Origin of the sequence: Pseudomonas sp. Ant30-3 (assembly GCF_000690905.1) — a bacterium.
Taxonomy (GTDB): domain Bacteria; phylum Pseudomonadota; class Gammaproteobacteria; order Pseudomonadales; family Pseudomonadaceae; genus Aquipseudomonas.
Map to the genome: position 1 here is coordinate 1 of NZ_JMCL01000095.1, position 45,127 is coordinate 45,127.

Here is a 45,127-nt window from a genome sequence, read left to right on the forward strand (position 1 = left end):
CAGGCGGGGATCGAACAGTTGGCCAGTTCGGCGCAGTCGCTCTCGACGGTCACTGAGCAGACCAATCTTGAAGTCAGCAGCCAGAAGGAAGAAACCGAGCAGGTGGCAACCGCAATGAACCAGATGACCGCCACTGTGCACGATGTCGCCCGCAATGCCGAAGAGGCTGCCCTGGCGGCGCAGACAGCGGACGGCAAGGTTGAAAGTGGTCAGCTCGTGGTGCGTCAGAGCATGGCGCGAATCGAGCAGCTCGCGAATTCCGCGTCTTCCGCGAGTTCCAGCATTGAGAGCTTGAGTGCAGAAATCCAGAACATCGGCACGGTGCTGGGCGTCATCAAAAGTGTGGCGGAGCAGACTAACCTGCTGGCACTCAATGCGGCGATCGAGGCGGCCAGGGCGGGCGAGCAAGGCAGGGGGTTTGCAGTCGTCGCCGATGAGGTGCGTGCCCTGGCCAAACGCACCCAACAATCTACAGAGGAGATTGAGCGTCTGGTCAGCGCATTGCGGTCGGCAGCCCGGTCTTCGGTGCAGCAGATAGAGAACAGCGGCGAGTTGGTCAAGCTGGCGGTGAGTGACGCGTTGCAGACCGAAAGTGCGCTGGGCAGCATTGCTGCTGCCGTCTCTCTGATTCAGCAGATGAACCAGCAAATCGCCGCTGCTGCCGAACAGCAGAGCTCAGTGGCCGAGGAGATCAACCGTAGCGTGACCAGCATTCGGGCCAGCGCTGACCAGTCTTCGTTGGCTATGCAAGGGAATGCAGCGTCGAGTATCGAACTGGCGCAGTTGGGGGTTGAGTTGAAAGGGATGGTGGGGCACTTCAGGCTCTGAGGCAAAAAAAGCCACCGGTTCAGGTGGCTTTCTTTTCATCGGTTGCAGATCAGTCGTAGATTACTTTTTTCTTCCAGTCTGCATCGGCGTCGACCTCTCTGAGGCCCTCGGTGAGCTCGTTCACTTCGCCTTCAACCGGTGCAATGTCGTCCATTACTTGCGCGTTGGCGCGCGCGAGGAGTTTTTCCAGATAGTCCAGCTGTTCCGCGTAGAGTTGTGGTTCCTGTTGCTTGCGCAAGTATTGCACACCGCGTTCGAATGCCAGGCGCGCCTGGCCAGGCTGGTTCTGTTGCAGGGACTTCTGGCCGAGGTTGTTGAAGAACTCGATGTGCAGCAGGACCAGAATATGTCGAACTTCGCGGACCCAGCGTTTGGCTTCGTTGGCCGGCAAAAAACCGTCGTGTGCGGCGCGGGTGATCTGACCGTGAAGCGCTTCCAGAAGGAAACGCACATCTTTGGCTTTGGCTTCCGTCTGAATCGGCGCCGGGGGATTGTTGACCGGAATCGACTCTCCTTGGGCAGCCAGCGCATTCAGTTCGCCGATCCTCGCCTTCAAGTTGGCGCTGGACTTTTCCAGATTCAACAAGCGCTGGCAGACGTTCAGTTCCAGGCGGGTCAAGAGCAGCTTGAGCGCCGGGGTCATCAGCTGGCCGGGAAAGGTTTCGGTGATTTCTCCACAGCGGCGCAAGCGGTCATTGAGTTCGACTTTGGTGCGGGCTTTTTCCAGCTTATTGTTTTCCACCACATGGTTCATGTAGCCAATGGCGATCAATAGCGCAATCCCGGCTACGACTAGCAGGGTGATCATGAGTGGTGTCACCGGTAAGACCTCTTTATAGGGTTCGCGTGCGAGTGTAGTGACTCGGCATTGGGTCGCATAGGACCGCTCGGCGAGTCAACCGGCGGTTACACTTATATCGGCCGGTGTCAGGCTTATATAAGCACCGCGTAAAAAATTGCATTTTGCCATCATCTGCTGCCCACGGACTATAACGCCTTGGCAGTCGACAGAATATAGGCGTCAACCTCTGGTCGTGGCAAAACCCGGATTGGTGACCTAAAGCAGGGCGAAGTCATTGATTTAAATAAATTTATATATGGGGGTTGACGACCCCCCAATCCATCCATAGAATGCGCGCCACTTACAGCGTAAAGCACACAGCGGAACGCGGTAGGAAGTGAATGTTGTACGTGTGTCCCCTTCGTCTAGTGGCCTAGGACACCGCCCTTTCACGGCGGTAACAGGGGTTCGAGTCCCCTAGGGGACGCCATTGCGGGAATAGCTCAGTTGGTAGAGCACGACCTTGCCAAGGTCGGGGTCGCGAGTTCGAGTCTCGTTTCCCGCTCCAATTTTAAACAGCGTTGCTTTTGGGCAGCGCTGAGTGAAACCAGAACCAATTCTTCGGATGCGGTTCTGGGCACCGAAACACACACCATGTGTTCCGGGCAGCGTGTCCCCTTCGTCTAGTGGCCTAGGACACCGCCCTTTCACGGCGGTAACAGGGGTTCGAGTCCCCTAGGGGACGCCATTTGCGGGAATAGCTCAGTTGGTAGAGCACGACCTTGCCAAGGTCGGGGTCGCGAGTTCGAGTCTCGTTTCCCGCTCCAATTTCACAAAAACGCCGCTCATTGAGCGGCGTTTTTGTATGCCCGCGATTTAACCGACCAAGTCGAAAAGGCCTGCCAGCTTGGCTGTGCGGGCCTTTTGCCTGGGGCGGATTTACATCGACAGCATCATTCGCCCTGCGAACAAAATCAGGATCACTCCCATCGTCCGCTCAAACCAGTGCCCCATGCGCATGAACATGAGCCGAACCCGTGGGCTGGAAAAGAACAGCGCGACTATCACAAACCACAGTGCATTGACGAAACACATCCAGACGCCATACATCGCCTGCACGCTGAGCGGTGTTGTGACGCTAACGAGGGTAGTAAAGATTGCCAGGAAAAACAGCGTCGCCTTGGGATTGGTAGCGTTGGTCAGAAACCCTGTGGTGAACGCCTTTGGCAGCGTCTGCTCGACCTTCGGTTCGTCTGGTCCTTTGTCTCCCTCCAGTGCTGATTTGGGTTGGCTGCGCAACAGACTGGCGCCCAGGTACAGGATGTAGGCGCCGCCCACGACCTTGGCCACGGTCAATAGCCACGGCGTGGTGTGCATCAACGCGCCGACGCCGAGTAGGGTGTAGAGCACATGCACGGAAATTCCCGCGCCGATGCCCAGAGCCGTACAGATGCCAACCCATCGACCGAAGCGCACGCTCTGACGGATGGTGACGGCAAAGTCAGCGCCGGGCGCGACCACGGCGAGAAAGTGAATCGTAGCCAACGCCACAAACTCGCCAAAGTAATTCGAAAGCTCCATTTCAACTCCAGAAAGTGAGGGGTGAGGCGTCGCCGCGATAGCCGACAAAAAATGAAAGGCTCAAGCGCGGATCTGCCACCCCTGGCGTCACAGCGTGCATGCGCCGCGAATTGAACATGATGAAGTCGCCAGGCTCGGGTAAAACTTCCAGGGTCGGAGTACCCAGTAGCGACGGATCGATCCCGTAACTGTCGCCGCGCATTTCGTCGAACTCATCCGGTGAAATATCGTGATCCCACATTTGCAGAGCCCCACCCTCGGTGGGCATGTTCAGGTAGACGTTGCAGGCAAATTGCGCTTCCAGGCTCCTGGCCTGACTGCTGTCGGGAGCGTCCTTGGCGAATATGTCGTGGTGCGCCAGAAAGCAAACGCCGGGTTTCACAACGCGCGATAGGCCGACATACATTTTGCGACCGTACAGGTTTTCCAGATGCGCACCTGCCGGCCAGGTCTCATCAAGCATGCAGCGCAGGGTGTCCACCGGGGATGAGGAGGGGGCACATCGGTTGCGCAGCTCTGCAATGTTGCGAGTCGCGCGCTCGAAATAGTCTTCGATCAGCAACGGCTGATTTTCCGCTTCATAGAACGCCATACCGATACGGCCGATGCTCGGGGCGTTGATGTAGCCTTCGAACCCAGGTGCGAGAATTCTATCGCCAATCTGAATCGCCAGCGGCGCAGGCAGGAAGCCTTTGACACGCAGGGCGAGGATTTCCTCATTAGCAAGTTTTTTTATGCACGTCTCATCGAGACACTCGACGTCAAGCATCATGGTTCAGGTCCATCTATCAGAGATCAGCCAAACCTGCGTAGGCAGGCTCCTTCGGCGTCAGGCGATGAAGGTGCCGCCATCGCTCAGTCCACGCTGTAGTGAACTGACAGGGTTCCTTTTTTTTGCGAAATGGAATCGATGGTCATCACGCCCAAATCCTTCAGGCTGCGTACATGGGTTCCGCCGCAGCCATAAGCCGGCAGGTCACCGAAACCTATTTCCCGGGCGCCTTCGCGCAGCGAGATCAAGCGCGGCAGGTCATCGTCAATCCATTGATCGATAGCCTTTTGAACCGCAGTCGGGTCTACATCTTGTGCGGCGTCGGTTGGTTTGAATTGCACGCGACCCTCGCCAGGCCAGTGATGAGCCTTGATCGGCATCCAGCCCATGGCCTGGACGAAATGGCCGATCAGATGGCCGGCGGAGTGCATCCGCGTATTAAATCGGCGGCGCTGCTCGTCCACGTGAATCAGGGTCATGCCGATATCCACCGGGCGATCAACGAAGTGAATGATCCGGTCCGGATCCTGAAGCACGCGCAGTACCCGACTTTCGCCGATCCAGCCGATGTCGTAAGGCTGCCCGCCGCCTTGAGGATGGAAAAGTGTGGCGCGCAACTCCACGGCGAACTCGTTCTCGCAGGGCGCGCATTCCAGGACTTCCACATTGGCTTTGAGGTCGTCATTGTGGAAAAAGAGGCGAAGTGTCATATCCCAAGCCCTGATTAAAGTACTTCTTTCATTATATGAAGGCTGGATTTGCGTGATAATCCGTTCAAACATCAAAGGACTGTTGCGTTGTGAGCATAAATCTTCCACTGCCGCTGCTGGGTGAAATGGCCATTTTCGTCAGGGTTGTCGAGACCGGCAGCTTCTCTGAAGCGGCCCGCCAGTTAGGCTCTTCACCCTCAGCCGTGAGTCGCAGCATCTCCCGACTGGAGAAGGCGCTTGCGATCCGCTTGCTTCAACGAACCACGCGCAAGCTTCGTCTGAGCGATGGCGGCGAGGAGGTATTCCAGCGCTGCCAGGAGATGGTCAGCGCGGCCCGTTCCGTGATGGAGATCAGCGGGCAATTCACCCAGGAGGCTGAAGGCCTGGTCCGTATCAGCGTCCCTAAGGCGGTGGGACGATTCGTGATCCATCCACACATGCCGGAGTTTTTGCGGCGTTATCCCAAAGTCGATGTGGAACTGTTGCTTGAGGACCGCCAGGTGGACCTGATCGATGACAATGTGGATCTGGCAATTCGTATCACCGATCGCCCACCCGCCGGTCTGGTGGGGCGTCAGTTGTTGACCATCGACCACTTGCTCTGCGCGACGCCGCAATACCTGGCAGAGCACGGTACGCCCACCTCCCCGCAGGATTTAGTCGCCCACAGTTGCATCTATCTGGGCGAAACGCCGAGTGATGCGCGCTGGAAATTCAAAAAGGGCACGAAGGCAGTCACTGTGGGAGTACGAGGGCGTTACGCGGCTAATCACACGGGCGTCCGCCTGGGGGCTGTTTTGCAGCACATCGGAATTGGCAGCCTGCCTTACTTCACCGCGCGTTATGCGCTGGAGCAGGGCTTGATTGTGCAGGTGTTGCCGGACTGGACGTTTCAGGCGTCGTCTTATCACGGTGGTGCCTGGTTGTTGCACTCGCCGACGCGCTATATGCCGCCGAAGCTACGGGTGTTGATTGATTATCTGGTGGAGTGTCTGCAGAGAGAACCGACGTTGAGCAAGCCGGGTACAACGGGTGTGTCGAGCAGTGCCGCGACGCAGTATGAATTGCCGGAGAGTGAGGGCTTGCTCTGATTTCCACTTCGCGATCAGGCCACCCCGTCACTGCCTGGTCTTAGGCCGAAACAAAAAAGGCCCGCATGAGCAGTCATGCGGGCCTTGTGCATTCCTGATTCAGGTTCAGTGCTTGCTGTCATCGTCCGACATGGCCAGCAACTGCTTCTCCTGATTCCAGTCGAACGGTTCGTCGTTTTGTTCAGCTTCGAAACGACGCTCTTCCAGTGCCTGATACAGAGCGATTTCCTCATCAGGCATGTAGTGCAGGCAGTCGCCGGCGAAGTACCACAGCAGGTCGCGCGGAACCAGGTGGGCGATTTGCGGATAGCGGGTAATCACCTGGCACAGGATGTCCTGGCCCAAGTATTGGCTTTCGATCGGATCAACCGGCAGCAAGGCACGCAGTTCGTCGAAGCGCTCCAGAAACAAGGCATGGCTTTCTTCGGGAACCTGCTCGGCCTCACCCACGGCGACCAGGATGCTACGCAAGTGGTCGAGCAAAACGAGATGATCGGCAACGATGTTGGACACGAGATAAGTCCTCAAGAGCAAAACGGGCGCGGGAGTATAAAGCTCCGGCGCCCGTTTTTACATGGTGGGTGGGATCAGCGGACTTTGCCTTCCGCCAGCGCCAGCTCCTCTTTATCGAAATCATCGACATCGATGACCTTGCGGCGCGCCGCTTCTGCGGTACGCAAGGTCTGCGCTTCGACAGGTTGCAAGACGCCAGCCTCGAGCGCTGCATCAATGGCGTGCTCGCCAGCGGTCGGTTTGACTTGCCCACTTTTGAGCGCCACATGCAGCTTTTTCTGCAGCGGTTGGGTGGCGTTCAATTGATCGCACGCATGTTGCAGGGCGCCGACGGCATCATCGGCCGATTGCGGACGGTAGCAACCGCCAAGCAGTTCCTCAAGGGTCGGATCGCCCTTGGCGCGGCCAATCACGGCTGCCACTTCTGCATCGAGTTTGTCCGATGGGCCTTTGTGACGGCGACCGAACGGGAACACGATGACCCGCAACAGACAACCCAGCACCTTGTTCGGGAAGTTAGTCAGCAGCTCGTCCAGCGCGTGCTCCGACTGGCCGAGGCTTTCCTCCATAGCCCAGGTGAATAGCGGTGCCATGTGCTCCGGGGAATCAAGGTCGTGGTAACGCTTGAGCGCAGCAGAGGCGAGGTACATGTGGCTGAGTACATCGCCCAGACGGGCTGACAGCCGCTCACGACGTTTCAGTTCACCGCCCAGCAGCATCATGCTCAGGTCGGCCAACATGGCGAATGCTGCAGCCTGACGATTGAGTGCCCGGAAGTATCCTTGGCTGAGTTTGTTGCCAGGCGCGTGTTCGAAGTGCCCGAAACCAAGATTCAGCACCAGCGTGCTGGCGGCATTGCTGACAGCGAACCCGATGTGCTTGAGCAACAGACCATCGAACTCGACGAGTGCCTGATCCTTGTCTTCACGACCAGCTAGTGCCATTTCCTTGAGCACGAACGGATGGCAGCGAATCGCGCCCTGGCCGAAGATCATCAGATTGCGCGAGAGAATGTTCGCGCCTTCGACGGTGATGAAAATCGGCGCGCCGTTCCAGCTGCGGCCCAGGTAATTGTTAGGTCCCATAATGATCGCCTTGCCGCCGTGTACATCCATGGCGTGGCTGATGCATTCGCGACCGCGTTCGGTCAGGTGATACTTGAGGATTGCGGACAGTACCGACGGCTTCTCGCCGAGATCGACCGCATTGGCGGTCAGCATCCGCGCCGCGTCCATCATCCAGGCGTTGCCGCCGATACGCGCCATGGCTTCCTGAATGCCCTCGAATGCGGACAGTGGAACATTGAACTGCTCACGAATTTGCGCGTATTGGCCGGTCACCAGGCTGGTGAACTTCGCCGCGCCGGTACCTACCGCTGGCAACGAAATCGAGCGCCCGACCGACAGGCAATTCATCAGCATCATCCAGCCCTTGCCGAGCATTTCCTGGCCGCCGATGAGGTAGTCCAGCGGGATGAACACATCCTTGCCGGAGTTGGGGCCGTTCATGAATGCAGCGCCGAGTGGCAAATGCCTGCGGCCGATTTCTACGCCGGGAGTGTCTGTCGGAATCAGCGCCAGGCTGATCCCGAGGTCTTCCTTGTCGCCCAGCAAGTGCTCAGGGTCGTAGGCCTTGAATGCCAGGCCGAGGAGGGTGGCCACAGGGCCGAGGGTGATGTAGCGCTTTTCCCAGTTGAGGCGCAGGCCGAGGGTTTCTTCGCCTTCCCACTGGCCTCTGCAAATGATCCCGGTGTCGGGCATCGCGCCGGCATCCGAGCCAGCGAGTGGGCCAGTCAGGGCGAAGCACGGAATGTCGTCGCCGCGAGCCAGTCGTGGCAGGTAATGGTTGCGTTGTTCGTCAGTCCCGTAATGCAGCAACAGTTCAGCCGGGCCGAGGGAGTTGGGCACCATCACGGTGGAGGCCAGGTCGCCGCTGCGGGTCGCCAGTTTCATCGCCACTTGCGAGTGGGCGTAAGCGGAGAAGCCCTTGCCGCCGAATTCCTTGGGAATGATCAGCGCGAAAAAGCCGTTGTCCTTGATGTGGGTCCAGGCCTCGGGCGGCAGGTCCATGTCCTGGCCAATCTGCCAGTCGCTGACCATCGTGCACAGCTCTTCGGTCGGACCGTCGATGAACGCCTGCTCTTCTTCGGTCAACTGCACTTTCGGGTAGGACAGCAGTTTGTCCCAATCCGGACGTCCGCTGAACAATTCGCCGTCCCACCACACCGTGCCGGCATCGATGGCATCGCGTTCGGTCTGCGACATCGGCGGCAAAGTTTTCTGAAACCAGCTGAACAGCGGCGCAGTGAAATACTTGCGGCGCAGATCAGGCAACAGCAAAGGCGCTGCCACCACGGCGATCAGGATCCAGCAAATCAGCAGCAGCCAACCCGGTGCATGGCTGAAGGCGCCCATGGCGACCAGGTAAACGGCAACGATGCACAAGGCGGGCAGCGGGGCGATGCGGCGGTGGGCCAAATACGCTATTCCGACAACCAGAACCAGTATCCACAACAGCAGCATATTTAATCCTCCGTGAATCAGAGCAAAACCAGCCTTCAGAGCTTAGACGGCATCCGTAAAACAGGGTGGTCAGAGCAGGTGATAGAAATCGTGGGAAAACCGTGATGAATTTTGTAGGACTGATGACTGACAATTTCATTCACAAACCAAGCACCAATGCGCCTAAGTTTGGCTGAAACGTCGTTATCTCTGTGCTGAACCTGCCGCTAGACTCGGGGCTTCTCCAGGAGATCGTCTGCATGCACGAGTATCTGAGTCCCGGCCGCTTCATCGATAGTGACCACCCCTCAGTGGTGGAGTTCGCGGAAAAGCATCGCGGCAACGCTCGCGACCCTGTCGAGCAGGCGATCAGTCTCTATTACGCGGTGCGCGAAGCGGTGCGTTACAACCCTTATACCTTTAGTCGTGACCCGGAAACATTACGTGGCAGTTATGCGCTCGCGATCGGGGAGAGTTACTGCGTGCCCAAAGCGACGTTGCTGGCAGGCGCGGCCAGGCACTGCGGGATACCTGCACGGATTGGCCTGGCGGATGTGCGAAATCATTTATCCACCCCGCGTTTGCTCGAACTGCTCAAGAGTGACGTGTTCGCCATGCATGGTTATACCGAGCTTTACCTGAACGGCCGCTGGGTGAAGGCGACACCGGCGTTCAATCAGGGGCTGTGCGAACTGTTCAACGTCGCGCCGCTGGAATTCGACGGCATTCACGACAGTGTTTTTCATCCGTTCAACCGCGATGGCCAGCAGTTGATGGAATACCTGATCGATCATGGTCAGTTCACCGACGTGCCCGAAGCATTCTTTTTCGAGCACCTGAAAAAGTGCTATCCGCATCTGTTCAGCGACGAGTTGCCGGTGCTATTGGGTGACATGCAGAGTGATTTGAGTCACGCCTGATCCGGCGTATGCTGCCTGCGCATTCATACATAAAGAGGCGGTCATGCTGAAGATCTGGGGTCGCAAGAATTCGTCGAATGTCAGAAAACCGCTGTGGGCCGCCGAGGAATTAGGGCTCGCCTACGAGGCCATTGATGCCGGCGGTGCGTTTGGCGTGGTCGATACGCCTGAGTACCGCGCGATGAATCCCAACGGGCGCGTGCCGGTCATCGAAAACGACGGTTTTGTGCTGTGGGAGTCCAATGCCATCGTGCGTTACCTGACGGCGTCGCATGCCAGCGGCACGGCCTGGTATCCGGAGAATCTGCAAGCACGCGCCACGGCCGACAAATGGATGGACTGGACCACCTCAAGTTTTGCCGGCCCTTTCCGCACTGTGTTCTGGGGCGTCTTGCGCACACCGCAAGAGCAGCAGGACTGGCCGGCGATCAACGCTGCGATCAAGGAATGCGACGGTCTGCTGGCGATGGCCGATCAGGCATTGGCGACCCAGCCATTTCTGTCGGGCGCTGAAATCGGCATGGGCGACATTCCTCTCGGCAGTTTCATTTATGCCTGGTTCGAGATGCCAATCGAGCGCGCGCCGCAACCTCATCTGGAGGCCTGGTATGCCCGCCTGAAACAGCGTCCGGCGTATCAGAAAGCGGTCATGACCGCGTTGACTTAATACTCACTATCGACACAGTTGACTGTACTTGTGTGGCGGCGGCACGCACCATTGCGCTCATGTGCTGCGGTTGCAATGCTCGCCGCCCGCCCTTATTTATCCCTTTCTTCCCTTCTTGGTGCGTAAATCCGATATGAGTTCCGCTCTGTCCATCCGGCAGCTAACCAAAACCTACGGCAACGGTTTCCAGGCATTGAGTGGTATCGATCTGGACGTCGCCGAAGGTGACTTTTTCGCCTTGCTCGGCCCGAACGGCGCTGGCAAATCCACCACCATCGGCATTCTCTCGACCCTGGTGAACAAGACCAGCGGCACCGTGAACATCTTCGGTCACGACCTGGACAAGAATCCCGCGCAGCTCAAACGCTCCATTGGCGTAGTGCCGCAGGAATTCAATTTCAACCAGTTCGAAAAAACCTTCGACATCGTCGTGACTCAAGCCGGTTATTACGGTATCCCGCCGAAAATTGCCAAGGAACGTGCCGAGCAGTACCTGACTCAACTGGGCCTGTGGGACAAGCGCGATGTGCCTTCGCGTTCTCTGTCCGGCGGCATGAAACGTCGACTGATGATTGCCCGCGCGCTGGTTCATGAACCGCGCCTGTTGATCCTCGACGAACCGACGGCGGGCGTGGACATCGAGCTGCGGCGTTCGATGTGGACTTTCCTCACCGAGCTGAATCAGAAAGGCATCACCATCATCCTCACCACGCATTATCTGGAAGAGGCCGAGCAGCTGTGTCGTAACATCGGCATCATCGACCACGGCACCATTGTCGAAAACACCAGCATGAAACAGCTGCTCGGCCAGTTGCATGTGGAAACGTTTTTGCTCGACATCAAGAACACCTTGAGCGCAGCACCGCAGTTGCTCGGTTATCCGACCAGGCTGCTGGACAGCCACACCGTGGAAGTTCAGGTCGACAAGGCCATGGGCATTACCGCGTTGTTCACTCAGTTGGCGCAGCAAAACATCGAAGTGTTGAGCTTGCGTAATAAAACCAATCGCCTTGAGGAGTTGTTCGTGTCCCTGGTGGAGAAGAATCTGTCGAAGGTGGCGGTATGAGTTCCGAGCTGCAACCCAACCTCGTTGCCCTCAATACCATCGTCTACCGTGAAGTGAAGCGCTTCACCCGGATCTGGCCGCAAACCCTGCTGCCACCGGCGATCACCATGGTTCTGTACTTTGTGATTTTCGGCAATCTGATTGGCCGGCAAATTGGTGAGATGGGTGGTTTCACCTATATGGAATACATCGTGCCGGGCCTGATCATGATGTCGGTGATCACCAACTCCTACGGCAATGTGGTTTCGAGTTTCTTCGGCAGCAAGTTCCAGCGTTCCATTGAGGAATTGATGGTGTCGCCGGTTTCACCGCACACCATTTTGATCGGTTACACCTTGGGGGGCGTGCTGCGTGGCCTGATGGTCGGGGTTATTGTGACGCTGCTTTCGCTGTTCTTCACTGATCTGCAGGTGCATCACTTGGGTGTGACCATTCTGGTGGTGGTACTGACGGCGACGATCTTTTCGCTGTTGGGATTCATCAACGCCGTGTTTGCGCGCAACTTTGACGACATCTCGATCATCCCGACCTTTGTGCTGACGCCGTTGACGTATCTGGGTGGGGTGTTTTATTCGATCACGTTGCTGCCGCCGTTCTGGCAGACAGTGTCGTTGGCGAACCCGGTGTTGCATATGGTCAACGCGTTTCGCTACGGGATTCTAGGGGTTTCGGACATCCGGATCAGTGTGGCGATCACCTTCATGCTGGTGGCGACGGTGGCTTTGTATATAGGTTGTGCACGACTGCTGGTGAGCGGGCGGGGCATGCGGACTTAAACCCCAACCGATCAAACGCCGAGCAAAAAAAGGCCTCCCTTAAAGGAGGCCTTTTTGCATTCAGCGCATTCTCTTTTTCTTGCGTTTGGCCCATTGCCGGCTCACCCACCAACGCCAATACATCATCACCAGAAAGTAGGCCAATACGCCCAGCACCAACCCCACGACCACCGATCCGAGCAAAAACGGCTGCCACAAGGTCGAGAGTTGGCCGCTGATCCATTCCCAGGTCAACTCATCAGGCAGATGGCGCGCAGGCACATCCATCAGCCAGGCGCCGGTCTGATACGTACAGAAAAACACGGCTGGCATGGTGATCGGATTGGTCAGCCAGACCAGGCTCACCGCGATCGGCATGTTGCCGCGTACGATAATCGCCAGCACTGCGGCCACCAGCATCTGCAACGGAATCGGCAGGAACGCGGCAAACAGCCCCACTGCCATGCCCCGGGCGACAGAGTGGCGGTTGAGGTGCCAAAGGTTCGGGTCGTGCAGCAAGGTGCCGAGAAAGCGTAAGGATTTGTGTTCCTTGATGCTGGTCGGGTCTGGCATGTAGCGTTTAAATAAGCGCCGGGGCATAAGGCTTCTCGGTCGGTTAAGGCGGCAAGTATGTCTGGATTCTAGGAGTCGCCCATTCAGACTTTGTGACAATTAATAACGACGCACGTGCCATGCGCCGACTATCCCTAGTGGAGGCCCTAATGGAGGGGCTCTCAAGGACGGGCGTATGCGCACAGGGATGATGGCGCTGGCGTCAGGTTTGCTGACGCTGCGATTTTTACCGGAATTACCACCGGTCTGGTTTTGGACGCTACTGCCGCTGGCAGGTCTGATGGCGCTGCCTTTCAGGGCGTATCCATGTGCATTTTTCGCGTTTGGCTTCAGTTGGGCCTGCGCGAGCGCGCAGTGGGCGCTGGATGATCGACTGCCGATCAGTCTAGATGGGGAAACACGCTGGGTAGAAGGTCGGGTCACCGGGTTGCCGCAGACCGGTGAAGGCGTCGTACGTTTCGAGCTCGCGGATGCCCGGTCGCGCCACTCGCAAGTGCCGCAGCGCTTGCGCATCGCCTGGTATGACGGGCCGTCCGTCAACAGTGGCGAACGCTGGCGGCTGGCAGTAAAACTCAAACGGCCGGCCGGTTTGCTCAATCCGCATTCATTCGATTACGACGCCTGGTTACTTGCGCAACGCATCGGCGCCACCGGGACCGTCAAGGATGGCCAGCGAATCAGCGAAGCTCGATGGGCCTGGCGCGACGGGATCCGTCAGCGCCTGCATGCAGTAGACGCGCAAGGGCGAAACGGGGCATTGGCGGCGCTGGTGTTGGGAGACGGCGGCGGGCTGGCTCGCGAGGATTGGCAGGTATTGCAGGACACCGGCACCGTGCATCTGCTGGTGATTTCCGGCCAGCACGTCGGCATGCTGGCGGGCGTCGTTTACCTGTTGATCGCCGGTCTTGCGCGGTACGGGTTATGGCCCAGCCGCCTGCCATGGCTGCCTTGGGCGTGTGGGTTGGCCTTTGCCGCCGCGCTGGGCTACGGATTGCTCGCCGGTTTTGACGTGCCCGTGCGGCGGGCCTGCGTGATGATTGGTCTGGTGCTGTTGTGGCGCCTGCGCTTTCGTCATCTCGGCGCGTGGTGGCCGCTGCTGCTGGCGCTCAATGGCGTGCTGCTGATGGATCCGCTGGCGAGTCTGCAACCGGGTTTATGGCTGTCCTTCGGCGCTGTGGCGATTTTGATCTTCACCTTTGGCGGGCGATTGGGTCCGTGGCGATGGTGGCAAACCTGGACCCGCGCGCAGTGGCTTATCGCAATCGGTCTGTGTCCGCTGTTGTTGATACTGGGCTTGCCGATTAGTGTCAGTGGCCCTCTGGCCAATCTGATTGCGGTGCCTTGGGTCAGTCTGGTGATTCTGCCTCCGGCATTGCTGGGCACGGTGTTGCTGCCGATTCCCTACGTCGGCGAAGGGCTGCTGTGGCTCGCGGGTGGGTTGATCGACTGGCTGTTCACTGGTCTCGAATCGGTGGCCGGACAGATTCCGGCCTGGGTGCCGGAAGCCATTCCGATCTGGGTGTGGGCGATGGCGACCGCCGGCGCCTTGCTCCTGCTGATGCCTCGCGGCATGCCGATGCGCCCACTGGGCTGGCCGCTGCTGTTATTACTGGTGTTTCCCCCGCGCCCGCTGCTGGATGAAGGCATCGCCCATGTCTGGCAACTGGACGTGGGCCAGGGACTGGCGATTTTCGTGAGGACTCGTCATCACACACTGCTGTACGACACCGGGCCGCGCTTCGGCGATTTTGACCTCGGCGAGCGGGTGGTGCTACCAACGCTGCGCAAACTGGGGGTGAACAGTCTCGACATGATGCTGATCAGTCACGCCGACGCCGATCACGCGGGCGGCGCGCGTGCGGTCGCCAGAGGCCTCCCCGTCACGCAAGTGATCAGCGGCGACCCCTTGGCGTTACCGGCTGAGCTTGGCGCCCAAGCCTGCGAAACCGGCAAGCAATGGACGTGGGACGGGGTCAGTTTCGAGCTTTGGCAATGGCAGTCGGCAACAGACAGCAATCAGAAGTCCTGTGTCCTGCAAGTCGAAGCCAACGGCGAACGCTTGCTGCTGACCGGCGACATCGACACCGCCGCCGAACGAGCGCTGCTCGACAGCCCACTCGCCGTGCCCACCGAATGGTTGCAGGCGCCGCATCACGGCAGCCGCAGTTCGTCCTCGCCGGCATTGCTTATCGCGCTGCAACCCAAAGCGGTGCTGATTTCCCGAGGTAACGGCAATTCGTTCGGCCACCCGCATCCGACGGTGATCGCCCGCTATCAAAAACGCGGCATGGTCATTCATGACAGTGCCAGGCAGGGCGCCATCCGTCTGCTGCTCGGGCGCTTCGAGGTGCCGTGGACAATGCGTCAGGAGCAGCGTTTCTGGCGCTCCTCGGATTAAATCAGGGTGAGCTGCGCCCGACCGGATGCGACATCCCGGTCTTCGGTGTACTCAGCCCCTATGGTAGAGTGGCGCACTTTTTCGAGGGGGCTGTCACTGTGTGGGAATTGGTCAAATCCGGCGGCTGGATGATGCTGCCGATCATTCTGAGTTCCATTGCGGCCATGGCGATCGTCGCCGAGCGCCTGTGGACCCTGCGTGCCAGTCGCGTGACCCCGGAGCACTTGCTCGGGCAAGTCTGGGTCTGGATCAAAGACAAGCAGCTCAATAAAGAAAAACTCAAGGAATTACGCGCCAACTCGCCGTTGGGCGAAATTCTGGCCGCGGGCCTGGCCAACTCCAAACACGGTCGCGAGATCATGAAGGAGTGCATCGAAGAGGCTGCAGCACGGGTCATTCACGAACTCGAGCGCTATATCAATGCCCTCGGCACCATCGCCGCCATGGCGCCGTTGCTCGGCTTGCTCGGTACGGTGCTGGGCATGATCGATATCTTCAGTGCGTTCATGGGCACGGGCATGACCACCAATGCCGCAGTGCTGGCCGGTGGTATTTCCAAGGCGCTGATCACCACGGCAGCGGGCCTGATGGTCGGTATTCCTGCCGTCTTCTTCCACCGCTTCCTGCAGCGCCGGGTCGATGAACTGGTGGTAGGCATGGAACAGGAAGCGATCAAACTGGTGGAAGTTGTTCAGGGTGATCGTGACGTGGACCTGAGCGGGGGCAAAGCGTGAAATTCCGCCGCAAGCATCGGGAGACTGTGGATATCAACCTCGCGTCGCTGATCGACGTGGTGTTTATTTTGCTGCTGTTTTTCGTCGTGACCACTACGTTTACCCGGGAAACCCAACTGCGTGTCGAACTGCCGGAAGCGGTCAGCGGTTCGCCTGCCGAAGACCAGCAGGCCAAACGCCTCGACGTGGCCATCAGCGCTGAAGGTGCGTTCTCGGTGAATGACCGGGTGCTGCCCAAAAACGATCTGGCAACGCTGATGGATGCCCTGCAGAAAGAATCCAACGGTGACACCGAGATGCCGCTGTCCATCAGCGCCGATGGCAAGACCCAGCATCAATCGGTGATCACCGCCATGGACGCCGCCGGCAAACTCGGCTTCAGCCACCTGCGCATGACCACAGTCGAGGCGGCGCCGCCCGCACCCTGATGGCCATGTCCGATCGCTTGCTCGCCGCGTGGTACCAGGGCCATCCGGCCCTGACGCTGCTGCGGCCGCTGGAGTGGTTGTACCGCCGTGTGGTGATGAGCAAGCGTCAGCGCTTTCTGGCAGGCGAGGGGCAGATCTATCAGCCGCCGGTGCCGCTCATTGTGGTGGGCAACATCACGGTCGGCGGCACTGGCAAGACGCCGTTGATCCTGTGGATGATCCAGCACTGCCAGCGCAGCGGTTTACGGGTCGGCGTGGTCAGTCGCGGCTACGGCGCCAAGCCGCCGCAACTGCCATGGCGGGTCGACGTCGAGCACAGCGCGGCGATGGCCGGTGACGAACCGCTGCTGATCGTGCAACGTACCGGCGTCCCTTTGATGATCGATCCCGATCGCAGTCGCGCTGTTCAGGCCCTGCTGGCGAGCGAGCCGCTGGACCTGATTCTCTCTGACGACGGCATGCAGCACTACCGACTGGCCCGCGATCTGGAGCTGGTGTTGATTGATGCAGCGCGAGGCCTTGGCAATAAACGCTGCCTGCCCGCGGGCCCGTTGCGTGAGCCGGTCGAGCGCCTGCAAAGCGTTGACGCCGTGCTTTATAACGGCGCCGCTGATGATCGCGATGACGGCTTCGCTTTTCAGCTGCAGCCTACCGAACTGGTCAACCTTAACAGCGGCGAACGGCGTTCCCTGGATCACTTCCCTCCCGGCCAGGCGCTGCATGCCGTGGCTGGAATCGGCAACCCGCAGCGTTTCTTCACGACCCTCGAAACGCTACACTGGCAGCCGATCCCCCATGCGTTTGCCGACCATGCTGAATACAGCGCCCAGGCTTTGAATTTCACGCCGTCATTGCCATTGGTGATGACCGAAAAGGACGCGGTCAAGTGCCGTGCCTTTGCCGCCGCCGATTGGTGGTATCTGGCGGTCGATGCTGCGCCGTCGCCGGCCTTCGTGGCCTGGTTTGATACGCAGCTGATGCGCCTGTTGCCGGCTCGTCTTTTGCCTTAACACTGTCTTTATCCAGGGAATGCTCATGGACACCAAATTGCTCGATATCCTCGCTTGCCCGGTCTGCAAAGGCCCGCTCAAGCTCAGCGCCGACAAAACCGAGCTGATCAGCAAAGGCGCCGGTCTGGCGTACCCGATTCGTGACGGCATCCCGGTGATGCTGGAAACCGAAGCCCGCACCCTGACCACTGACGAGCGTCTGGATAAATGACCACAGCCTTTACCGTCGTCATTCCATCGCGTTACGCCTCTACCCGTTTGCCGGGCAAACCGCTGCTGCTGATCGCCGGCAAGCCAATGATCCAGCATGTCTGGGAGCAGGCCCGCAAAAGCAGCGCCGAACGCGTGGTGGTTGCCACCGACGACCCGCGCATTGTCGAGGCCTGCAAAGGATTCGGCGCCGAAGTGGTGCTGACCCGCGAAGACCACAATTCCGGCACAGATCGGCTGGCCGAGGTCGCCGCCAAGCTGGGTTTGGCGCCTGATGCGATTGTGGTCAACGTGCAGGGCGACGAGCCGTTGATTCCGCCGAGTGTTATCGATCAGGTCGCAGCCAACCTCGCCGTCCACACCGAAGCGCGCATGGCCACCCTCGCCGAGCCGATCGAAGATGTTGACACCCTGTTCAACCCCAACGTGGTCAAGGTCGTCAGTGACCTCAATGGCCTCGCGCTGACGTTCAGTCGCGCGACGCTGCCCTGGGCTCGGGACGCTTTCGCAAAGAACCGCGAGGTACTGCCGGAAGGCGTGCCGTATCGTCGTCACATTGGCATCTATGCCTACCGCGCCGGTTTCCTCCAGGACTTTGTCAGTTGGGGGCCGTGCTGGCTGGAAAACACAGAATCGCTGGAACAGCTGCGTGCCCTTTGGCACGGCGTGCGCATTCACGTGGCTGACGCGTTGACCGCGCCGCCGACCGGCGTCGACACTGCCGAAGACCTCGAACGCGTTCGTCGCCTGCTGGAGGCCTGATGCGGGTTTTGTTCGTCTGCCTGGGCAACATCTGCAGGTCGCCCACGGCCGAAGGCGTGCTGCGGCATAAATTGCGTCAAGCGGGGCTGGCCGATCAGATCGAAGTCGCCTCCGCCGGCACTGGTGACTGGCACGTCGGCAAGGCGCCGGACAAGCGCAGTCAGGCCGCGGCCCGAGAGCGTGGCTACGACCTGTCGGCCCAGCGCGCCCAGCAAGTAACGCGCGCCGATTTCTCCCGCTACGATCTGATCCTCGCGATGGACAACAGCAATCTGCGCAACCTCAAGGCCTTGCAACCGGCCAAGGGCAGGGCAGAGCTGGACCTGTTTCTGCGTCGGTACCAGTCAGAGCGGGATGAAGTGCCGGACCCGTACTACGACGGCGATCAGGGCTTCGAGCAAGTGCTGGACCTGATCGAGCGTGCAAGCGATTTGCTGGTGGTCGAATTGAAGGGACGTTTATGAGTTTGCAGGTACAGCCGCAGGTATCGCTGAAACCCTTCAACAGTTTCGGCGTCGACGTGCAGGCCCGTTTGTTTGCCGAAGCCCACAGCGATGCCGACGTTCGCGAAGCGCTGACGTATGCCGCGCAGCACAATGTGCCGTTGCTGGTGATTGGCGGTGGCAGCAACTTGCTGCTCACTGCCGACGTTCAGGCGTTGGTGTTGCGCATGGCAACGCGCGGAATTCGCATCCTCAGCGACGACGGCAGCAGGGTTGTGATCGAAGCCGAAGCGGGCGAGCCGTGGCATCCGTTTGTTCAGCACACATTGGCGCAAGGCTTGTCAGGGCTGGAAAACCTCAGCCTGATTCCCGGCACCGTTGGCGCAGCGCCAATGCAGAACATCGGTGCCTACGGGGTCGAAATCAAGGATGTGTTCGCCGGCCTGACCGCGCTGGATCGACAGACCGGCGAGCTGCGCGATTTCACTTTGCAGGAATGCAACTTCGCCTACCGCGACAGCCTGTTCAAGCAACTACCGGGACGCTGGTTGATTTTGCGGGTGCGTTTCGCCCTGAACCGCGCCGCCCACTTGCATCTGGAATACGGCCCGGTGCGCCAGCGCCTGAGTGAGCAAGGCATCGAGCAGCCAACGGCCAGCGACGTCAGCCAGGCCATTTGCAGCATCCGCAACGAAAAACTCCCGGACCCGGCGGTGCTCGGCAATGCCGGCAGCTTTTTCAAGAATCCGCTGGTGCCGGCCGCGCTGGTCACGCAGCTCAAAAGCGAATACCCGGATCTGGTGGCGTATGCACAACCGGACGGGCAAATGAAAATCGCGGCGGGCTGGCTGATCGAGCGCGCCGGGTGGAAAGGCTTTCGTGAGGCCGATGCCGGCGTGCACAAATTGCAGGCCCTGGTGCTGGTCAACTACGGCAACGCTTCCGGTCTGCAGTTGCTTGATCTGGCTCAACGCATTCAGAAAGACATCTTTGCGCGTTTCCACGTCGAGCTGGAAATGGAGCCCAATCGGTATTGAGCGTCTAAGCTTTAAAGACTGATTGAAAAGCCCTGCACGATAGAATTGTGCAGGGCTTTTTTGTTAATGCTGGGTTAACTTAGTCCTCTAACGATGCATTCATTTGCTCCACCAAAGGCCCGGTGTAGACGTTGCCGTCTGCACAAGAGAGCCGTATTAGCCTGAGCCGGTCTGCGTGGTGCCCATCGCGATATCCACGCGGCAGATAGCTCGACCCCATAACCGAAACATGATGCGGGCGTGCCCATGATTACCCTCAAACTTAATGGCCAAGACCATCAACTCGATGTCACCGAGGACATGCCGCTGCTCTGGGCAATCCGTGATGTCGCCGGTTACAACGGCACCAAATTCGGCTGCGGCATGGGCCTGTGCGGCGCCTGCACGATTCATATCGAAGGTGCTCCTGCGCGTAGCTGCATCACGCCGATTGGCTCGGTGATCGGCCAGAATGTCACCACCATTGATAACCTCCACGCTGACCCGGTCGGCAAAGTCGTCCAGCAAGCCTGGCTCGATACGGCGGTAGCTCAGTGCGGTTACTGCCAGGGCGGGCAAATCATGTCAGCGACGGCCTTGCTCAAAACCAACCCGAACCCCAGCGACGAGCAAATTGAAGAAGCGATGGTCGGCAACATCTGCCGTTGCGGCACTTACAACCGCATCAAGACCGCCATCCGCCAGGCCTCCACACATTTGAAGGAGGCCAAGGCATGAGCCGCTTACCGAACGATTTCGCCCTGAGCAACCTCAGTCGCCGTGGTTTTCTCAGAGGTGTCGGCGCGACCAGCGCGCTGGTGCTCGCAGCCAGTTGGGGATGGCAGGATGCATTCGCCGACGAGAAAGAAAAGAAATTCGGCGCCGACGGCATGCCCAACGGCTGGATCGATGACCCGAAGGTGTACGTCAGCATTGCCGCAGACGGCACGGTGACGGTGGTCTGCAACCGTTCGGAAATGGGCCAGGGCGTGCGCACCAGCCTGACCATGGTCGTCGCCGATGAGCTGGACGCCGACTGGGCGCTGGTCAAGGTGCAACAGGCGCCGGGCGATGAAGTGCGCTTCGGTAATCAGGACACCGACGGTTCACGCAGCATGCGTCATTGGTACGAGCCGATGCGTCGCTGCGGTGCGGCCGCGCGGACCATGCTCGAACAGGCAGCCGCTGCGCAGTGGAAGGTCCCGGTCGGTGAATGCCGTGCGCAGTTGCATAAAGTGATCCACCAGCCTTCCGGACGCGAGCTGGGTTATGGCAAGTTGGCTGCGGCAGCAGGTGCATTGGCTGTCCCGGCCAGCAATAGCCTGCGCCTCAAGCAGCCATCGGAATTCCGCTACATCGGCAAGGAAAGCAGCCGCGCTATCGATGGCGCCGACATCGTCAATGGCCGTGCAGTCTACGGCGCCGACGTGCACTTTGAAGGCATGCTCTACGCCGCTATTGCCCGCCCGGCGGTGTATGGCGGCAAGGTCAAATCCCTGGATGACAGCGCGGCGCTGAAAGTCGCGGGTGTGCTGAAAGTCGTGCGAATCGAAGGTCGTCCGCTGCCATCGGAATTCCAGCCGCTGGGCGGCGTGGCCGTCGTGGCGAGCAATACCTGGGCAGCGATCAAGGGCCGTGACGCGCTGAAAATCGAGTGGGACGATGGCCCTCACGCCAGTTATGACTCGATCGCCTATCGCAAGGAACTGGAGGCTTCATCGCTCAAGCCCGGCAAAGTAGTGCGCAACACCGGCAGCATCGACGCCGCCATGAACGACGCCGACAGCACTCTCGAAGCTTCCTATTACCTGCCGCACCTGGCGCAAGCGCCGATGGAACCGATGGTCGCCGTCGCCCGTTTCAAGGACGGCGTCTGCGAAGCATGGGCACCCAGTCAGGCCCCGCAAGTCACCCGCGAACGCATCGGTGAACGGCTCGGTATTGCGTTCGACAAAGTCACTGTCAACGTGACGTTGCTGGGCGGCGGTTTCGGTCGCAAGTCCAAGCCGGACTTCATCATTGAAGCGGCTGTTCTTGCCAAGGAATTTCCGGGCAAAGCCGTACGGGTGCAGTGGACTCGCGAAGACGATATCCACTGTTCCTATTTCCACACGGTATCGGCCGAATACCTCAAAGCCAGTCTGAACAAGGACGGCCTGCCTTCCGGTTGGCTGCACCGCACGGTAGCGCCAAGCATTACTGCACTGTTCGCGCCGGGCATGAACCACGAAGCGGCGTTCGAGCTGGGCATGGGTTTCACCAACATGGCTTACGCGATCCCCAACGTACGACTGGAAAACCCCGAAGCCGTGGTTCACACGCGAGTCGGCTGGTATCGCTCGGTGTCGAACATTCCCCACGGTTTTGCCATTCAGAGTTTTGTCGATGAGCTGGCGCACAAGGCCGGCCAGGATCCGCTGAAGTACCAAATCAAACTGCTCGGCCCGGACCGTCAGATCGATCCGCGCACCTTGAGCGAAGAATGGAACTACGGTGAATCGCCGGAGCGTTATCCGATCGATACCGGGCGGATGCGCGCGGTTCTCGAAACCGCAGCCAAAGCCGCCGGCTGGGGACGTCAATTGCCGAAGGGTCGCGGTCTTGGTCTGGCCGTGCATTACAGCTTCGTGACTTACGTGGCGGCGGTGATTGAAGTCGAGGTCAAGGACGACGGCACGTTGATCGTGCACAAGGCTGACATTGCGGTGGATTGCGGTCCGCAGATCAACCCGGAGCGGATTCGCTCGCAGTTCGAAGGCGCCTGCGTCATGGGCCTGGGCAACGCTGTGCTGGGGGAAATCAGCTTCAAGGACGGCAAGGTTCAGCAAGACAACTTCCACATGTACGAAGTGGCGCGGATGTCGCTGGCGCCGAAGGAAATCGCCGTGCATCTGGTTACGCCGCCAGGGGACGTGCCGTTGGGCGGTGTGGGTGAGCCCGGAGTGCCACCGATTGCGCCAGCGCTGTGCAATGCGATTTTCGCCGCGACCGGCAAGCGTATCCGCGACCTGCCTGTGCGTTATCAGCTGCAAGGCTGGCAGAAGGCTGACGCCTGATGGACAGCGTCGATCTGAACGTTCTGCGCAGCGTCCTCGAATGGCGCCGCGCCGGCCAGCGAGTGGTGTTGTACAGCGTGGTTCAGACCTGGGGCACCGCGCCCCGGGCGCCGGGCGCTATGTTGGCCCTGCGCGAGGATGGCGTGGTGATCGGCTCGGTGTCCGGTGGCTGCGTCGAGGATGATCTGATCGCCCGTCTGCACGACGGCCGCATTCCGGCCGACGGGCCGCCGGTGCAACTCATCACTTATGGCGTGACGCGCGAGGAGGCTGCACGTTTTGGTTTGCCGTGCGGCGGCACCTTGCGCCTGACTGAAGAACGCGTCGGCGATCCGCAATGGGTCGACGAATTGCTGGCACGCTGCGAAGCGCATGAAATCGTTGCGCGCTCGCTGGACCTGGCGACCGGTGAAGTAACGCTGTCAGCTGCGGACAAATCCGATGCGCTGAGTTTTGACGGCGATACCCTGCGTGCGATTTATGGTCCGCGCTGGCGGTTGTTGCTGATCGGCGCCGGACAGCTTTCACGTTATGTCGCAGAAATGGCCCGGTTGCTGGACTTCGAGGTATTGATCTGCGATCCCCGCACCGAATTCGTCTACGGCTGGGAAGAACAGCACGGTCGCTTTGTTTCCGGCATGCCGGATGAAGCGGTGCTCAATATTCAGACCGACGAACGCACGGCCATTGTTGCGTTGACCCACGATCCGCGTCTGGATGACATGGCGCTGCTGACGGCGCTCGACTCCAGGGCTTTTTATGTCGGTGCACTGGGCTCGCGGGTCAACAGCCTTAAACGGCGCGATAACCTGGCTCAGTTGGGCTTGTCGGCGGAGGCCATCGGGCGCTTGCACGGCCCGATCGGTCTGCACATCGGCAGTCACACCCCGGCGGAAATCGCCTTGTCGTTGCTGGCCGAAATCGTGGCGATCAAAAACGGCGTCGAGCTCAAGCAGAAAAAGCCCTTGCAGGAGGCTGTATGAGCGAACCCATCGGCGTGATCGTGTTGGCGGCAGGACAGGGCAGTCGTTATCGGCAGGCTGCCGGTGCCGACAAGGATAAATTGCTGGCGGACTGTACCGGGCGTGACGGCACGATTCGCTCTGTGATCGAGCACGTGCTGATGAGTGTGCCGGTTTCTTTGGAAAAGCGCGTGCTGGTGACGACCGAGGATCGCCCGCAGGTGATTCGCATGGCGCAGGCGTATGGTTTCGAGATTGTGCTTATTGCGTCTACGGGCATGGGCGACAGCATCGCGGCCGGGGTGTCGGCGTCAGCTCAGTTGGGTGGCTGGTTGATTGTGCTGGGAGACATGCCGTTTGTTCTGCCCTCAACGGCGGAGCAGGTGCTGGCAGGGATAGCGGATGACGCGATCAGCGTGCCGGTGCATGTCGGTGAGTTTGGGCATCCGGTGGGTTTCGGGCGCAGCTTCGGTCCCGGGCTGATGGCGCTGTCTGGAGATCGCGGGGCGAGGCCGTTATTTGCGCATGGCCGAGTATTGGAAGTGACAGTGGATGATCCCGGGGTGTTGTGGGATGTAGATGTGCCTGAATCACTAATCTTCAAACCTGCATAAATTCCCTGTGGGAGCGAGCCTGCTCGCGATGGCGGTGAGTCAGCTTGCATCAATGTTGGATGTTAAACTGCAATCGCGAGCAGGCTCGCTCCCACAGGGGGCAGCGTATTCGCAGACATAAAAAAGCCCCGCCTGGGCTAACCAGGCGGGGCTTTTTAGTGGCCGATGGAATCAGACGAGGGGTTTAGGCTCGTGCTCTTTATCCAGGGCTTGTTCGTGTTGCGCTACTGCGTCCTGAACGGAGCGCGGTGCTTCGTCGATCGCGGACTCAACCGGCTCGGCGGCAGCTTCGGTAGTCGGGGCAGGAGCAGCCTCGACAACTTCAGCAACCACCGCGGCAGGTTCGGCAGCGACAGGCGCTTCAGCCGGAGCAGCAGCGGCAGCCAGTTCGGCTTCCTTCTGCAGACGCTCTTCTTCACGCTTGCGGCGTTTCACTTCACGCGGGTCGTTCGGTGCGCGACCGCTCGGCGTCAAAGCGCTAACCGGAGCTGCTTCGACGGTCGGTGCGACCACTTCTGCAACCACCGGTGCCGGCGATTCAACTGCCGGAGCAGCTTCAACTACCGGTGTAGCTTCAACGACTTGCGCTGGCTCAGCGGCAGCTACAACGGGCTCGGAAACCATTGCTTCAGGCGTCTCGCGCTCAGCGACTGGCGCTGGGGCTGGCGTTTCTGCAACAGCTGGCTCGGCGACCCAGTTGAACGCGGTTTGCTCTTCGCGAACTTCACGAACCGTTTCAGACACTGATTCAACAACCGGCTCGGCGGCAACCGCAGGCTCGGCAACGACAGCAGGCTCAGTGGCCACTTCGAATCGAGGCTGTGGCGGGCGAACCGGTGCCACTTCGATTTCTGGGGCCGCAGTTGTTTCCACTGGCGTGGTTGCTTCAACCGCCGGCGCTTCAGCCGGAGCAGTTTCCAGTGTGGCGGCCGTGGCACGTTCAGCTTGCTCGTTGGCCTGTGCTTCGGCCGGAGCGCTGATCACGGTGCTGGCAACGGCAGCGGTAACTGCCAGACCTGCAGCCAGATCGGCGGCGCTTGGTGCTTCACGGTTTTCGTCGCTTTCGCCTTCACCTTCGCCGGATTCAGATTCTTCCGAACCTTCAATGACATTGCCATTGGCATCACGCTGACGCTCGCGACGGTTGCTGCGACGACGCTGGCCACGGGAGCGGCGGCGCGGACGATCGCCTTCGGCGCCTTCCTGACCGTCTTCCGGCAGTTGCTCTTCGTTACCGGTCAGTTCTTCTTCAGCAACTTCGGCAGCGGCTTGCTCGGCGCGCGGTTGACGCTCCTCACGCGGTGGGCGTGGCGCACGTTCTTCACGAGGCTGACGCGCCGGACGCTCTTCAGCATTGGCGGCGACGACCGGTGCAGCGGCATCCAGAGGTTCACGCAGTTCACGCACGCGCTCTTCACGTTCGCCACGTGGCTTGCGATCTTCACGCGGTGCGCGAGGTGCACGTTCTTCACGAGGCGCGCGCGGTGCACGCTCTTCACGCGGAGCGCGCTCTTCGCGAGCGACGGCTGGCGTTTCTTCACGGGCTTCACGTGGCTCACGCGGAGCACGCTCTTCACGTGGTGCACGTTCTTCGCGAGGCTTGCGTTCTTCATCGCGGCGACCGTTACGGTTGCGGCTTTGTTGACGACCGTTGCGGCGCTCTTCGTTACGGGCCGGACGCTCGGTGGTCGCCGGTTTTTCAACCGCAACCGGAGCAGCAGGCTCTTCCTTGGTGGCAAACAAACCGACCAGAGACTTCACCAGGCCTTTGAACAGGCTTGGCTCAGGCACGACGGCCGGAGCGGCAACAGGTGCAGCGACGACTTCGGTCGGAACCGGAGCGTTGGCGCGGGCCGGAGCAGTCTTGACCGCGGCTTCCTGGCGAACCAGGGTGCGGGTCGCGGCAGCTGGCTGAACTTCTTCGACTTCGGCAGCGGCGGCAGCGATTTCGTAGCTGGTCTGATTGATGCCGGCTTCCGGGCTGTCATCACGCAGACGCTGAACTTCGAAGTGCGGCGTTTCGAGGTGATCGTTCGGCAGGATGACGATGCGCGCACGCGTGCGCAGTTCGATCTTGGTGATCGAGTTGCGTTTTTCGTTGAGCAGGAAAGCAGCCACCGGAATCGGCACTTGCGCGCGGACTTCAGCGGTACGGTCTTTCAGGGCTTCTTCTTCGATCAGACGCAGGATTGCCAGCGACAGCGATTCGACGTCACGGATGATGCCGGTGCCATTGCAACGCGGGCAGACGATGCCGCTGCTCTCGCCCAGCGATGGACGCAGGCGCTGACGGGACATTTCCAGCAGGCCGAAGCGCGAGATGCGACCGACTTGCACACGAGCGCGGTCAGCTTCCAGGCATTCGCGGACTTTCTCTTCCACGGCGCGCTGGTTTTTGGCAGGGGTCATGTCGATGAAGTCGATGACAATCAGGCCGCCGATGTCGCGCAAACGCAACTGACGGGCGATTTCTTCGGCGGCTTCAAGGTTGGTCTGCAGCGCGGTTTCTTCGATGTCGCTGCCTTTGGTGGCGCGCGCCGAGTTGATGTCGATGGACACCAGGGCTTCGGTCGGATCGATGACGATGGAGCCGCCGGAAGGCAGTTCAACGACGCGCTGGAAAGCGGTCTCGATCTGGCTTTCGATCTGGAAGCGGTTGAACAGCGGAACGCTGTCTTCGTACAGCTTGATCTTGCTGGCGTACTGCGGCATCACCTGGCGAATGAAGGTCAGGGCTTCGTCCTGGGCTTCGACGCTGTCGATCAGCACTTCGCCGATGTCCTGGCGCAGGTAATCGCGGATGGCGCGGATGATCACGTTGCTTTCCTGATAGATCAGGAAAGGCGCGGAACGATCCAGCGAGGCTTCTTTGATGGCGGTCCAGAGTTGCAGCAGGTAATCGAGGTCCCACTGCATTTCTTCGCTGCTGCGACCGAGGCCGGCAGTGCGCACGATCAGACCCATGTCGGCCGGGGCAACCAGACCGTTCAGGGCTTCACGCAGTTCGTTGCGCTCTTCACCTTCGATGCGACGGGAGATGCCGCCGGCACGCGGGTTGTTCGGCATCAGCACGAGATAACGACCGGCCAGGCTGATGAAGGTGGTCAGGGCAGCGCCCTTGTTGCCACGTTCTTCTTTTTCGACTTGAACGATGACTTCCTGGCCTTCGCTCAGAACGTCCTTGATGTTGACGCGGCCTTCGGGGGCTTTCTTGAAGTATTCGCGGGAGATTTCTTTAAGGGGCAGGAAGCCGTGGCGCTCGGAGCCGAAATCGACAAAGGCAGCCTCAAGGCTTGGTTCGATGCGAGTAATCCGGCCTTTATAGATGTTGGCCTTCTTCTGCTCGCGTGCACCGGATTCGATGTCCAGGTCGTATAGGCGTTGGCCATCTACCAGTGCAACACGCAACTCTTCGGGTTGAGTTGCGTTAATCAGCATTCTTTTCATGTAGTACCGTCGGTTTCCGGGCTGCCGGAAACGGCGTTCGGCACACACGACTTCTCACGGTCGGTGTCAGGTGCGTCGGGAGTGGTTGGCCATTCCCGTGTCCAGCGAAGTCCGGCCAATGTGGGCCTTCATCGCGACGTACGCGTCCTGCTTGCTGTGGCTACTTAAGCACTCAGTCAGGAGGAGGAATCAACCGGCGGCTGTGGACGAGATGAAGCGTCTTGATAAAGCCTAATGCTACACAGTCCAGCGGTTGTGCATCTCCACCCTACACGTATCCCTGATAATTCGGGTGCTGCCGCGCGCAGAATCCGCAGCGGGTTGGCATTTACCGTGAGCTCCGAAAGGGGAGGTCACGCATCATGGCTAATTTAGGCGTTGTTTCCGAAGCGTTCGCTCGAGGTCATTCGCAGCTGACTGCACTTTGTGAACTGGCCGTGAATATTGGCTCGCCAAGCGAGTGAAAACTCTGCTTTGCGGCGTGATTCAGGCCTCATGTCACCTGCGCTCGTTACACCTGCAAACTCCACCGTTACGTAGCGAAAGCCCCGTAGGACGGCCTCGCGTCCTGGTGAATTGCTTTGGTCAGGGCCGGTTTTTAACCGTTGGTCCGCTGTCCAGGCCGCTTTTGGCGGCGTTCGCGACTATAGCAGTAATGATTAAGTGCTTCAATTCCATAAAAAATTGATATCATCCGCGACATGACGACTACTGCCCCCTCGACCCCCAGCGTACAACTGCTTGAGGTCTCGCCGGAATATGCCGGCCAACGTATTGACAACTTCCTCCTCGCTCGGCTCAAAGGCGTGCCCAAGACCCTGATTTACCGCATTTTGCGCAAAGGCGAAGTGCGAGTGAACAAAGGTCGGATCAAGCCCGAATACAAGCTGCAGGCGGGCGATATCGTGCGCGTGCCGCCTGTTCGCGTGCCCGAGCGTGACGAACCGGTGCCATTGGCGCAAGGTCTGTTGCAGCGCCTTGAAGCGTCGATCATCTTCGAAGACAAGGCCCTGATCGTAATCAACAAGCCTGCCGGCATCGCGGTTCACGGCGGCAGCGGCTTGACCTATGGCGTAATTGAAGCCTTTCGTCAGTTGCGCCCCGATGCCAAGGAGCTGGAGCTGGTGCATCGTCTGGACCGTGACACGTCAGGTCTGCTGATGATCGCCAAGAAGCGCAGCATGCTGCGTCACTTGCACGCTGCCCTGCGCGGTGATGGCGTCGACAAGCGCTATATGGCACTGGTTCGGGGCAACTGGGCGACCTCGATCAAGCAGGTCCGTGCGTCGTTGGGCAAGAGCAATCTGCGATCCGGCGAGCGCATGGTCGAAGTCGACGAGGAGGAGGGCAAGGAGTCGGTCACTGTGTTCAAAGTGCTCCGTCGTTTCGGCGATTTTGCCACCATGATCGAAGCGAAACCAATCACTGGTCGCACCCACCAGATTCGTGTGCACACCTTGCATGCCGGGCATTGCATCGCCGGTGACACCAAGTACGGTGACGAAGGTTTCAGCAAGGAAATTCGCGACCTGGGCGGCAAGCGCCTGTTCCTGCACGCCTACATGCTGACCGTGCCACTGCCGGACGGTGGCGAGTTGAAGTTGCAGGCACCGGTCGACGAAATGTGGGCCAAGACCGTGGAGCGCCTGAGTGCACCCATCTGATTACAAATTGCTGATCTTCGATTGGGACGGCACGCTCGCTGACTCCATCGGCCGTATTGTCGAATCGATGCACGTCGCATCCGAGCGCTCGGGTTTTCAGTTGCGCGATGATTTCGCCGTGAAAGGCATTATCGGCCTGGGATTGCCCGAAGCGATACGTACGCTGTACCCGGAGATCGACGATGACCAGCTGATTGTTTTTCGTCAGCATTACGCCGATCACTACATCGCCTCCGAAGCGGTGCCGTCACCTTTGTTTGATGGCGTGGTGGAGTCTATGGAAGCGTTTCGCGCCGACGGCTACAACTTGGCGGTCGCCACCGGTAAGGCGCGGCGAGGACTGGATCGCGTGTTGAAGTCGCATGGCTGGGAAGAATATTTCGATATCACCCGCGCCGCCGATGAAACTGCGAGCAAGCCCCATCCTCTTATGCTGGAGCAGATTATTGCGCATTGCGGCGTCCGTCCGGAGCAGGCGCTGATGGTGGGTGATTCGTCCTTTGATCTGCAGATGGCGCGTAACGCCGGCGTGGACTCGGTGGCGGTCAGCTACGGCGCTCAGTCGATCGATGCCTTGAAGTTGTTCGAGCCGCGACTCGCTATCGACCGTTTTTCAGAATTGCACGCCTGGCTGAGTCAGCGGGCTTCATAGATTTTTGCTGGGGTACATGGCATGACCGACGAATGGAAGGCGCCCGCCAAGGCGAGCGCAGAGAGCGGTGACGAGAAGAGCTGGAAGCTGCTGGAGAAGACGCTTTTGGCCGGCGTACAAGAGCAGCGCCGATCGCGTCGCTGGGGGATTTTCTTCAAGCTGCTGACGTTTGTGTACCTGATCGGTGCACTGCTGCTGTTCACGCCGCTGATGGACATGGAAAAAGCCGCCAGTCGCAGCGCCAACTACACCGCGCTGATCGACGTGACCGGTGTGATCGCCGACAAGGAGCCGGCCAGTGCTGACAATATTGTCGGCAGCCTGCGCGCGGCTTTCGAGGACGAGAAAGTCAAAGGTGTCATTCTGCGCATCAACAGCCCGGGCGGCAGCCCTGTGCAGTCTGGTTACGTCTATGACGAGATTCGTCGCCTGCGCGGGCTGCATCCAGATACAAAGTTGTATGCGGTGATCTCCGATCTCGGTGCGTCCGGCGCTTACTACATCGCCAGTGCGGCTGATCAGATCTACGCCGACAAGGCGAGTCTGGTGGGTTCGATCGGCGTGACGGCAGCCGGCTACGGTTTTGTGGGGACCATGGAGAAACTGGGCGTGGAGCGCCGGACCTACACATCGGGCGAGCACAAATCGTTCCTGGACCCGTTCCAACCGCAGAAGCCCGAAGAGACCCGGTTCTGGCAGGGCGTGCTGGATACGACCCATCAACAGTTCATCAGCAGCGTCAAGAAAGGTCGCGGGGATCGTTTGAAGGACAAGGAACATCCTGAATTGTTTTCCGGTCTGGTCTGGTCGGGTGAGCAGGCTCTGCCGCTGGGGCTGATCGATGGTCTTGGTAATGCCAGTTCGGTTGCCCGTGATGTGATCGGCGAGAAGGAGCTGGTGGACTTCACCGTTCAGGAATCGCCGTTCGACCGCTTCTCGAAAAAGCTCGGCGCCAGCGTTGCCGAGCATCTGGCGATGTGGATGGGCTTCCAGGGGCCGTCGCTGCGTTGACCTCTTGAATGCGTCAAAAAAACCGGCCGCCATGGCCGGTTTCTTTGTTGCGCGCAAAACCTTGTAGCAGCTGGCGCAGCCTGCGTCCGAGTGCGCAGCGCTCGCCATAACCTCTGGTGCAACCTTTCAGATTAGCTGCCTTTGAATTCGCGAGCGCTTTGCACTCGGACGCAGGCTGCGCCAGCTGCTACGGGTTTGTGGCGTTATGGGATTTTGCTGCTTAAGGGATCTGCACGCCCTCAACCAGCAGCATATCAATCAGCCGAATCAGCGGCAGGCCGATCAGGCTTGTGGCATCAGGTCCTTCAGTGCTTCGAAACAGGCTCACCCCCAACCCTTCGGCCTTGAAGCTGCCAGCGCAGTCGTAGGGCTCTTCGGCGCGCAGGTATCGTTCTATGCGATCAGCGTCCAGGGTGCGCATGTGTACGGTGAACGGTACGCAGTCGACCTGGCACGCGCCGGTCTCGCTGTTGAGCAGGGCCAGCCCGGTGAGAAAAGTCACGCTGGCGCCGCTTGAGGCGAGTAATTGTTCGCGGGCCTTTTCGAATGTATGGGGTTTGCCGATAATTCGCTCGCCGAGTACCGCGACCTGATCGGAACCTATGATCAGATGTGCGGCGTGACTGCCCGAAAGAGCCTGGGCTTTTTCTCGGGCCAGGCGCTTCACCAGCTCGATTGCGGACTCGTGCGGACGGTGACTTTCATCGATGTCCGGCGAACTGCAGATGAACGGCAGCCGCAGGCGGGCCAGCAGTTCCCGGCGATAGGGCGAGCTGGAAGCGAGTAATAAAGGCAGCATGCGCATCTCCAAAGGTCAGGGGCGAATTCTAGCGAGGCTTCCAAGTGACGGACAGGGCGCAATTTCCTTTGACATGGCTGGGTGCATCCCTATAATGCTGCGCCTATGTTGAATGACCCGATTCCACCTCACGTTGACCCGCGCAAATTGGCTGACCGTGGCACCACCCTTCAAGGTGAACTGCTGCTGGCCGATTTGGAGAGACTCTGCGACCCGCTTTCCGACACTGTCGGTACGGTGCAGGCCAAATTTGTTTTTGAACGAGATGAACGTAAATCTGTGGTCATTCACAGCTTTATCGACACCGAAGTCAAAATGGTTTGCCAGCGTTGTCTTGAGCTGGTCACCCTGCCGATTCACAGCGAATGCAGTTACGCTGTGGTAAAGGAGGGTGCGAATACCCAGTCGTTGCCGAAAGGTTATGACGTGCTGGAACTGGGCGAAGATCCTTTGGATCTGCAGTCACTGATCGAGGAGGAGCTTTTGCTCGCCTTGCCCATTGTGCCTGCTCATCATCCGGAAGAATGCCAGCAGCCGGCGGGTCTCGATGAGCCCGAACCGAGCGAGGACGAGGTAACGCGGTCCAACCCGTTCAGTGTATTGGCGCAGTTAAAGCGTGACCCAAACGTTTAGGAGTTAATCAATTATGGCTGTTCAGCAGAACAAAAAATCCCGCTCTGCCCGTGACATGCGTCGTTCGCACGACGCCCTGACGGCAAGCACTCTGTCTGTAGAAAAAACCACCGGTGAAATTCACCTGCGTCACCACGTATCGCCAGAAGGCGTATACCGTGGCCGTAAAGTGATCGACAAGGGCGCTGACGAGTAATTTCTTGTCCGCTCAAGTCATCGCGATTGACGCAATGGGCGGGGACTTCGGTCCCCGCAGCATTGTTCAGGCCAGCCTTGCTTGCCTGTCAGCTACGCCCTCGCTGCACCTGACCCTCGTCGGTCAACCCTCCATACTTGAAGAATTGCTGTCCGGCCAGTCGGCTGTGGATCGCTCACGCCTGTCGATCGTGCCGGCTGCTGAAGTGATCACCATGGACGAAAAGCCTGCCCAGGCTTTACGCGGCAAGCCCGATTCGTCGATGCGTGTGGCCCTGGAATTGCTTCGCGATGGCAAAGTCCAGGCCTGCGTCAGTGCCGGCAATACCGGTGCGTTGATGGCGCTGTCGCGATTTGTGCTCAAGACCTTGCCGGGCATCGACCGGCCGGCCATGGTGGCGGCGATTCCGACCGAAAAGGGTTATTGCCAGTTGCTCGATCTGGGCGCCAACGTCGATTGCAGTGCCGAGCATCTGTTGCAGTTCGCGGTGATGGGCTCGGTCGCGGCAGAAACCTTGGGTATCAGTCGCCCACGGGTCGCCTTGCTGAACATCGGTACCGAAGACATCAAGGGCAATCAGCAGGTCAAGCTGGCGGCAACATTGCTGCAGGCTGCCCGGGGCATCAACTACATCGGTTTTGTCGAAGGTGACGGTCTGTATCGCGGCGAAGCTGATGTGGTGGTGTGTGACGGCTTTGTCGGCAATATCCTGCTCAAGTCCAGCGAAGGCCTGGCGACCATGATCGCCGGCCGCATCGAATCTCTATTCAAGAAGAATGTCGCCTCGCGCATGGTCGGAGCCTTGGCGTTGCCGCTGATGAAAAGACTGCAGGCTGACCTGGCGCCGGCCCGCCATAACGGTGCGAGTTTTCTGGGTTTGCAGGGAATTGTGGTGAAAAGCCACGGCTCGGCCGGCGTGCAAGGTTTCCAGAGTGCGATCTCGCGGGCCTTGATCGAGATTCAGGAGAACCTGCCCGAGCGAATTCACGGGCGTCTGGAGGAATTGTTGCTTTAGGCGTTTTCGTCGGACAATGCTTAAATGTGACCGCTTAATTCAATTGGCCATCCAACTGTCAGTTTTCTGCGCCCCCAATGGCGGGGCGTCTTTTCTCCGACGACAAGATCATTAGGGGCTCGTTAAATGTCTGCTTCCCTCGCATTTGTCTTTCCAGGACAGGGTTCGCAGTCCCTCGGCATGCTGGCCGAGCTGGGCGCGCAACATCCGGTGGTCCTCGAAACATTCAAAGAAGCTTCCGATGCACTCGGCTACGACCTGTGGGCGTTGACCCAGCAGGGGCCGGAAGAGCAACTCAATCAAACCGATAAAACCCAGCCGGCCATTCTGACCGCCTCGATCGCCTTGTGGCGTCTGTGGCTGACCGAAGGTGGCGCGCGCCCGGCCTACGTCGCCGGTCACAGCCTGGGTGAGTACAGTGCTCTGGTGGCTGCGGGCAGCCTGAGTCTTGGCGATGCCGTGAAGCTGGTAGAACGCCGTGGTCAGTTGATGCAGGAAGCCGTTCCGGCCGGGCAGGGCGGTATGGCGGCCATCCTCGGTCTGGAAGACGCCGACGTGCTGGCAGCCTGTGCCGAAGCGGCGCAAGGCGATGTGGTCAGTGCCGTTAACTTCAACTCGCCCGGCCAGGTCGTTATTGCTGGCGCCAGGGCTGCGGTCGAACGCGCCATCGAAGGCTGCAAGGCCCGTGGCGCCAAGCGTGCCATGCCGTTGCCGGTCAGCGTGCCTTCGCACTGCGAATTGATGCGTCCGGCTGCCGAACGTTTCGCTGAATCGATAGCTGCAATCAACTGGCAGGCGCCGCAGATTCCGCTGGTGCAGAATGTCAGCGCCGCGGTACCTGCCGATCTCGAAACCGTTAAGCGCGATCTCCTTGAGCAGCTCTACAAGCCTGTGCGTTGGGTCGAATCGGTCCAGGCACTGGCTGCCAAGGGCGCGACCCAACTGGTCGAATGTGGCCCGGGCAAAGTGCTTGCCGGTCTGAACAAGCGCTGCGCCGAAGGCGTGTCGACTTCCAACCTCAATACCCCAGACGCTTTCGCTGCCGCTCGTGCAGCGCTGGCCTGAATCAGGAGAAACTTGCATGAGTCTGCAAGGTAAAGTTGCATTGGTCACCGGCGCCAGCCGTGGCATCGGTCAGGCCATTGCCCTTGAACTGGGTCGTCAGGGCGCCATCGTTATCGGCACCGCGACCTCCGCCTCGGGCGCCGCCGCCATCGCAGCGACCCTGAAGGAAAACGGAATCCAGGGCACTGGCCTGGAGCTCAATGTTACCAGCGATGAATCCGTCGCTGCCGTACTGGCGAGCATCCAAGAGCAGTTCGGGGCGCCGGCGATTCTGGTCAATAATGCCGGCATCACCCGCGATAATCTGATGATGCGCATGAAAGACGACGAATGGCATGATGTCGTCGATACCAATCTGAACAGTCTGTTCCGCTTGTCCAAAGGCGTTTTGCGTGGCATGACCAAAGCCCGTTGGGGACGAATTATCAGTATTGGGTCGGTTGTGGGTGCCATGGGCAACGCAGGCCAAGTAAACTACGCTGCCGCCAAAGCCGGTCTGGAAGGTTTCAGTCGTGCTCTGGCGAGAGAAGTCGGTTCGCGTTCGATTACGGTAAACTCGGTGGCCCCGGGTTTCATCGACACCGATATGACCCGCGAACTGCCCGAGGCGCAGCGTGAAGCCTTGCAGACGCAGATTCCGCTGGGCCGTCTGGGGCAAGCTCAAGAGATCGCGTCTGTGGTCGCTTTTCTTGCGTCCGACGGTGCGGCTTACGTTACTGGGGCTACAATCCCGGTGAACGGCGGGATGTACATGAGTTAAATGTGACGGATTGCTTCAAAAAAATGTCATACGAGCTGTCTAAAATCCGTTATAAAGCTGCAATCTATTTATAGGCAGAGGGCTGCAGGGTTTGAGGAGTGAAGCTTTCAGTTGAAAAACCGAAAAGGCTTTCTATACACTTACCCACTGGCCAGCTGCCTGAATTTGTCCATTAGGAGTGAAAACAAGGTATGAGCACCATCGAAGAGCGCGTCAAGAAAATCGTTGCCGAGCAACTGGGCGTTAAAGAAGAAGAAGTGGTCAACACTGCTTCCTTCGTTGAAGACCTGGGTGCCGACTCCCTTGACACCGTTGAGCTGGTGATGGCTCTGGAAGAGGAATTCGAGACCGAAATCCCTGACGAAGAAGCTGAGAAGATCACTACTGTACAAGCTGCAATCGACTACGTTACCAGCCATCAGGCGTAATAGTTTGTAATCGTTGCTTGCTGTCATGGAAAAACCGCACTGCCATCATGGCGTGCGGTTTTTTCTTTAGGCCTCAGGCAAAGTCGTCATTTGAAAAAGGAGAGTGCTATGTCGCGTAGACGCGTCGTAGTCACCGGTATGGGTATGTTGTCGCCACTGGGCACGGATGTGCCAAGCAGTTGGCAGGGCATTCTGGCTGGCCGCAGTGGCATTGGTCTGATCGAACACACCGACCTTTCTGCCTATTCCACCCGTTTTGGCGGCTCGGTAAAGGGCTTCAATGTCGAGGAATACCTGTCGGTCAAGGAAGCACGCAAACTCGACCTGTTCATTCAGTACGGCCTCGCCGCAGGTTTTCAGGCGGTGCGTAACGCTGGTCTGGAAGTCACCGACGCCAACCGTGAGCGCATTGGCGTAGCCATGGGTTCGGGGATCGGCGGCCTGACCAACATCGAAGAAACCAGCCGTACCCTGCATGATTCCGGCCCACGACGGATTTCTCCGTTCTTCGTGCCTGGCTCGATCATCAATATGATTTCCGGGTTTCTGTCCATCCACCTGGGTGCACAGGGACCTAACTACGCGATCGCCACCGCGTGTACCACCGGCACGCACTGCATAGGTATGGCTGCCCGCAACATCATGTACGACGAAGCCGACGTGATGATCGCCGGCGGCGCCGAAATGGCCGCGTGCGGTCTGGGCATGGGCGGCTTTGGTGCCTCCCGCGCGCTGTCGACCCGCAACGACGAGCCGACCCGCGCCAGCCGTCCATGGGACAAGGGCCGTGACGGCTTCGTATTGTCCGACGGTGCCGGTGCGCTGGTCCTCGAAGAGCTGGAACACGCGAAAGCTCGCGGCGCGACCATCTACGCCGAGCTGATCGGTTTCGGCACCAGTGGCGATGCTTTCCACATGACGTCGCCGCCGGCTGACGGCGCAGGCGCTGCCCGTTGCATCACCAATGCCCTGCGCGATGCCAAAATCAACAGTGATCAGGTCCAGTACATCAACGCTCACGGCACCTCGACACCGGCCGGCGACCTCGCCGAAGCCTGCGCGATCAAATCCGTGTTTGGCGATCATGCCTACAAACTGGCGGTCAGCTCGACCAAGTCCATGACCGGTCACCTGCTTGGTGCGGCGGGCGCGGTCGAGGCGATTTTCAGCGTGCTGGCAATCAACAGTCAGGTTGCGCCACCGACCATCAACCTTGATGAGCCGGATGAAGGCTGCGATCTCGATTTCGTACCGCACACGGCGCGCAATATGGAAATCGACGTTGTGTTGTCCAACTCCTTCGGTTTTGGCGGTACCAACGGCTCGCTGGTGTTCCGCCGGTTCGCTGGCTGATGGAATGCTGGGTCGACGGTCAGCCGGCTGACGCTCTGTCGCTGAAGGATCGCGGCCTGGCCTATGGCGATGGTCTGTTCGAGACCATCGCCGTGCACAGCGGCAAACCGGTGCTGCTGGATCGGCATGTCGAGCGTCTGCTCAACGGTTGCCAGCGCCTGGCGATCAATCTTGACCATGCAACCATGGTTGCAGAACTGTCGGCTTACGCCCAAGGGCTGCACGATGGCGTGCTCAAGCTGATTGTTACCCGTGGTGATGGTCAGCGCGGCTATGCGCCGGCCCCAACGGCGCAGGCACGACGCATCCTGCAAGGCAATCCGGTTGCTGCTTATCCTGCCGCGAATGCGCAGCTTGGTGTGCGTTTGTTCCCCTGCGCTACACGCCTTTCCAGGCAGCCACTGCTCGCGGGACTCAAGCATCTGAATCGCCTCGAACAGGTTTTAGCGCGCGCTGAATGGCAGGACGCCGAGCATGCCGAAGGGCTGATGCTCGATATGGCCGGGCGTGTGATCGAAGGTGTTTTCAGCAATGTGTTCCTGATCCGCGATGGCGTCCTGATCACGCCCGATCTCAAACGCTGTGGTGTCGCCGGCGTGATGCGCGCCGAATTATTGTTTCAAGCCGAGTCATCTGGAATCCCCACACAAATCACCGATATCCCCCTGGAACAGCTGCAATGGGCTGATGAAGTGTTTGTGTGCAACAGCGTTTATGGCATTTGGCCGGTGCGCGCCTATGCAGCACTGAGCTGGCCGGTTGGCCCACTCACCCGTAAACTCCAAATCACTGCTCGTGCGCTACTGGATGCTTGATACGTGAGACGTAAATTCTTGCTGCTGCTGGAAACCGGATTGGTTCTGGCAGGGCTGTTGTTGGGCGCTTCCGCCTGGAAAATTCATTCGGCGCTGGAACAGCCGCTGAATGTTACTCAGGAAGAACTGCTGGAAGTGCCAAAAGGCACGACCCCGAACCGCACACTCATCCGACTTGAGGCCGACGGCCTCATCAAGGATTCGTTCTGGCTGCGCGTGTATTGGCGCTTCAATCTGGCCAAACAACCCTTGCACAGCGGTGAATACCGCATGCTGCCCGGCATGTCCGTCGATGATCTGATCGATGTGTGGAAGCGCGGTGAAATGGTTCAGTACAGCGTGACCCTGGTTGAAGGCTGGAATTTCCATCAGGTGCGTGCTGCTTTGGCCAAAGAGGCAAAAATCGAGCAGACCCTCAGTGGCCTCAGCGATAGTCAGGTCATGGAGAAACTCGGGCACAACGGGATTTTCCCGGAAGGCCGTTTCTTCCCCGATACCTACCGTTTCGTGCGCGGCATGACGGATGTCGAGCTGCTCAAGAAGGCCTATGATCGCCTCGATGAGGTGCTTGCCAAAGAGTGGGCGCAACGCGCAGCGGATGTGCCGTATACCGAGCCCTATCAGGCGCTGATCATGGCTTCGCTGGTAGAAAAGGAAACCGGTGTGCCGCAGGAGCGTGGGCAGATCGCCGGCGTGTTCGTGCGTCGCATGGAGATGGGCATGTTGTTGCAGACCGATCCGACCGTGATCTACGGCCTCGGTGATCGCTACAATGGCAAACTGACTCGCGCCCATTTGAAGGAAGCGACGCCTTACAATACCTATGTGATTTCCGGTCTGCCGCCGACACCGATTGCAATGGTCGGCCGCGAGGCGATCCACGCGGCACTGAATCCGGTGGCTGGCAACAGTCTGTATTTTGTTGCCCGCGGAGATGGCAGCCATGTCTTCTCCAATGATCTTGACGCCCATAACAACGCGGTGCGCGAGTACCAGCTCAAACGCCGCGCTGACTATCGCTCCAGCCCGGCACCGCAAGCGCCGGGAGCACAGCCTGCAGCGGATGACGAAGAACCGGTTCCGGCAGCGTCGCCCAATCCCGAGTCCGAGGCTTCGCCGCAACTGCCGGCGCCCGTCGCCGAGCCTGATTCAGCAGCCGGGCCGGACACTTCCGCGCCGCAACGCGCGCAATAAATCTGATTAAGGACTGCCTGTGACTGGCCTGTTTATAACCCTGGAAGGTCCCGAAGGTGCGGGCAAGAGCACCAACCGCGAATACCTCGCAGAGTGTCTGCGCGCCGCCGGTATCGAGGTTGTGCTGACCCGTGAGCCGGGCGGTACGCCGTTGGCCGAGCGGATTCGCGAGGTGCTGCTGGCCCCCGTTGACGAAGCCATGAACCCCGACACCGAGCTGCTATTGGTATTTGCCGCTCGCGCGCAGCATCTGGCCGAGGTGATTCGCCCGGCGCTGGCCCGTGGTGCAGTGGTGTTGTGTGACCGTTTTACCGATTCGACTTACGCCTATCAGGGCGGCGGTCGCGGTTTGTCGCTGGAGCGTATCGCCGCACTGGAGGCGTTTGTCCAAGGCGATCTGCGCCCGGATCTCATCCTGATTTTCGATCTGCCTGTAGAAACGGGCCTCGCCCGCGCCAGCGCTCGTGGTCGCCTGGACCGTTTCGAACTCGAAGGCCGGGCGTTTTTCGATGCGGTGCGCAATGCGTTTCTAAAGCGTGCTGAAGCGGACCCGGCGCGCTATGTGATGGTCGACGCCGCTCAGCCATTGACGCAGGTTCAGCGATCGCTCGATGCCTTGCTTCCGCGCTTGCTGGAGTTGGCCCGTGGCTGAAGCCTACCCCTGGCAGGACGATCTCTGGCGGCAATTTGCCGGGCGCAAGCAGCATGCCCACGCCTATCTGCTGCACGGTCCGGCCGGGATCGGCAAGCGCGCCTTGGCGGAACGCTTGATGGCCAGTCTGTTGTGCCAGCGTCCGACGGCGCAGGATGCGTGTGGCGAGTGCAAATCCTGCCTGCTTCTGAGGGCGGGTAGCCATCCCGACAATTACGTTCTGGAACCGGAAGAAGCCGACAAGGCGATCAAAGTCGATCAGGTTCGCGATCTGGTGGGTTTCGTCGTGCAAACCGCGCAGATGGGCGGGCGCAAAGTGGTGTTGATCGAGCCGGTCGAGTCGATGAACGTCAACGCCGCCAACGCGCTGCTGAAAAGCCTCGAAGAGCCGTCCGGTGACACCGTGTTGTTGCTGGTCAGCCACCAGACTAGTCGATTGCTGCCGACCATCAAGAGCCGCTGTGTGCAGCAGGCGTGTCCGTTGCCCAGCGAAGCCATGAGCCTTGCCTGGCTGGCCAAAGCCCTGCCGGACTGTTCTGACGATGAGCGCGTCGAGCTGCTCACCCTGGCTGCCGGTTCGCCGCTCGCCGCCGTCAATCTGCAGAACCAGGGCGTGCGCGAGCAGCGAGCGCTGGTGGTCGACGGCGTGAAAAAATTACTCAAGCAACAACAATCGCCGACGCAATTGGCCGAAGGCTGGAATGCGATTCCGCTGTTATTGCTGTTCGACTGGTTCTGCGACTGGTCGAGCCTGATCCTGCGTTATCAACTGACCCAGGATGAAGACGGGCTCGGGTTGGCCGATATGCGCAAAGTGATTCAGTATCTGGCGCAGAAGTCCGGGCAGGACAAGGTTCTGAACATTCAGGACTGGATCCTCGCCCAGCGTCAGAAAGTCATGAGCAAGGCCAATCTCAACCGGGTATTGTTGCTGGAAGCGTTGTTGGTGCAATGGGTGTCCCTGCCCGGCCAGAAGTGACTAGACTTTGAGCATCCGCAGTGGAGGTCAGCATGAATGAAGTCATCAATCAGGGGCCGCGCAATGGCATTTTGTCCCTGACCATCAAGGACAAGTCCGTGCTTTTCGCAGCCTACATGCCGTTTATCAAGAATGGTGGCCTGTTTATCCCGACCAACAAAAGTTACAAGTTGGGCGATGAGGTATTCATGTTGCTGAACCTCATGGACGAGGCGGAAAAGATTCCTGTCGCTGGCAAGGTCACCTGGATCACCCCCAAAGGTGCGCAGGGTAACCGGGCTGCCGGCGTTGGCGTGCAGTTCAACGATGGGGACAATACCGCGCGCAGTCGCATCGAAACCCATCTGGCCGGAGCGCTGAACTCCGACCGTCCCACTCATACGATGTAAGTTGCCGCCTTCCTATGCTTGTAGATTCCCATTGTCACCTCGATCGCCTCGACCTCGCCGCCCATGACGGTTCGCTGGATGCCGCACTTGATGCCGCCCGGGCGCGAGGGGTAGGGCACTTTTTATGTATCGGTGTCAGCGTCGACAATGCGGCCGACGTCAAGGCGTTGGCTGAGCGTTATGAAGATGTCGACTGTTCTGTTGGCGTGCATCCGCTGGATGTCCAACCCGGTGCTGCGCCCGCACTCGACTGGCTGCTGCGTGAACTCGATCATCCTCGCGTAGTAGCCATTGGTGAAACCGGCCTCGATTACCACTACGAGCCCGAAGCGGCAGATTTGCAGCAGCAATCGTTTCGCCTGCACCTTCAAGCGGCACAGCAAACCGCCAAGCCGGTGATCATCCACACGCGCGGTGCGCGGGCTGACACCCTTAATCTGTTGCGTGAGGCGGCATTGCCGCAGGCCGGCGTGCTGCATTGCTTCACTGAAGACTGGGACATGGCCAAGGCGGCTCTGGACATGGGCTATTACATTTCTCTGTCCGGAATTGTCACCTTCCGCAATGCGGATGCTCTGCGCGATGTGGCGAGCAAGGTGCCTGCCGACCGCTTGCTGGTTGAAACCGATTCCCCATACCTGGCCCCTATCCCACATCGCGGCAAACCCAATCTGCCGCAGTATGTGCGCGAAGTGGCAGAGTTCCTGGCGATGCTGCGGGGCGAGTCTTTCGAGCGATTTGCGGAGCAGACCACTGAGAATTTCAAGCGGCTGTTTCCGTTGGCACATTTGAGAACATCGGCGTAACGTCGGCGAAAAGATCGCAGCCTTCGGCAGCTCCTACGGGGTTTTGTCCCTGAATCGCAGGCAAAAAAAACCCGGGTTCTGGGGGGTGAATCCGGGTTAAGACCATTAGGAGTAAAACAATGGTACGCGGTCCGTTGGCACCAATATCGTCGCGGCACTTGGGGGAGATGCCCCGCCGACATTTGAAGTATTGATCAGTATTGGGCGCAGTCCAGTTTAGCCGGTCGGCTTTTTAAACAATTTTGGAATACCTGCGCTTCGGAACTGTTCTCATCCACCCGCGACGTTGCCAGAAATGATCAAGAAACGCAGATATGGACGGATGATCCGTGCATTTTGGCGCAAGTTAGGCATAATACGCGGCTTCGAATTTTGACCCGATCAGACCTTTTCTTATGCATAAAGAACCTCGTAAGGTCCGTGAGTTTCGCCGCCGCGAGCAGGAAATTCTCGATACCGCGCTCAAGCTGTTCCTCGATCAAGGTGAAGACAGTGTCACCGTCGAGATGATTGCTGATGCCGTCGGTATCGGCAAAGGCACGATCTACAAGCACTTCAAATCCAAGGCCGAGATTTATCTGCGCCTTATGCTCGACTACGAGCGCGATTTGAATGAGCTGTTGCACTCGGCCGACGTCGACAAGGACAAGGAAGCATTGTCCCGGGCCTACTTCGAATTCCGCATGCGCGATCCGCAGCGCTACCGTTTGTTTGATCGCCTCGAAGAAAAGGTGGTCAAGGGCAATCAGGTGCCGGAGATGATTGAGGAACTGCACAAGATCCGCGCCTCTAACTTCGAACGCCTGACCCTTTTGATCAAAGGCCGGATCAGCGAAGGCAAGCTCGAAGACGTCCCGCCATATTTCCATTACTGCGCGTCCTGGGCGTTGGTACATGGCGCGGTCGCGCTGTATCACTCGCCATTCTGGAGCAATGTGCTGGAAGATCAGGAAGGGTTCTTCCAGTTTCTGATGGACATCGGTGTGCGCATGGGCAACAAGCGCAAGCGCGATACCGATACCCCGAGTAGCTGAGCCATTCAGTTTCCTTATTGCGCCATGATTTGCTACATGGCGCAGTACCGCAGGAATATACTCAGGCTTAGGGCTTGCTAAAACTTGATTTGTGAGTCAAGTTTTAACCGTTCGAATTCCTTTCGCCGGAGTGATCCATGATCGTTGACCGTCAAGGCAGGCGTTTTCGCAATCTGCGAATCAGCCTGACTTCAGCCTGCAACTATGCGTGTACCTACTGTGTGCCTAACGGCAAACGGCTGGTCGCTGCGCAGGATGAACTGTCGGCCGAGGCGATGGCTCGCGGCGTTGCCTACCTGATCGAGGCCGCTGGCATCGAACGGTTGCGCATCACGGGTGGCGAGCCGCTGGTGAGCCCCAAACTCGAAGCGTTCATGACAGCCGTCGGCAAGATGGGCCTGGAAGACATCAGCCTGACCACCAACGGACAATTGCTCGCAAAGAAGTTGCCGTTGCTGGTGGACGCCGGGATTCGTCGTATCAATGTTTCGCTCGACACCCTGGATGCCGGTGCATTTCGCAGCATTGCCCGCGGCGGCGATCTGGCCACGGTGCTCGACGGGATGGATCAGGCGAAAGCCGCGGGACTGAAAATCAAGGTCAACATGGTGCCTTTGCGTGGGCAGAACCTGGATCAGGTGATGCCTTTGCTCGATTATTGCTTGGAGCGCGGCTACGAGTTGCGCTTCATCGAGCTGATGCGCATGGGCCATCTCGCCAGTGATTCCAATGCATTCCTGCAGCAGTTTGTCAGCCTGCAGCAGTTGTTGAGCCTGATCGGCGATCATCACGAATACCTGCAAGCCGATGCGCCGGTCGACGCGACGGCGGTGCGCTACGAGATTCCTGGGCAGGGCTACTTCGGCGTGATCGCCAATGAAAGCGTGCCGTTCTGCCGGACGTGCTCGCGGCTACGGCTGTCGTCTACCGGCTGGTTGCATGGCTGCCTGTCGTCGAGCAATCGCCACTATGTCGGCGATCTACTCGACAAACCGCGTCACCAGGCCCTGCCGGCGCTGCAGCGTCTTTTGGTCAAAGCCTTGGGCGACAAACAGGAAGTGGCGTTTTCGGGCGGTGCCACCATCATGAAGATCATCGGCGGCTGACAGGGCCTCTTCGCGGGCAACCCTCGCTCCCACAGTTTTGCGCAAACCGAACTGTGGGAGCGAGCCTGCTCGCGAATGCGCTTTACGACGCGCAGATGTTTTCCGAGATGGCGCGGAAGCTGCATCCACTGGCCATTCGCCGGTTTTCCGTCACCGGCCTCTGGAGGGTAGGATGCGTAGCCTGGTTTTGCTGCTGGCCGTTTTGGCGCTTGGCGGCTGCATGAATGTCAGCGACATGGCCGAGGGGACTCGCTATCACATGAGCGATGCCGGCTTGCTCGATCACAGCGACAGCCGTCGCGTGAACAACTTGCGCATTCAGCCGGATTCGTTCGTTTACATCGCCCAAGGCGCTTTCGCGCCACCGGGCAGTCCTTATCCGCGACCTAACGTCATCGCCGAAGTCGCCTTCAATGGTTTCATCGAATATTTCCCGATGGTGCGCCGTGCTCGCGCTCCGGAAGGTCTCGACCAGGCCATGGGCGAAGCCCGTGCCCTCGGTGCGCATTACTTGCTCTATACGCGCTTTGCCAAGTCGGATGACCGGATCGGTAACACGGATGAATGGCTGGATCAGGAATACGTGGACCGGCTGGGCGTCGACACCGGCGTGATTCAAATCATGTTGATCGAGACCAGCACCCAGTATTTGATTGATACTGCACGGATCAAGAGTCGTGGCGGTTTACTGACGTTCCACGATGAGAAGCCTGAAGACCTGATGGGCCCGCCGCTGGA

46 protein-coding genes and 4 tRNA genes are annotated in these 45,127 nt (G+C 59.3%); 41 read left to right on the forward strand and 9 right to left on the reverse strand.

Translation table 11 applies throughout. The annotated features are described in order from the left end of the window. Window positions 1–828 (forward strand): methyl-accepting chemotaxis protein (locus DU29_RS0121855; protein WP_028623617.1); only part of this gene is annotated, 828 nt, incomplete at its 5' end. Window positions 829–877: 49 nt separating this feature from the next. On the opposite strand, the gene DU29_RS0121860 is transcribed toward DU29_RS0121855, so the two are convergent. Then, the gene (locus DU29_RS0121860; RefSeq protein ID WP_033050781.1) at window positions 878–1,636 is read right to left on the reverse strand and encodes a hypothetical protein; all 759 of its coding nucleotides are present in this window, start codon (window positions 1,634–1,636) and stop codon (window positions 878–880) included. 387 nt (window positions 1,637–2,023) lie between these two features. On the opposite strand from DU29_RS0121860, the gene DU29_RS0121865 reads away from it, so the two are divergent. From DU29_RS0121865 to DU29_RS0121880, 4 genes are all read left to right on the forward strand, one after another. Beyond that, a tRNA-Glu gene (locus tag DU29_RS0121865) sits at window positions 2,024–2,099 on the forward strand. Window positions 2,100–2,101: 2 nt separating this feature from the next. Next, window positions 2,102–2,177, forward strand: a tRNA-Gly gene (locus tag DU29_RS0121870). 104 nt (window positions 2,178–2,281) lie between these two features. Further along, window positions 2,282–2,357 (forward strand) — tRNA-Glu (locus DU29_RS0121875). Between the two features lie 3 nt (window positions 2,358–2,360). Then, a tRNA-Gly gene (locus DU29_RS0121880) sits at window positions 2,361–2,436 on the forward strand. Between the two features lie 112 nt (window positions 2,437–2,548). Here DU29_RS0121880 and DU29_RS0121885 read toward each other — a convergent pair. The 3 genes from DU29_RS0121885 to DU29_RS0121895 form a co-directional block, all read right to left on the reverse strand. Then, window positions 2,549–3,190, reverse strand: a complete 642-nt coding sequence (locus tag DU29_RS0121885) for a LysE family translocator (RefSeq protein ID WP_028623619.1) — start codon at window positions 3,188–3,190, stop codon at window positions 2,549–2,551. 1 nt (window position 3,191) lies between these two features. Next, window positions 3,192–3,962 carry a 2OG-Fe(II) oxygenase gene (locus DU29_RS0121890; RefSeq protein WP_028623620.1) on the reverse strand — a complete coding sequence of 257 codons (771 nt, stop codon included), beginning with the start codon at window positions 3,960–3,962 and terminating at the stop codon, window positions 3,192–3,194. Between the two features lie 83 nt (window positions 3,963–4,045). After that, on the reverse strand, window positions 4,046–4,672 hold the full coding sequence (locus DU29_RS0121895; protein ID WP_028623621.1) for an alanyl-tRNA synthetase: 627 nt from the start codon (window positions 4,670–4,672) through the stop codon (window positions 4,046–4,048). Between the two features lie 89 nt (window positions 4,673–4,761). Between DU29_RS0121895 and DU29_RS0121900 the strand changes: the two genes are divergently transcribed. Then, window positions 4,762–5,763, forward strand: a complete 1,002-nt coding sequence (locus DU29_RS0121900) for a LysR family transcriptional regulator (RefSeq protein WP_028623622.1) — start codon at window positions 4,762–4,764, stop codon at window positions 5,761–5,763. A 105-nt stretch (window positions 5,764–5,868) separates the two neighbouring features. Here DU29_RS0121900 and DU29_RS0121905 read toward each other — a convergent pair whose 3' ends face one another. Next, entirely contained in the window at window positions 5,869–6,276 is a 408-nt protein-coding gene (locus DU29_RS0121905; protein WP_028623623.1) for a PA2817 family protein, read from the reverse strand. 74 nt (window positions 6,277–6,350) lie between these two features. After that, window positions 6,351–8,798: an acyl-CoA dehydrogenase gene (locus DU29_RS0121910; RefSeq protein WP_028623624.1), complete on the reverse strand. Its 2,448-nt coding sequence runs from the start codon at window positions 8,796–8,798 to the stop codon at window positions 6,351–6,353. 239 nt (window positions 8,799–9,037) lie between these two features. On the opposite strand from DU29_RS0121910, the gene DU29_RS0121915 reads away from it, so the two are divergent. The 4 genes from DU29_RS0121915 to DU29_RS0121930 all read left to right on the forward strand — a co-directional run bounded on the left by DU29_RS0121915 (window position 9,038) and on the right by DU29_RS0121930 (window position 12,206). Continuing rightward, window positions 9,038–9,697: a transglutaminase-like domain-containing protein gene (locus tag DU29_RS0121915; RefSeq protein ID WP_028623625.1), complete on the forward strand. Its 660-nt coding sequence runs from the start codon at window positions 9,038–9,040 to the stop codon at window positions 9,695–9,697. A gap of 43 nt (window positions 9,698–9,740) precedes the next feature. After that, window positions 9,741–10,364 carry a glutathione S-transferase family protein gene (locus DU29_RS0121920; RefSeq protein WP_028623626.1) on the forward strand — a complete coding sequence of 208 codons (624 nt, stop codon included), beginning with the start codon at window positions 9,741–9,743 and terminating at the stop codon, window positions 10,362–10,364. A 133-nt stretch (window positions 10,365–10,497) separates the two neighbouring features. After that, window positions 10,498–11,430 (forward strand): ABC transporter ATP-binding protein, encoded by a 933-nt coding sequence (locus DU29_RS0121925; protein WP_028623627.1) that lies wholly within the window; start codon window positions 10,498–10,500, stop codon window positions 11,428–11,430. After that, window positions 11,427–12,206 (forward strand): ABC transporter permease, encoded by a 780-nt coding sequence (locus tag DU29_RS0121930; RefSeq protein WP_028623628.1) that lies wholly within the window; start codon window positions 11,427–11,429, stop codon window positions 12,204–12,206. The genes DU29_RS0121925 and DU29_RS0121930 overlap by 4 nt, the downstream gene beginning before the upstream one ends. 60 nt (window positions 12,207–12,266) lie before the next feature. Here the strand turns inward: DU29_RS0121930 and DU29_RS0121935 are convergent, their stop codons facing one another. Beyond that, on the reverse strand, window positions 12,267–12,785 hold the full coding sequence (locus DU29_RS0121935) for a DUF2062 domain-containing protein (protein WP_028623629.1): 519 nt from the start codon (window positions 12,783–12,785) through the stop codon (window positions 12,267–12,269). Between the two features lie 148 nt (window positions 12,786–12,933). Between DU29_RS0121935 and DU29_RS0121940 the strand changes: the two genes are divergently transcribed. The 12 genes from DU29_RS0121940 to DU29_RS0121995 all read left to right on the forward strand — a co-directional run bounded on the left by DU29_RS0121940 (window position 12,934) and on the right by DU29_RS0121995 (window position 24,391). Continuing rightward, the gene (locus DU29_RS0121940) at window positions 12,934–15,156 is read left to right on the forward strand and encodes a DNA internalization-related competence protein ComEC/Rec2 (RefSeq protein ID WP_028623630.1); all 2,223 of its coding nucleotides are present in this window, start codon (window positions 12,934–12,936) and stop codon (window positions 15,154–15,156) included. A gap of 98 nt (window positions 15,157–15,254) precedes the next feature. Then, window positions 15,255–15,890 (forward strand): MotA/TolQ/ExbB proton channel family protein, encoded by a 636-nt coding sequence (locus DU29_RS0121945; RefSeq protein ID WP_028623631.1) that lies wholly within the window; start codon window positions 15,255–15,257, stop codon window positions 15,888–15,890. Next, entirely contained in the window at window positions 15,887–16,318 is a 432-nt protein-coding gene (locus DU29_RS0121950) for an ExbD/TolR family protein (protein ID WP_028623632.1), read from the forward strand. The genes DU29_RS0121945 and DU29_RS0121950 overlap by 4 nt, the downstream gene beginning before the upstream one ends. Next, window positions 16,318–17,328 (forward strand): tetraacyldisaccharide 4'-kinase, encoded by a 1,011-nt coding sequence (gene lpxK, locus DU29_RS0121955; protein ID WP_028623633.1) that lies wholly within the window; start codon window positions 16,318–16,320, stop codon window positions 17,326–17,328. Before DU29_RS0121950 ends, lpxK begins: the two co-directional genes overlap by 1 nt. A 25-nt stretch (window positions 17,329–17,353) precedes the next feature. Further along, window positions 17,354–17,539, forward strand: coding sequence for a Trm112 family protein (locus DU29_RS0121960; RefSeq protein WP_007945752.1), 186 nt, complete (start codon window positions 17,354–17,356; stop codon window positions 17,537–17,539). Beyond that, window positions 17,536–18,300, forward strand: coding sequence for a 3-deoxy-manno-octulosonate cytidylyltransferase (kdsB, locus tag DU29_RS0121965; RefSeq protein ID WP_028623634.1), 765 nt, complete (start codon window positions 17,536–17,538; stop codon window positions 18,298–18,300). The genes DU29_RS0121960 and kdsB overlap by 4 nt, the downstream gene beginning before the upstream one ends. Continuing rightward, window positions 18,300–18,764, forward strand: a complete 465-nt coding sequence (locus DU29_RS0121970) for a low molecular weight protein-tyrosine-phosphatase (RefSeq protein ID WP_028623635.1) — start codon at window positions 18,300–18,302, stop codon at window positions 18,762–18,764. Before kdsB ends, DU29_RS0121970 begins: the two co-directional genes overlap by 1 nt. Continuing rightward, window positions 18,761–19,780: a UDP-N-acetylmuramate dehydrogenase gene (murB, locus tag DU29_RS0121975; protein ID WP_028623636.1), complete on the forward strand. Its 1,020-nt coding sequence runs from the start codon at window positions 18,761–18,763 to the stop codon at window positions 19,778–19,780. The genes DU29_RS0121970 and murB overlap by 4 nt, the downstream gene beginning before the upstream one ends. A gap of 246 nt (window positions 19,781–20,026) precedes the next feature. Next, the gene (locus tag DU29_RS0121980) at window positions 20,027–20,497 is read left to right on the forward strand and encodes a (2Fe-2S)-binding protein (RefSeq protein WP_028623637.1); all 471 of its coding nucleotides are present in this window, start codon (window positions 20,027–20,029) and stop codon (window positions 20,495–20,497) included. Continuing rightward, the gene (locus DU29_RS0121985) at window positions 20,494–22,815 is read left to right on the forward strand and encodes a xanthine dehydrogenase family protein molybdopterin-binding subunit (RefSeq protein WP_028623638.1); all 2,322 of its coding nucleotides are present in this window, start codon (window positions 20,494–20,496) and stop codon (window positions 22,813–22,815) included. The genes DU29_RS0121980 and DU29_RS0121985 overlap by 4 nt, the downstream gene beginning before the upstream one ends. Continuing rightward, complete coding sequence (locus tag DU29_RS0121990; RefSeq protein WP_028623639.1) at window positions 22,815–23,798, forward strand: XdhC family protein; 984 nt, start codon at window positions 22,815–22,817, stop codon at window positions 23,796–23,798. Before DU29_RS0121985 ends, DU29_RS0121990 begins: the two co-directional genes overlap by 1 nt. Further along, window positions 23,795–24,391, forward strand: a complete 597-nt coding sequence (locus DU29_RS0121995) for a nucleotidyltransferase family protein (protein ID WP_028623640.1) — start codon at window positions 23,795–23,797, stop codon at window positions 24,389–24,391. Before DU29_RS0121990 ends, DU29_RS0121995 begins: the two co-directional genes overlap by 4 nt. Window positions 24,392–24,562: 171 nt before the next feature. Here the strand turns inward: DU29_RS0121995 and rne are convergent, their stop codons facing one another. Further along, on the reverse strand, window positions 24,563–27,838 hold the full coding sequence (gene rne, locus DU29_RS0122000) for a ribonuclease E (RefSeq protein WP_028623641.1): 3,276 nt from the start codon (window positions 27,836–27,838) through the stop codon (window positions 24,563–24,565). A gap of 701 nt (window positions 27,839–28,539) precedes the next feature. Here rne and rluC point away from each other — a divergent pair. From rluC to DU29_RS0122015, 3 genes are read left to right on the forward strand one after another with little or no spacing between them, the layout of a single operon-like run. Further along, complete coding sequence (gene rluC, locus DU29_RS0122005; protein ID WP_028623642.1) at window positions 28,540–29,502, forward strand: 23S rRNA pseudouridine(955/2504/2580) synthase RluC; 963 nt, start codon at window positions 28,540–28,542, stop codon at window positions 29,500–29,502. After that, on the forward strand, window positions 29,489–30,154 hold the full coding sequence (locus tag DU29_RS0122010) for an HAD-IA family hydrolase (RefSeq protein WP_028623643.1): 666 nt from the start codon (window positions 29,489–29,491) through the stop codon (window positions 30,152–30,154). Before rluC ends, DU29_RS0122010 begins: the two co-directional genes overlap by 14 nt. A 21-nt stretch (window positions 30,155–30,175) precedes the next feature. Further along, a complete protein-coding gene (locus DU29_RS0122015) occupies window positions 30,176–31,165 on the forward strand; it encodes a S49 family peptidase (protein ID WP_028623644.1) in 990 nt (329 codons plus the stop codon). 220 nt (window positions 31,166–31,385) lie between these two features. Here DU29_RS0122015 and DU29_RS0122020 read toward each other — a convergent pair whose 3' ends face one another. Beyond that, on the reverse strand, window positions 31,386–31,964 hold the full coding sequence (locus DU29_RS0122020) for a Maf family protein (protein ID WP_028623645.1): 579 nt from the start codon (window positions 31,962–31,964) through the stop codon (window positions 31,386–31,388). A 105-nt stretch (window positions 31,965–32,069) separates the two neighbouring features. On the opposite strand from DU29_RS0122020, the gene DU29_RS0122025 reads away from it, so the two are divergent. The 16 genes from DU29_RS0122025 to DU29_RS0122100 all read left to right on the forward strand — a co-directional run. Further along, window positions 32,070–32,597, forward strand: a complete 528-nt coding sequence (locus DU29_RS0122025; RefSeq protein WP_004371317.1) for a YceD family protein — start codon at window positions 32,070–32,072, stop codon at window positions 32,595–32,597. Between the two features lie 13 nt (window positions 32,598–32,610). After that, window positions 32,611–32,793, forward strand: a complete 183-nt coding sequence (rpmF, locus tag DU29_RS0122030) for a 50S ribosomal protein L32 (protein WP_008152339.1) — start codon at window positions 32,611–32,613, stop codon at window positions 32,791–32,793. A gap of 4 nt (window positions 32,794–32,797) precedes the next feature. Beyond that, window positions 32,798–33,808: a phosphate acyltransferase PlsX gene (plsX, locus tag DU29_RS0122035; protein WP_028623646.1), complete on the forward strand. Its 1,011-nt coding sequence runs from the start codon at window positions 32,798–32,800 to the stop codon at window positions 33,806–33,808. 126 nt (window positions 33,809–33,934) lie between these two features. Further along, window positions 33,935–34,873 (forward strand): ACP S-malonyltransferase, encoded by a 939-nt coding sequence (gene fabD / locus DU29_RS0122040; protein ID WP_028623647.1) that lies wholly within the window; start codon window positions 33,935–33,937, stop codon window positions 34,871–34,873. Between the two features lie 16 nt (window positions 34,874–34,889). Beyond that, the gene (gene fabG / locus DU29_RS0122045) at window positions 34,890–35,633 is read left to right on the forward strand and encodes a 3-oxoacyl-ACP reductase FabG (RefSeq protein WP_028623648.1); all 744 of its coding nucleotides are present in this window, start codon (window positions 34,890–34,892) and stop codon (window positions 35,631–35,633) included. 191 nt (window positions 35,634–35,824) lie between these two features. Further along, window positions 35,825–36,061, forward strand: coding sequence for an acyl carrier protein (gene acpP / locus DU29_RS0122050; protein WP_003175607.1), 237 nt, complete (start codon window positions 35,825–35,827; stop codon window positions 36,059–36,061). A gap of 108 nt (window positions 36,062–36,169) precedes the next feature. Beyond that, entirely contained in the window at window positions 36,170–37,414 is a 1,245-nt protein-coding gene (gene fabF, locus DU29_RS0122055) for a beta-ketoacyl-ACP synthase II (protein WP_028623649.1), read from the forward strand. Continuing rightward, entirely contained in the window at window positions 37,414–38,229 is an 816-nt protein-coding gene (gene pabC / locus DU29_RS0122060; RefSeq protein ID WP_028623650.1) for an aminodeoxychorismate lyase, read from the forward strand. The genes fabF and pabC overlap by 1 nt, the downstream gene beginning before the upstream one ends. A gap of 3 nt (window positions 38,230–38,232) precedes the next feature. Next, window positions 38,233–39,423, forward strand: a complete 1,191-nt coding sequence (gene mltG / locus DU29_RS0122065; protein ID WP_028623651.1) for an endolytic transglycosylase MltG — start codon at window positions 38,233–38,235, stop codon at window positions 39,421–39,423. Between the two features lie 19 nt (window positions 39,424–39,442). Further along, the gene (gene tmk, locus DU29_RS0122070; protein ID WP_028623652.1) at window positions 39,443–40,075 is read left to right on the forward strand and encodes a dTMP kinase; all 633 of its coding nucleotides are present in this window, start codon (window positions 39,443–39,445) and stop codon (window positions 40,073–40,075) included. Then, complete coding sequence (locus DU29_RS0122075) at window positions 40,068–41,054, forward strand: DNA polymerase III subunit delta' (RefSeq protein WP_028623653.1); 987 nt, start codon at window positions 40,068–40,070, stop codon at window positions 41,052–41,054. The genes tmk and DU29_RS0122075 overlap by 8 nt, the downstream gene beginning before the upstream one ends. Window positions 41,055–41,086: 32 nt before the next feature. Further along, window positions 41,087–41,443 carry a PilZ domain-containing protein gene (locus DU29_RS0122080; RefSeq protein ID WP_028623654.1) on the forward strand — a complete coding sequence of 119 codons (357 nt, stop codon included), beginning with the start codon at window positions 41,087–41,089 and terminating at the stop codon, window positions 41,441–41,443. Between the two features lie 14 nt (window positions 41,444–41,457). After that, on the forward strand, window positions 41,458–42,249 hold the full coding sequence (locus tag DU29_RS0122085) for a TatD family hydrolase (protein WP_028623655.1): 792 nt from the start codon (window positions 41,458–41,460) through the stop codon (window positions 42,247–42,249). Between the two features lie 395 nt (window positions 42,250–42,644). Beyond that, complete coding sequence (locus tag DU29_RS0122090; protein ID WP_008031613.1) at window positions 42,645–43,283, forward strand: TetR/AcrR family transcriptional regulator; 639 nt, start codon at window positions 42,645–42,647, stop codon at window positions 43,281–43,283. 137 nt (window positions 43,284–43,420) lie between these two features. After that, window positions 43,421–44,389 (forward strand): GTP 3',8-cyclase MoaA, encoded by a 969-nt coding sequence (locus DU29_RS0122095; protein ID WP_028623656.1) that lies wholly within the window; start codon window positions 43,421–43,423, stop codon window positions 44,387–44,389. Window positions 44,390–44,561: 172 nt separating this feature from the next. Further along, window positions 44,562–45,127, forward strand: a 566-nt coding sequence (locus DU29_RS0122100) for a DUF4823 domain-containing protein (protein WP_028623657.1), incomplete at its 3' end; no start/stop codon positions are given.

Excerpts from the sequence above, each read along its gene's own strand:
- DU29_RS0121860 (WP_033050781.1), bottom strand. The coding sequence starts at position 1,636 with ATGATCACCCTGCTAGTCGTAGCCGGGATTGCGCTATTGATCGCCATT.
- DU29_RS0121885 (WP_028623619.1), bottom strand. The coding sequence starts at position 3,190 with ATGGAGCTTTCGAATTACTTTGGCGAGTTTGTGGCGTTGGCTACGATT.
- DU29_RS0121890 (WP_028623620.1), bottom strand. The coding sequence starts at position 3,962 with ATGATGCTTGACGTCGAGTGTCTCGATGAGACGTGCATAAAAAAACTT.
- DU29_RS0121895 (WP_028623621.1), bottom strand. The coding sequence starts at position 4,672 with ATGACACTTCGCCTCTTTTTCCACAATGACGACCTCAAAGCCAATGTG.
- DU29_RS0121910 (WP_028623624.1), bottom strand. The coding sequence starts at position 8,798 with ATGCTGCTGTTGTGGATACTGGTTCTGGTTGTCGGAATAGCGTATTTG.
- DU29_RS0121915 (WP_028623625.1), top strand. The coding sequence starts at position 9,038 with ATGCACGAGTATCTGAGTCCCGGCCGCTTCATCGATAGTGACCACCCC.
- DU29_RS0121920 (WP_028623626.1), top strand. The coding sequence starts at position 9,741 with ATGCTGAAGATCTGGGGTCGCAAGAATTCGTCGAATGTCAGAAAACCG.
- DU29_RS0121925 (WP_028623627.1), top strand. The coding sequence starts at position 10,498 with ATGAGTTCCGCTCTGTCCATCCGGCAGCTAACCAAAACCTACGGCAAC.
- DU29_RS0121930 (WP_028623628.1), top strand. The coding sequence starts at position 11,427 with ATGAGTTCCGAGCTGCAACCCAACCTCGTTGCCCTCAATACCATCGTC.
- DU29_RS0121935 (WP_028623629.1), bottom strand. The coding sequence starts at position 12,785 with ATGCCCCGGCGCTTATTTAAACGCTACATGCCAGACCCGACCAGCATC.
- DU29_RS0121940 (WP_028623630.1), top strand. The coding sequence starts at position 12,934 with ATGCGCACAGGGATGATGGCGCTGGCGTCAGGTTTGCTGACGCTGCGA.
- lpxK (WP_028623633.1), top strand. The coding sequence starts at position 16,318 with ATGGCCATGTCCGATCGCTTGCTCGCCGCGTGGTACCAGGGCCATCCG.
- DU29_RS0121960 (WP_007945752.1), top strand. The coding sequence starts at position 17,354 with ATGGACACCAAATTGCTCGATATCCTCGCTTGCCCGGTCTGCAAAGGC.
- kdsB (WP_028623634.1), top strand. The coding sequence starts at position 17,536 with ATGACCACAGCCTTTACCGTCGTCATTCCATCGCGTTACGCCTCTACC.
- DU29_RS0121970 (WP_028623635.1), top strand. The coding sequence starts at position 18,300 with ATGCGGGTTTTGTTCGTCTGCCTGGGCAACATCTGCAGGTCGCCCACG.
- murB (WP_028623636.1), top strand. The coding sequence starts at position 18,761 with ATGAGTTTGCAGGTACAGCCGCAGGTATCGCTGAAACCCTTCAACAGT.
- DU29_RS0121980 (WP_028623637.1), top strand. The coding sequence starts at position 20,027 with ATGATTACCCTCAAACTTAATGGCCAAGACCATCAACTCGATGTCACC.
- DU29_RS0121985 (WP_028623638.1), top strand. The coding sequence starts at position 20,494 with ATGAGCCGCTTACCGAACGATTTCGCCCTGAGCAACCTCAGTCGCCGT.
- DU29_RS0121990 (WP_028623639.1), top strand. The coding sequence starts at position 22,815 with ATGGACAGCGTCGATCTGAACGTTCTGCGCAGCGTCCTCGAATGGCGC.
- DU29_RS0121995 (WP_028623640.1), top strand. The coding sequence starts at position 23,795 with ATGAGCGAACCCATCGGCGTGATCGTGTTGGCGGCAGGACAGGGCAGT.
- rne (WP_028623641.1), bottom strand. The coding sequence starts at position 27,838 with ATGAAAAGAATGCTGATTAACGCAACTCAACCCGAAGAGTTGCGTGTT.
- rluC (WP_028623642.1), top strand. The coding sequence starts at position 28,540 with ATGACGACTACTGCCCCCTCGACCCCCAGCGTACAACTGCTTGAGGTC.
- DU29_RS0122015 (WP_028623644.1), top strand. The coding sequence starts at position 30,176 with ATGACCGACGAATGGAAGGCGCCCGCCAAGGCGAGCGCAGAGAGCGGT.
- DU29_RS0122020 (WP_028623645.1), bottom strand. The coding sequence starts at position 31,964 with ATGCTGCCTTTATTACTCGCTTCCAGCTCGCCCTATCGCCGGGAACTG.
- DU29_RS0122025 (WP_004371317.1), top strand. The coding sequence starts at position 32,070 with ATGTTGAATGACCCGATTCCACCTCACGTTGACCCGCGCAAATTGGCT.
- rpmF (WP_008152339.1), top strand. The coding sequence starts at position 32,611 with ATGGCTGTTCAGCAGAACAAAAAATCCCGCTCTGCCCGTGACATGCGT.
- fabD (WP_028623647.1), top strand. The coding sequence starts at position 33,935 with ATGTCTGCTTCCCTCGCATTTGTCTTTCCAGGACAGGGTTCGCAGTCC.
- fabG (WP_028623648.1), top strand. The coding sequence starts at position 34,890 with ATGAGTCTGCAAGGTAAAGTTGCATTGGTCACCGGCGCCAGCCGTGGC.
- acpP (WP_003175607.1), top strand. The coding sequence starts at position 35,825 with ATGAGCACCATCGAAGAGCGCGTCAAGAAAATCGTTGCCGAGCAACTG.
- fabF (WP_028623649.1), top strand. The coding sequence starts at position 36,170 with ATGTCGCGTAGACGCGTCGTAGTCACCGGTATGGGTATGTTGTCGCCA.
- pabC (WP_028623650.1), top strand. The coding sequence starts at position 37,414 with ATGGAATGCTGGGTCGACGGTCAGCCGGCTGACGCTCTGTCGCTGAAG.
- DU29_RS0122080 (WP_028623654.1), top strand. The coding sequence starts at position 41,087 with ATGAATGAAGTCATCAATCAGGGGCCGCGCAATGGCATTTTGTCCCTG.
- DU29_RS0122085 (WP_028623655.1), top strand. The coding sequence starts at position 41,458 with ATGCTTGTAGATTCCCATTGTCACCTCGATCGCCTCGACCTCGCCGCC.
- DU29_RS0122090 (WP_008031613.1), top strand. The coding sequence starts at position 42,645 with ATGCATAAAGAACCTCGTAAGGTCCGTGAGTTTCGCCGCCGCGAGCAG.
- DU29_RS0122095 (WP_028623656.1), top strand. The coding sequence starts at position 43,421 with ATGATCGTTGACCGTCAAGGCAGGCGTTTTCGCAATCTGCGAATCAGC.